General features: G+C 45.7%; 49 protein-coding genes, 1 pseudogene and 1 other annotated feature (2 of these 51 only partly in view). Of the genes and pseudogenes, 48 read left to right on the top strand and 2 right to left on the bottom strand.

Annotated features, from left to right (window positions below):
* Positions 1 to 1,488: the 5' portion of an alpha-amylase family glycosyl hydrolase gene (locus DWX57_RS09460; protein ID WP_120123877.1), read on the bottom strand. It extends 303 nt beyond the left edge of the window; the window shows 1,488 of its 1,791 coding nt (coding positions 1-1,488); its start codon is at positions 1,486 to 1,488; its stop codon lies off the left edge, out of view.
* A 181-nt stretch (positions 1,489 to 1,669) separates the two neighbouring features.
* Between DWX57_RS09460 and DWX57_RS09465 the strand changes: the two genes are divergently transcribed.
* The 34 genes and pseudogenes from DWX57_RS09465 (at position 1,670) to feoB (ending at position 40,394) form a co-directional block, all read left to right on the top strand.
* The gene (locus tag DWX57_RS09465; RefSeq protein WP_158564597.1) at positions 1,670 to 1,840 is read left to right on the top strand and encodes a hypothetical protein; all 171 of its coding nucleotides are present in this window, start codon (positions 1,670 to 1,672) and stop codon (positions 1,838 to 1,840) included.
* 176 nt (positions 1,841 to 2,016) lie between these two features.
* On the top strand, positions 2,017 to 2,790 hold the full coding sequence (locus DWX57_RS09470; protein ID WP_117874890.1) for an ABC transporter ATP-binding protein: 774 nt from the start codon (positions 2,017 to 2,019) through the stop codon (positions 2,788 to 2,790).
* Positions 2,780 to 4,861, top strand: coding sequence for an FtsX-like permease family protein (locus DWX57_RS09475; protein WP_120123880.1), 2,082 nt, complete (start codon positions 2,780 to 2,782; stop codon positions 4,859 to 4,861). The genes DWX57_RS09470 and DWX57_RS09475 overlap by 11 nt, the downstream gene beginning before the upstream one ends.
* 15 nt (positions 4,862 to 4,876) lie before the next feature.
* Complete coding sequence (locus tag DWX57_RS09480; RefSeq protein ID WP_004849887.1) at positions 4,877 to 5,545, top strand: response regulator transcription factor; 669 nt, start codon at positions 4,877 to 4,879, stop codon at positions 5,543 to 5,545.
* 24 nt (positions 5,546 to 5,569) lie between these two features.
* On the top strand, positions 5,570 to 6,589 hold the full coding sequence (locus DWX57_RS09485; protein WP_055223621.1) for a sensor histidine kinase: 1,020 nt from the start codon (positions 5,570 to 5,572) through the stop codon (positions 6,587 to 6,589).
* A 330-nt stretch (positions 6,590 to 6,919) separates the two neighbouring features.
* Entirely contained in the window at positions 6,920 to 7,348 is a 429-nt protein-coding gene (locus DWX57_RS09490; protein ID WP_120123883.1) for a GNAT family N-acetyltransferase, read from the top strand.
* A 31-nt stretch (positions 7,349 to 7,379) separates the two neighbouring features.
* Complete coding sequence (gene bsh / locus DWX57_RS09495) at positions 7,380 to 8,360, top strand: choloylglycine hydrolase (protein ID WP_120123885.1); 981 nt, start codon at positions 7,380 to 7,382, stop codon at positions 8,358 to 8,360.
* Positions 8,361 to 8,393: 33 nt separating this feature from the next.
* Positions 8,394 to 10,391 carry a LacI family DNA-binding transcriptional regulator gene (locus tag DWX57_RS09500; protein WP_120123887.1) on the top strand — a complete coding sequence of 666 codons (1,998 nt, stop codon included), beginning with the start codon at positions 8,394 to 8,396 and terminating at the stop codon, positions 10,389 to 10,391.
* A 508-nt stretch (positions 10,392 to 10,899) separates the two neighbouring features.
* Positions 10,900 to 11,916, top strand: a complete 1,017-nt coding sequence (locus DWX57_RS09505) for a sugar ABC transporter substrate-binding protein (RefSeq protein WP_117551111.1) — start codon at positions 10,900 to 10,902, stop codon at positions 11,914 to 11,916.
* A 169-nt stretch (positions 11,917 to 12,085) separates the two neighbouring features.
* A complete protein-coding gene (locus tag DWX57_RS09510) occupies positions 12,086 to 13,585 on the top strand; it encodes a sugar ABC transporter ATP-binding protein (RefSeq protein WP_120123890.1) in 1,500 nt (499 codons plus the stop codon).
* 1 nt (position 13,586) lies between these two features.
* A complete protein-coding gene (locus DWX57_RS09515) occupies positions 13,587 to 14,606 on the top strand; it encodes an ABC transporter permease (RefSeq protein ID WP_118758143.1) in 1,020 nt (339 codons plus the stop codon).
* A 21-nt stretch (positions 14,607 to 14,627) separates the two neighbouring features.
* Positions 14,628 to 16,106, top strand: coding sequence for a glycoside hydrolase family 32 protein (locus DWX57_RS09520; protein WP_008402272.1), 1,479 nt, complete (start codon positions 14,628 to 14,630; stop codon positions 16,104 to 16,106).
* A gap of 21 nt (positions 16,107 to 16,127) precedes the next feature.
* Positions 16,128 to 17,093, top strand: coding sequence for a carbohydrate kinase family protein (locus DWX57_RS09525; protein WP_055223625.1), 966 nt, complete (start codon positions 16,128 to 16,130; stop codon positions 17,091 to 17,093).
* A gap of 202 nt (positions 17,094 to 17,295) precedes the next feature.
* Entirely contained in the window at positions 17,296 to 18,474 is a 1,179-nt protein-coding gene (locus tag DWX57_RS09530) for a sugar transporter (protein ID WP_055272485.1), read from the top strand.
* 223 nt (positions 18,475 to 18,697) lie between these two features.
* On the top strand, positions 18,698 to 19,213 hold the full coding sequence (locus tag DWX57_RS09535; protein ID WP_120123892.1) for a cysteine hydrolase family protein: 516 nt from the start codon (positions 18,698 to 18,700) through the stop codon (positions 19,211 to 19,213).
* A gap of 33 nt (positions 19,214 to 19,246) precedes the next feature.
* The gene (locus DWX57_RS09540) at positions 19,247 to 20,170 is read left to right on the top strand and encodes an NUDIX hydrolase (protein ID WP_055145723.1); all 924 of its coding nucleotides are present in this window, start codon (positions 19,247 to 19,249) and stop codon (positions 20,168 to 20,170) included.
* A 46-nt stretch (positions 20,171 to 20,216) separates the two neighbouring features.
* Positions 20,217 to 20,951: a nicotinamide riboside transporter PnuC gene (gene pnuC / locus DWX57_RS09545; protein ID WP_015534054.1), complete on the top strand. Its 735-nt coding sequence runs from the start codon at positions 20,217 to 20,219 to the stop codon at positions 20,949 to 20,951.
* 16 nt (positions 20,952 to 20,967) lie between these two features.
* Positions 20,968 to 22,011, top strand: a complete 1,044-nt coding sequence (locus tag DWX57_RS09550) for an AAA family ATPase (RefSeq protein ID WP_120123895.1) — start codon at positions 20,968 to 20,970, stop codon at positions 22,009 to 22,011.
* A 245-nt stretch (positions 22,012 to 22,256) separates the two neighbouring features.
* Complete coding sequence (locus tag DWX57_RS09555; RefSeq protein WP_055280611.1) at positions 22,257 to 23,144, top strand: DegV family protein; 888 nt, start codon at positions 22,257 to 22,259, stop codon at positions 23,142 to 23,144.
* A gap of 140 nt (positions 23,145 to 23,284) precedes the next feature.
* Positions 23,285 to 24,976 (top strand): putative bifunctional diguanylate cyclase/phosphodiesterase, encoded by a 1,692-nt coding sequence (locus DWX57_RS09560; RefSeq protein WP_120123897.1) that lies wholly within the window; start codon positions 23,285 to 23,287, stop codon positions 24,974 to 24,976.
* 153 nt (positions 24,977 to 25,129) lie between these two features.
* Positions 25,130 to 25,276, top strand: a pseudogene (locus DWX57_RS09565) (polar amino acid ABC transporter ATP-binding protein); the annotation flags it as partial.
* Positions 25,277 to 25,335: 59 nt separating this feature from the next.
* The gene (locus tag DWX57_RS09570) at positions 25,336 to 26,274 is read left to right on the top strand and encodes a DMT family transporter (protein ID WP_120123900.1); all 939 of its coding nucleotides are present in this window, start codon (positions 25,336 to 25,338) and stop codon (positions 26,272 to 26,274) included.
* A 166-nt stretch (positions 26,275 to 26,440) separates the two neighbouring features.
* Positions 26,441 to 26,729, top strand: a binding site (T-box leader).
* A gap of 159 nt (positions 26,730 to 26,888) precedes the next feature.
* Positions 26,889 to 28,610 (top strand): carbon starvation CstA family protein, encoded by a 1,722-nt coding sequence (locus DWX57_RS09575; protein WP_120123902.1) that lies wholly within the window; start codon positions 26,889 to 26,891, stop codon positions 28,608 to 28,610.
* Positions 28,611 to 28,839: 229 nt separating this feature from the next.
* Positions 28,840 to 29,715 (top strand): NAD(+) diphosphatase, encoded by an 876-nt coding sequence (gene nudC, locus DWX57_RS09580; RefSeq protein WP_120123904.1) that lies wholly within the window; start codon positions 28,840 to 28,842, stop codon positions 29,713 to 29,715.
* A 273-nt stretch (positions 29,716 to 29,988) separates the two neighbouring features.
* Positions 29,989 to 30,705 (top strand): hypothetical protein, encoded by a 717-nt coding sequence (locus DWX57_RS09585; protein WP_243106214.1) that lies wholly within the window; start codon positions 29,989 to 29,991, stop codon positions 30,703 to 30,705.
* 258 nt (positions 30,706 to 30,963) lie between these two features.
* On the top strand, positions 30,964 to 31,122 hold the full coding sequence (locus tag DWX57_RS14150) for a hypothetical protein (RefSeq protein WP_158576554.1): 159 nt from the start codon (positions 30,964 to 30,966) through the stop codon (positions 31,120 to 31,122).
* Positions 31,123 to 31,434: 312 nt separating this feature from the next.
* A complete protein-coding gene (locus DWX57_RS09590; protein WP_118649900.1) occupies positions 31,435 to 32,412 on the top strand; it encodes a TAXI family TRAP transporter solute-binding subunit in 978 nt (325 codons plus the stop codon).
* Between the two features lie 124 nt (positions 32,413 to 32,536).
* Positions 32,537 to 33,724, top strand: a complete 1,188-nt coding sequence (gltS, locus tag DWX57_RS09595; RefSeq protein ID WP_055273905.1) for a sodium/glutamate symporter — start codon at positions 32,537 to 32,539, stop codon at positions 33,722 to 33,724.
* A gap of 15 nt (positions 33,725 to 33,739) precedes the next feature.
* The gene (locus DWX57_RS09600) at positions 33,740 to 33,934 is read left to right on the top strand and encodes a hypothetical protein (protein WP_004851427.1); all 195 of its coding nucleotides are present in this window, start codon (positions 33,740 to 33,742) and stop codon (positions 33,932 to 33,934) included.
* A gap of 127 nt (positions 33,935 to 34,061) precedes the next feature.
* Positions 34,062 to 35,012, top strand: coding sequence for an arginase (locus DWX57_RS09605; RefSeq protein ID WP_117551137.1), 951 nt, complete (start codon positions 34,062 to 34,064; stop codon positions 35,010 to 35,012).
* 99 nt (positions 35,013 to 35,111) lie between these two features.
* Complete coding sequence (locus DWX57_RS09610) at positions 35,112 to 35,786, top strand: DNA alkylation repair protein (RefSeq protein ID WP_120123906.1); 675 nt, start codon at positions 35,112 to 35,114, stop codon at positions 35,784 to 35,786.
* Between the two features lie 35 nt (positions 35,787 to 35,821).
* A complete protein-coding gene (locus DWX57_RS09615) occupies positions 35,822 to 36,448 on the top strand; it encodes a methylated-DNA--[protein]-cysteine S-methyltransferase (protein ID WP_119998738.1) in 627 nt (208 codons plus the stop codon).
* 33 nt (positions 36,449 to 36,481) lie between these two features.
* Positions 36,482 to 37,897: an MATE family efflux transporter gene (locus DWX57_RS09620; protein ID WP_120123908.1), complete on the top strand. Its 1,416-nt coding sequence runs from the start codon at positions 36,482 to 36,484 to the stop codon at positions 37,895 to 37,897.
* Positions 37,898 to 38,057: 160 nt separating this feature from the next.
* Positions 38,058 to 40,394 (top strand): ferrous iron transport protein B, encoded by a 2,337-nt coding sequence (gene feoB / locus DWX57_RS09625; RefSeq protein WP_120123910.1) that lies wholly within the window; start codon positions 38,058 to 38,060, stop codon positions 40,392 to 40,394.
* A 61-nt stretch (positions 40,395 to 40,455) separates the two neighbouring features.
* Here the strand turns inward: feoB and DWX57_RS09630 are convergent, their stop codons facing one another.
* Positions 40,456 to 41,760 carry an MATE family efflux transporter gene (locus DWX57_RS09630; protein WP_118758153.1) on the bottom strand — a complete coding sequence of 435 codons (1,305 nt, stop codon included), beginning with the start codon at positions 41,758 to 41,760 and terminating at the stop codon, positions 40,456 to 40,458.
* A gap of 174 nt (positions 41,761 to 41,934) precedes the next feature.
* Between DWX57_RS09630 and DWX57_RS09635 the strand changes: the two genes are divergently transcribed.
* The 14 genes from DWX57_RS09635 to DWX57_RS09695 form a co-directional block, all read left to right on the top strand.
* Positions 41,935 to 42,813, top strand: coding sequence for an AraC family transcriptional regulator (locus tag DWX57_RS09635; RefSeq protein WP_015534040.1), 879 nt, complete (start codon positions 41,935 to 41,937; stop codon positions 42,811 to 42,813).
* A gap of 101 nt (positions 42,814 to 42,914) precedes the next feature.
* Positions 42,915 to 44,420 carry an AAA family ATPase gene (locus DWX57_RS09640; protein ID WP_015534039.1) on the top strand — a complete coding sequence of 502 codons (1,506 nt, stop codon included), beginning with the start codon at positions 42,915 to 42,917 and terminating at the stop codon, positions 44,418 to 44,420.
* A complete protein-coding gene (locus tag DWX57_RS09645; protein WP_015534038.1) occupies positions 44,404 to 45,171 on the top strand; it encodes a hypothetical protein in 768 nt (255 codons plus the stop codon). Before DWX57_RS09640 ends, DWX57_RS09645 begins: the two co-directional genes overlap by 17 nt.
* 39 nt (positions 45,172 to 45,210) lie before the next feature.
* Positions 45,211 to 45,345, top strand: coding sequence for a hypothetical protein (locus DWX57_RS14550; RefSeq protein ID WP_015534037.1), 135 nt, complete (start codon positions 45,211 to 45,213; stop codon positions 45,343 to 45,345).
* Between the two features lie 94 nt (positions 45,346 to 45,439).
* Positions 45,440 to 46,843, top strand: coding sequence for a Trk system potassium transporter TrkA (trkA, locus tag DWX57_RS09650; RefSeq protein ID WP_055147099.1), 1,404 nt, complete (start codon positions 45,440 to 45,442; stop codon positions 46,841 to 46,843).
* A 23-nt stretch (positions 46,844 to 46,866) separates the two neighbouring features.
* Complete coding sequence (locus tag DWX57_RS09655) at positions 46,867 to 48,366, top strand: TrkH family potassium uptake protein (RefSeq protein ID WP_015534036.1); 1,500 nt, start codon at positions 46,867 to 46,869, stop codon at positions 48,364 to 48,366.
* Positions 48,367 to 48,621: 255 nt separating this feature from the next.
* Positions 48,622 to 49,332 (top strand): response regulator transcription factor, encoded by a 711-nt coding sequence (locus tag DWX57_RS09660; protein ID WP_015534035.1) that lies wholly within the window; start codon positions 48,622 to 48,624, stop codon positions 49,330 to 49,332.
* Between the two features lies 1 nt (position 49,333).
* Positions 49,334 to 50,869 (top strand): HAMP domain-containing sensor histidine kinase, encoded by a 1,536-nt coding sequence (locus DWX57_RS09665; protein WP_120123912.1) that lies wholly within the window; start codon positions 49,334 to 49,336, stop codon positions 50,867 to 50,869.
* A gap of 106 nt (positions 50,870 to 50,975) precedes the next feature.
* Positions 50,976 to 51,965 carry a 2-hydroxyacid dehydrogenase gene (locus tag DWX57_RS09670; RefSeq protein ID WP_120123916.1) on the top strand — a complete coding sequence of 330 codons (990 nt, stop codon included), beginning with the start codon at positions 50,976 to 50,978 and terminating at the stop codon, positions 51,963 to 51,965.
* Between the two features lie 41 nt (positions 51,966 to 52,006).
* On the top strand, positions 52,007 to 52,807 hold the full coding sequence (locus DWX57_RS09675) for a tetratricopeptide repeat protein (RefSeq protein WP_015534032.1): 801 nt from the start codon (positions 52,007 to 52,009) through the stop codon (positions 52,805 to 52,807).
* Positions 52,808 to 52,881: 74 nt separating this feature from the next.
* The gene (locus tag DWX57_RS09680; RefSeq protein ID WP_120123918.1) at positions 52,882 to 53,841 is read left to right on the top strand and encodes an AAA family ATPase; all 960 of its coding nucleotides are present in this window, start codon (positions 52,882 to 52,884) and stop codon (positions 53,839 to 53,841) included.
* A 36-nt stretch (positions 53,842 to 53,877) separates the two neighbouring features.
* Positions 53,878 to 54,969: a DUF58 domain-containing protein gene (locus tag DWX57_RS09685; RefSeq protein ID WP_055224555.1), complete on the top strand. Its 1,092-nt coding sequence runs from the start codon at positions 53,878 to 53,880 to the stop codon at positions 54,967 to 54,969.
* A 39-nt stretch (positions 54,970 to 55,008) separates the two neighbouring features.
* The gene (locus tag DWX57_RS09690) at positions 55,009 to 57,129 is read left to right on the top strand and encodes a transglutaminase-like domain-containing protein (RefSeq protein ID WP_055224557.1); all 2,121 of its coding nucleotides are present in this window, start codon (positions 55,009 to 55,011) and stop codon (positions 57,127 to 57,129) included.
* 32 nt (positions 57,130 to 57,161) lie between these two features.
* On the top strand, positions 57,162 to 57,671 hold the 5' portion of the coding sequence (locus DWX57_RS09695) for an AzlC family ABC transporter permease (RefSeq protein ID WP_004851386.1). The gene runs 198 nt beyond the window's last position; the window shows 510 of its 708 coding nt (coding positions 1-510); it begins with the start codon at positions 57,162 to 57,164; the stop codon falls past the right edge of the window.

Below are 57,671 nucleotides of genomic sequence, written 5' to 3' on the forward strand. Positions count from 1 at the left end.
AGCAGTCACAATGTCTTTGGATTCTATCTTTGGTTCAGCTTCCTTATTGCCTTTTGCATCGGTAGCTGTTTCAGATGCTGCTTTATCTTCTGTGTTGGTCTTAGCTTCGCTATCAGTCTTCGTCACAACCTTAACCGGCTTTACATCCAGGTCTGTTCCCTCAGGCACCCAGATCTCACCACTGTTTGCAGGCTGGGTTATGTTGATATGACCATCATGTACAGATACCTTTTCGCCTGACAGGGCGCCGATGTATGCTGTGCAGTTCCCTGCTGCAAGGTGCATTCCGGCTGGGGCATCGTCGTTGTTCACTGACACGATGACACGTGTTCCGTCAAGATCCCTCGCGTATGCGAACTGTCTGTTGGTGAGCATCAGCTCATCGTAGCTGCCATATGACAGTGCAGGAACGGCCTGACGTACCTTGCCGAGTGCGGCGATGAGTGCTGTGCAAGGGTTAGTTTTTACTGAATCCTTGTAATCTTCTATATTGAGAGCTGGTCTTAAGGAATCGTCCGAGCCATATTCCTTGCGTCCCTCAATGCCAAATTCTGAACCGTAGTATATGCTAGGCACACCCGGAAGAGTGTAGAGCAATACATGTACAGGTGCAAAATGAGCCTTATTGGTAAGCTTTGTATAGATACGCTCCACATCATGGTTGTCTACGAAGTTGTAGAGCTTTAATGTTCCCATGTTCTGGAGACGTCTTACAGTGTGCGCGATTTCAAAATAGTTGTGGTCGTTGTGCCCGCTGTACAGAGCCTTGTGAAGTGTGTAGTTGGTGACACTGTGAAGAGTCTCGCCGTTTACCCAGCGGCTGTAGTCGCCGTGGATGACCTCACCCATGAGCCAGAAATCCGGCTTCACTTCATTTGCTGTGCGGCGCAGTGCCTTCATGAAATCAAAATCAAGGACGTCCGCAGCGTCAAGTCTGATTCCGTCCACATCGAACTCACTCACCCAGAAACGAATCACATCGCATATATAGTCAACGACAGCAGGATTCTTCTGATTCAGCTTGACGAGAAGGTTATAGCCTCCCCAGTTGTCGTAAGAGAAACCGTCGTTGTACTCGTTGTTGCCCCAGAAATTCACGTTGCAGTACCAGTCTTTGTAATGTGAATTCTCTCTGTTTGCCTGGATGTCCTTGAATGCGAAGAAGTCACGGCCTGTGTGGTTGAACACTCCGTCGAAGATGACCTTTATTCCCTGTTCATGGCAGTAAGCCACAAATGCTGTCAGGTCCTCATTTGTTCCGAGACGGGAGTCGAGCTTCTTGTAATCTGTAGTCTCGTAGCCGTGTCCGACTGACTCAAAGAGTGGTCCGATGTACAGTGCTGAACCGCCGATCTCCTTTATATGATCCACCCATGGAAGCAGGGTGTTTAAGCGGTGAACAGGCTCACCGTAGTCGTTCTGTTTAGGGGCTCCTGCAAGTCCCAATGGATAAATGTGATAAAATACTGCCTCATCATACCATGCCATAGTTATCCCTCCATTTTTTAAAATTAGCATTTACATTATACTAAAAAAATTAGGAAAAAGCGACAAAAAAACATGTCTATATTGCACGAACTATGGTAGAATCATTTCTGTTGAAATGGACAAAAAAATACAGGAAAGAAAATGAGTAAAGAACAAGCTAAAACAGCAAATTCAGAGCGCGATGATAATTGCAGGAATAGGCTCCCTTATCCAGATCTTCCCTAAGATTGTGCAGACGGTATTTGCTGAGAACTGTGTGGCTGTTGTATTCATAGTTGCCATCATTCTGAATCTTGTGCTTCCTAAGAACATGGATGTCCACGAGACCCCAAAGACTGAGGATGCAGAGTAGATCCAATAAAACATACAGATTATCCGAGAGGAAAACTTACAAGAGGTGTAAGTGTTAATCACAGCGTCGTTCTGATATTATGATATCAGAGCGGCGCTGCTTTTGTATTAACGTGGGCAACGAGCAAAAGTCCGTGATAGCACTCCGGCCCCATGAAAATAAGAAAGGTGAACAATATGGATAGTTTATTAAAGATAGAATCACTGAAGAAATACTATGGCAAAAAGCCAAACCAGACTAAGGCTCTGGACGGCATATCATTTCAGATCATGCCGGGGGAGTTCCTTGGCATCATGGGTAGCAGTGGATCGGGAAAGTCCACACTGCTGAACTGTATCGCAACGGTCATAAAGCCTGACAGCGGAACCATAGAGCTCCAGGGCAAAGAGATACAGGTGCTTAAAGGTGCGAAGCTTGCGCAGTACAGAGGCAGGGAGATAGGTTATCTGTTCCAGAACTTTGAACTTCTGGACAATCTAACAGGCAGAGAGAACATTATGGTTCCGTTGTCAATACACGGTGTATCCGAGGATGAGAGCAGAAGCAGACTGGAAAAGCTTTCATCATATCTGGAGATAGATAACGTGCTTGACAAATTCCCGTCGCAGATGTCTGGTGGTCAGAGACAGAGGGTTGCGGCCGCCAGAGCGCTCATACTTAATCCGGGGATCATTCTTGCGGACGAGCCGACCGGAGCACTCGACTCAAGAAATGCAAAGTCACTCATGGAGAAGCTGTTGGGACTGAACAGGGATGACAACACTACCATACTTATGGTGACCCACGACTCAAATGCGGCCAGCTTCTGCAAGAGGATACTCTTCATACAGGATGGCAGGATATTCCATGAGCTCAGAAGAGATATGGAGAGAGAGTCGCAGCAGGAGTTTTATGAGAGGATACTCAAGCTGATGGCGCAGATGGGAGGAGGCAGCGCAAATGTTCTTTAAACTCGCAATGAGGAACAGCAGGAGAAGCAGGAAAGAGAATGGTCTGTTCTTCGCTTCGCTGGTTGTGTCCATAGTGGCATTTTATATCATATTGGCGCTGTCCCATCAGGATGTGATGATATTCCTGAGAAGTCTTGAAAGCGATGCGGTGAACAGTCTTCTTCAGATAGCGGCGGTGTTCTATGTATTTTCACTGGTCATGTTGTTTTTTCTTATATACTATGCAAGCAAATACCAGCTCGAACGACGGAGGCACGAACTTGGAATGTATATAATGATGGGGATGAGAAGATCAAAGCTTTTTGCCCTGCTGATGGCGGAGGATCTGGGCAGCAGCGTAGTGGCTCTGCTCATCGGACTTCCTATAGCGATCCTGGTGTCTGAGGTGGTCAGCCTTCTCACAGCCAGACTGGTAGGTCTTGGCGTTATAGGTCATCACGTATCATTTTCACTGCAGGCAGTCATACTGACAACTGTTGGATTTGTAGCGATAAAGCTTGCAGCATTTCTCATACTGAGCGGTAAGCTTGCAAGAAAGCAGATAGGCGATCTCCTTGTAGATACACCGGAGACAGAGAAGAAACAGCTTCCGGCTCCTGTGTATGGTGTGAGTGCAGTCTTCGGTCTTGTTGCGCTGGTCATTGCATACTGTCAGGGAATAGGCGGCTATTCGTGGATCAGCGTAAAATATATGGCGGTCACCATAACACTGGGATTTGTTGGCATGTTCCTGCTGTTTTTCGGCCTCAGGCTCTTTGTTGATGCACTGGCCAGACGTGCAAATGGCTCAAAACCACTTGCTGTGTTCGGTTTCAGGCAGATACACGAAAATGTAGTAACAAAATCTGGAACGCTTGCAATAAGCTCGATACTCATACTCGGCGCTCTGTGCTGCTGCGGTTCGGGCGTTGGCATATGTATATCCAGACAGAATATGGATCATGTGCTCGATTATACATTTGCCTCATATGGGGATGACGCTGAGGCGGACAGCAGGAATATCCGCGCAAAGCTGGAGGAAGCCGGCGTGTTGGAGGATTTCTCGGACGTATTCGATATGAAGCTTGGTTATATAAAGATGGGTGAAAATGAGTCCCATGATGATGCTGTGAACGTGGGGAATGTCATATCTGAGCTTGAAAAACTCAAAGCTTCAGAGGACAGGGATGTGCTTATAAATAACATGTCTTACATGACATACCCTTACCTGATCCAGGAGAGTGCGTACAACAAGGTGCTTGAGGCTGCGGGAAAGGAGCCTTTGGAGCTCGGAGAAAATGAACTGGCACTCTATACGGATTTCTTTACTGATTACCGCGGGGGTTTACTGAATGAGGTATTGGCAGAGAGGCCGGAGGTGGATGTAAGAGGAGATGAGTATCATCTGATCGGAGAGGTCCAGACCACGAAGATCGTGACAGATTCATCGATAACCCTGTCGTTCGGACTTATCGTGGACGATGATACATTTGCCAGATTGACAAATGACAATTACGAGTTATATGTAAATGCCATTCTCAAAAAGGATATCGTGGACGGTAAGGGCCTCATGAAAGCCATAATGGACGAAAATGAGAAACTTGACGGCATAGATTTTGAGAGTATAAACGCTGATTGCGAGAGTTATCTGCAGAACATAGGAAGAAATATGTTCTACACGGTGGCTGCAGGATATATAACGCTTTATCTGGCGGTGGTGTTCCTCATAATCGCAAATACCATAATCGGTGTTCAGTTCCTGATGGGACAGAGAAAGTCCGGCAGAAGGTACAGAACCCTTGTGAAGCTTGGCGCGACATACGAAATGCTCTGCAGCTCAGCAAACAGACAGGTGGGCTGGTATTTCGGAATCCCGGTTGCCGTGGCGGCGGTCAGCAGTATATTCGGTGTGCGTGCTCTGCTCACGGGAATCCTGTCAGAATCCATGCGTGGCAGTGTGAAACAGATACTTATCATAGCTGCGGTTATGATAATCCTGTTGTGTGTGGTAGAATATATCTATATGACAGCGGTGAAACGCTCAAGCAACAGATATCTCATGGCGATGATGACACCGGAAAGGGTTGAGTAAACGGTGAAGTGTGTGATGGTGGTTGAGGACGATGTCCTCATGTGCGATGAACTTCTGGATATGCTGACAAAGGCAGGATACAGGGCAGTTAAGCCAGATGGATTTGACAACATAATAGAACAGATACTGGACATGGCTCCGGATATTCTTCTGCTGGATATCAATCTTCCTGGCAGGAGCGGCTTTGACATATGCCGGGAGATCAAGAGGCGGAGCTCTGTCCCGGTGCTGGTTCTCACATCGAGGGACCAGCTAAAGGACGAGCTCCATGCGCTGGAGCTGGGCGCTGATGAATTCCTCACGAAGCCATGCCGCCGTGAGCGGCTTCTGGCCCGGGTGGCAAATGTGCTCAAGAGGTACGAGGGCAGACAGAACCTGATCGAAGGAGAAGGGTTTCTTCTGGACACTCAGACATACACTCTGTATATAGATGGGAGATCTGCGGTGCTTCCACAGAATCAGGGACGTATATTTGAGACACTTATGACAAGCGGAGGAGATGTCGTGTCTAAGGAGAAACTTTGTGAGGCAGTGTGGGGCACATCGGAGTATATAGATGAAAATGCCCTGCAGGTGAATCTTACAAGACTCAAAAAGAAAATGGCGGGACTGGATATGAAGGCAAAGATCATAGCTGTAAGAGGCGTTGGATACAAAATATTCCCTGGGGACGGAGGTGCCTGACCCACTTGTCAGAGTGGAGAAAATATGAAAAGATTTGGACTTGTTATAAAACAGAATATTGTCTGGCTTGGTCTGCTGCTTCTGACGGACGTGGCGTTCTGCTTCTTCATGTGGCTTGTGGCACCAGAGGCATTTGTCAGAATAAGGGTGCTGGTTGGCATGTTCACTGTGATACTGTTCGCGGCGGTGTGCTCGGTGCTGTGTATAAAGGACAGGAAGAAGATTGAGGCGTTCAGGAGATTTGTCACTGCCCCGGATGAACAGAGCGAGATAGAAATGAGGAGCCTGTGCGGGGCTTCTGAACAGGAATATGTGAGCGTGCTGTCGGAGGAGCTTCACGATCTGAGAGATTCAGTGATGCAGAGTGGCAGACAGCTCAGGGATTATCAGGAGTATGTGGAGAACTGGGCACATGAGATCAAGACCCCCATCTCTCTGCTGACATTTGTGGTGGACAACAGGAGAGATGAGCTGCCTCATAATGTTGTGATGAAGATGGACAATGTGACCAGCCAGATGCAGAACTATGTGGACCAGATGCTCTACTACGCCAGACTGAAAAGCGATTCCAAGGATTATCTCATGGAGAGCATAGATGTGGAAGAATGCGTGGATGAGGTGATAGCTGACTACAGATCCCTGCTTGAGGAGAAGGGCATACGGGTCAGAAAGTGTCTTGAGAATGGAGAGGTGTACAGTGACCGCAGGGGATTGCAGTTTATACTCGGTCAGCTTGTGAGCAATTCCATGAAATACACAAATGAGCAGCCGGAGATATCATTTGACTTCTGGACGGCGGGTGACAAAAAGCTGCTGTCCGTGAGTGACAATGGCATAGGTGTAAAGAGCTGTGACATGCCATACATATTCGAGAAGGGTGTCACGGGTGATTCGGGTGAGAACAGGAAGCATGCAACGGGCATGGGACTGTATCTTGTCAGTGAGATGGCGCATGATCTGGGTATCACAGTGACGGCAAATTCAAAGTGGCAGAATGGATTCGAGATAGTACTTGAATTCCCGGATGTGGAGACAAAGATATAAAAGTGAGGAGGCAGATACAGTGTTGTGCGTATCTGCCTCCTCACTTTTTACCGGGATATTTTATAATAAATTTATGAGTGGCGGTCTGTTAATAATCACTTTGATATTTTATAATGTAAGCATTGGCTGTAATTTAGTTGATGGTGCAAAGTCAGTTTAATTGGACTGAGGTTTGACATGTAGCGCCAGCCATTTGCCGAAGGCAAATTTTGCATGGCTGGTGTTCAATGGATGTGTCAAGTTTTCTGTGAAAACTTGACATGTAGCGCCAGCCATTTGCCGAAGGCAAATTTTGCATGGCTGGTGTTCAATGGAAAGGAGAATATAATTATGGAGATCAGAAAAGCGGCAGCAGAGGATTTTGATATTGTATTTGATTTTATAGAAAAATTATGGACATATAATACATATGACAGGGAAGAAATACGCAAAGTATATATGGACGTCATAGATGACGAACGCAGCTTTGCGTTTTTATTATGGGATGAAGGCATTTGCAGGGGCATGTGCCATGGAGATTATTTCAATACATTCTGGATGTCGGGGCTCACATGCTATGTGTCAAGCCTTATAACAAGAGAGGAGGACCGCGGCAAGGGATATGGTGTGGCACTTCTGGATCATGCAAAGAAGCTTGCAAAGCAGAGGGGCTGTAAGGCCATCACCCTTGATTCCGGTCTTCCGCGGACAGGGGCACATGGCTTCTATGAACACTATGGATTTGAAAAGAGCTGTTATGGCTTTGAACTGACGATATGATTATCTGCAGAGATTTGAAAGGAGACAAAATATGTGTACAGCAGCGACATATAAGACAAAGGATTTCTATTTTGGAAGAACGCTGGATTATGAATTCTCGTACGGCGATGAGATCACCGTGACTCCGAGAAATTATCCGTTTGAATTCAGATATATGGGAAGGAAAAACAGTCACTATGCAATGATAGGCATGGCGCATGTGGCGGGGGGATATCCTCTCTACTACGATGCTATAAATGAGAAGGGGCTTGGAATGGCAGGCCTGAATTTTGTCGGAAATGCAGTGTATCAGGAAGCGGATGAGAGTGGTGAGAGGGACAATGTAGCCCAGTACGAGTTCATCCCGTGGATACTCGGAAGCTGCGCCAGCGTGGGTGAGGCAAGGGTAGCTCTGGACAGGATGAACCTGACCGGCACACCATTTTCTGAGCAGCTTCCTACAGCGCAGCTCCACTGGATCATTGCAGACAGAAATGGTGCAATAACAGTGGAGTGTATGGCAGATGGTCTGCATGTGTATGAGAATCCGGTTGGGGTTCTCACGAACAACCCGCCATTTCCTCAGCAGATGTTCCTGCTCAATCAGTATATGGGGCTGTCACCAAAGCAGCCGGTGAACACGTTTGCCCCGGAGGTGGGACTTGTCACTTACAGCCGTGGCATGGGGGCCATAGGACTTCCGGGAGACCTGTCATCCACGTCGAGATTTGCAAGGGTGGCATTTGTTAAGCAGAACAGTCTGCCTGCGGATTCAGAGGCTGAGAGTGTAAGCCAGTTCTTCCACATACTTGGCTCTGTTGATCAGCAGAGGGGCTGCTGTGAGGTTGCGCCTGACAAATATGAGATAACCATATACACGTCCTGCTGCAATGCTGACAAGGGAATATACTATTACAATACCTACGAGGGTCATCAGATAAATGCAGTGGATATGAACAGAGAGGATCTGGATAGCAGTTCGCTTGCCAGATATCCGCTTATCCAGGGGGAGAATATCAATTGGCAGAACTGATGTATATGGCTTACAAGGGAGAAAGGATGCTGTATGAGTAAAAGCAAGGTTACGATAAAAGAAATAGCGGATATGGCCGGGGTGTCCATAGCCACTGTATCACATGTTATAAACAGGACAAGGTATGTAAGACCTGAGCTTGTGGATAAGATAGAGAAGATCATAGTAGAGACCGGATATCAGAATAAGATAGCAGATAAGGAGAGAAAACTGCTGGTTGGCCGGGAGTCCACGATAGTTGCAGTCATTCCAAACATTGAAAGTACGATATACAGAGATGTGGTAGCTTATGTGAAGCAGCTTGTCAGTGTGCAGGGATATCAGTTCCTTGTGGCGATAACAGACAATGATCTCAAGGAGGAGGCGCAGGTGCTTGCCGGACTTCTGGTGAACAAGAAGGTTGCGGGTATCATACATGCGCCGGTGAGCGATGTGGCATCTAACTACACAAAGCTCATACAGTCGGGTGTTCCATTTGTCTGTGTGGAGAGAAATATACTCGGTGAGGGAATAGATTCCGTTGAGTTCAGGGATCGTGAGGCGATATTCAAAGGGGCGGATTATCTGTTGTCCAGCGGACACAAGAATGTATTGTTCTTCCGGGAGAGCACGGACAGCACGACGAAGGACGAGAGGACCAGGGGCTTTTTAAATGCGCTAGAGAAGTACAACATCAATACAAATGATGCAAATATAGTGGATGTGACCCTGGAAAATGGCGAGGATGACTGTATGCTCGTCATCCAGAAGGCGCTCCGCAGGTACAGGCCGACCGCTGTACTTGCGGGGGGCAACAGAATAACTCTTTATCTTATGAAGACACTGAGAGATATGGGAATCGACTGTCCGGGAGAGATATCTGTGGTTGGATTTGGTGATGAGAGCTGGTCTGAACTTACTTATCCACCTCTTACAATACTGAGAAGAGATGTGAAGGGACTAAGCGCCAAGGCTGTTGGGATGTTGTTTGAGAAGATCAACACAGGTGCGGCCATATCCCATGACTGCTATGCCGATGTGGAACTGGTTGTCAGGAAATCCACCAAGATGCTGGATAATGGACCATTTGGAGATAAGGCAGCTGCCCCGGATTCCGTGGTGCTGACGAAGGAGGAAAAACAGAGGCTGAAGGCTGGACATTTCAGAGTGGCCATATCATTTCATTATACCGGTACGTCCTGGGCGGAGCTTCATGAGAAGGGTATACGTGAGGAGCTGGAGCAGTTCGGAATAGATGTGGTGTCGGTTATGGATGCACACTTTGACTCTGAACTTCAGAATGCACAGCTCGATGGAATAAGGCTTCAGAAGCCGGACGCAGTTATAGCTATTCCGGCGGATGACAGTCGTACCAGAGAGAAGTTTCAGGAGCTTTCCAAGGTGTCAAAGCTGGTGTTCATAAGCAATGTTCCGGATGGCATGTCCAAGAACAGCTATGTGTCCTGTGTATCAGTAAATGAGTCGGAGAACGGAACGAACACTGGAAGAATGCTGGGGGAATACTGCAAGGAGAATAAGAAAAAAAAGGCAGGCTTCATTATTCATGGTGCGGCATTCTACGGAACAAGAGTCAGGGATACCGCCGCTGAGAGGATAATCAAGGACAGTTATCCTGATATTGACATAGTTACGATCAGGAGTTTTGGAGAGATATCCAATGCATATCAGGTAGCCAAGGACGTGATAACTGCCAATCCTGAAATTGAGGCAATGTATGTGAGCTGGGATCGCCCGGCACTTCTGGCTATAAAGGCACTCAAGGAGCTTGGCAGGGAGGATGTGGCGGTGTTCACAACTGATCTTGACCATGGTATAGCCCGGTGCATGGAGGAAGGAATAGTCAAAGGACTCAGCACACAGAGACCATACGAGCAGGGAAGGGCGGCCGCGGCAGTCGTTGCCAAGTCCCTGGTAAGTGAAGAACAGCTTCCAAAGTATGTGGGAGTTCAGCCGTATCAGGTCGAGCCGAAACAGCTCAGGCTTGCATGGAAGGAAATCTTCCATGAGTCCATGCCGGACAGATTGAGGTGATATGACATCCGTCAGAGAGAAAATTGTATCTTTCTGGCGGATTTTTTGTGTTTAGATACAAGACTTCGGAATATTGTATCTTTTTCGCCTGAGAAGTTCCAAAGGATACAATTTTGTGTCCAAGCTGCTGTAACCACACCCAAAAGAGAAAATTCCCAGGGGAAGTGGTACCGGAGACAAAGGACAAGATTACAAGATACAAGGTGACAAGTTACGGGTGTCAATCATACACTACAAATCCCATAAGTATGACATATCGTAAAATATTTACGTAAAAAAATGACAAAAGACCTGCGAACCCTATAATGCAATTGAGCGTTATTTGTGCATAATGACGAATAAACAATAAATAAAACACTTGATATTGACAATAACCGACAAAGGTTATATCATCAAAACATGCAAGGGACGAAAAACAGTTTAAAATTTACGTAAATTAAACCGGTTGTAAACAGTTTTTCGACAACGAGTTAGCAAAATAAAACGCATGATATTGGAGGTAAAAATTATGAGAAGATTTAAAAAGTTATTAGCAGTTGGAGCATGTCTGTGCATGTCACTCAGTTTACTGGCAGGTTGTGGATCAGGTTCAGGGAACGCTTCGGGCAACGGTTCATCTGAATCAGGTACAAAACAGGAGAGCACAAAGTCATCTGACCTGTCATTTGCATTCTGTACAAACACACTCAACAACACATTCCAGAGTTCGATCGATGCAAAGCTCAAGGAGCTCTGCGATGCAAATGGAATTTCATACACTTGTCTTGACCCTGATTACGATCTGAACACACAGCTCAGCCAGTTATCAGACGTGGCAAATAGTGGATACGACGCAGTGTTCATCATCCCGGTTGATTCAGCAGGTATCACATCAGGTCTTGCAGAGATCAAGGATGCAGGAATCCCAATCTTCAATGTAGATACAGCAGTTATCGAGGATGACATAGAGAACTTCGTAACACAGTTCGTTGGAACAAATGCTTACATGGCAGGACAGCTTGTCGGTGAGCAGATGGCTAAAGATTATCCGGACGGAGCAGACATTGCGATCCTTGACTTCCCATCAAATGAGAGTTGTGTAGACCGTGTAAATGGTTTCCTTGACGGACTCGGTGATAACAAGGATAAGTTCAACATCGTAGCACAGCAGGATGGCGAGGCAGCACTTGATGCATCAATGAGCCTTGCAGAGGATATCATCACAGCAAACACAGATCTTCAGGCATTCTTCTGTATCAATGATCCTTCAGCACTTGGCGCTGCAGCAGCAGTTAAGGCGGCCAACAAGACAGGTCAGATTGGTGTATACAGTATCGATGCTTCACCAGATGGCAAGAAGGCACTCCTCGACGGCGAGTTTACAGCAGTTGCATGTCAGGTTCCTGTACAGATTGCAGAGTATGCATTCAACGCAGCACAGAAGTATGTAGGCGGAGACACAACCATCGACGAGAAGAAGGTATATCTTGATTCACACCTCGTACTCAAGGATGAGGCTGAAAAGACAGTTAACGACTGGCAGTAAGGCCGGATCGAAGCCGGCAGTAACAGCACGGGGCTGCCCCCCGGCTGGACATACATGACACAACGTAGGTGTATATAATACGGGAGAGACCGGGGATCTTAGATCTCCGGCCGAGATCCCGAAAAAGCAGGATAACAAAAGATCTATTTTAGAAACTTGGAGGTTTAATATGGGACAGACAGTTCTGGAAATGATAGGGATAAAGAAAAGCTTCTCCGGAATATATGCTTTAAGTGGCATCGACTTTTCCCTTGAGCTGGGAGAGGTACACGCACTGCTCGGCGAGAATGGTGCAGGAAAGTCCACACTGATCAAAGTCCTTGGCGGAATTTACCAGCCCGACAGCGGAATCATCAAGGTAAATGGCAAGGAGGTAAAGATCAACGGAGTTCCGGCTGCCAGAGAGAATGGTATAGGAATAATACATCAGGAGATCGTACTTGTTCCATATCTTTCGGTGGCACAGAACCTGTTTCTCGGCAGAGAGATAAGGACAAAGCTTGGAACATTGGACTTTGCAGAGATGAACAGAAGAGCAGAGGAGATGATATCATCCCTCGGTGTGAATATAAAAGCAGACACGATAGTAGAGAATCTGACCATCGCACAGCAGCAGATGGTGGAGATCGTCAAGGCGGTCTCATTCAATGGTAAGATCATAGTTATGGATGAGCCTACCTCATCACTTTCAAACGAAGAGGTGGAGCAGTTATTTGAGATCATTGAGAATCTCAGAAAGAAACAGGTAAGTATAATCTACATCTCCCACAGAATGGAGGAGCTCTTCAGGATATCTGACAGAGTTACCGTCATCAGGGATGGTGCATACGTAGGAACAAAAAAGACATCAGAGACAAGCCCGAATGAGCTGGTTGCGATGATGGTAGGAAGAGATCTGGAGAGCTTCTATGCAAGAGATTACTGCGACATGGACAAGGCAGAGGTTGCTCTGGAGGTAAAGAATCTTTCCCAGACAGGTGTCTTTGAAGATATAAGTTTTTCGGTACACAAGGGCGAGATCCTGGGCTTCTCAGGTCTGGTCGGTGCCGGACGAAGTGAGATCATGGAGGCGGTATTTGGTGCAACACGGCCTACATCAGGCGAGGTGATACTCGGAGGAAAGCCGGTACACTTCAAGAATCCGATGCAGGCTATCAAATCAGGCATAGCGCTGGTTCCTGAGGACAGAAAGAAGCAGGGACTGGTACTCGGCAACAGCGTGGCATTCAACCTCACACTCTCATCCCTCAGATTCTATATGAACGGAATCGCAATAAGCGAGAAGAAGCGCGGCGAGGTAATAGACCATTATTCACAGAGACTTAGGATAAAGGCGGCATCGCCAGAGATTGAGGCGGGCAGCCTGTCAGGTGGAAACCAGCAGAAGGTGGTTCTGGGCAAATGGCTTGCGACCAAGCCGGATGTACTTATTCTGGATGAGCCGACCAGAGGCGTGGATGTAAATGCAAAATTTGAGATATACACAGTAATCAATGAACTGGCAAAGGAAGGCATAGCGATAATCATGGTATCCAGTGAGCTTCCTGAGATCATCAACATGTGCGACAACGTATGTGTGGTCAGAGCCGGAAGACTCGTGAAGAAGCTGTCAAAGGACGAGCTCTCACAGGAAGAGATAATGAAATACGCTGCAGGAGGTATCGAATAATATGGGCGAGACAAAGAAGAATTCAAAAGCAACTTCTATATTAAAGAACAATCCCCTGACATCCATAGTCAAGGGCAACATAGGAATCATAGTGGTCCTGATAATCATGTGTGTGGCGGTAGCACTTGCCACGGACAAGTTTCTCACGACCAACAACATCATATCAGTGCTTAGACAGATTTCAATCAACACATACATAGCACTTGGAATGACACTGATAATTATACTTGGACACATCGACTTGTCAGTTGGATCGATAGTAGCCATGTCGGGAACACTGACCGTAGGATTTATAGTTAACCAGGGACTCCCTCTCGGCGTTGCCATAGTTGCAGGACTTCTGGTTGGTACAGCAGCGGGCTTTATAAGTGGTTTTATAGTTGCTAACTTCAAGGTGCCTGCATTCATCATCACAATGGCCATGATGAACATAGCAAGTGGTATAGCTTATGTCTACACAGGTGGACAGTCAACACGTATCACTAACAAGCTCTTCATCGAGATCGGAACAGGATACCTGTTCAATGTGATCCCACTTCCTGTAGTGTACATGGTAGTGCTCATCATACTGTTCAGCTTCATCCTCAGCAAGACAAAGTTTGGAACATATGTATATGCGATAGGTGGTAACCGCGAGGCTGCAAGACTTTCAGGTGTACCTATCAAGAAGATAGAGATCATAGTATTTACAATATCTGGACTTCTCTCAGCATTTGCAGGACTTGTACTTTGTTCAAGAATGTACTCAGGCCAGCCTTCAGTTGGAAGCGGCTACGAGCTTGATGCCATCGCAGCCTGCGTACTTGGAGGAACTTCCATGACAGGTGGTAAGGGAAGAATCAGCGGAACAGTATTTGGTGCCATGGTTATCGGAATCATCTCAAATGGTCTTAACCTTATCGGAGTGTCGTCATACTGGCAGCTCATCATCAAGGGTCTTATCATCGCATGTGCGGTACTCCTTGATGGACAGAAGGGCAAGCTTGAGCTTCTCAAGAAGAAGAAACTGGCAGCAAACTAGTAGAAAGAGAGGACTGATAATATGGAGATTTTTAGAAAGATGTCCTTCGCGGATTCCACGGGAGATGCAATACCTTTCTACCACGAGGGCAAATATCATATATTCTCACTGACTTCCCCTCCGGGAACAACAGTGTACCCGGCAAGACTCAGAACAACATGGAGCCACAGTGTATCAGATGATCTGGTGCACTGGGAGGAGCTTCCTACAGCGCTCTATCCGGGCGAGGGCGACGAGCCGGATGCATCAGGAGTATGGACTGGATCAGTCATATACGGCGAGGGCAAATACCATGCATTCTATACAGGCTACTGCCTCACCGCAGAGTATCAGCAGACCATATGCCACGCTACAAGCGACGATGGAATCACGTGGGTGAAGGATGCAGCCAATCCGGTCATCACACCTATGATAGAGCTTTACGAGAAGCTTGACTGGAGAGATCCATATGTATTCTACAATGAGGAGGACAAATGTTACTGGATCCTCATATCAGCGAGAAGGTTGGATATGCCGATAACCAGAAGAGGATGTATAGTTCTCTACAGATCAAAGGATCTGGTCAACTGGGAATATTACGGACCGATATATTCACCGGGACACACCAACTGTCCTGAGTGCCCTGAGATGTACAAGATGGGAGACAATTGGTATCTCTCATACTCAAGATTCTCAGAATATGTAAATACAATATACAGAGTTGCAAAGTCACCATTTGGCCCATGGAGAAAGCCAAAGAAGGATGGCATAGGCGGAAGAAGATTCTACGCAGCCAAGTCCATGCAGGATGATGACGGCAGACGCTTCTACTTCGGTTGGGCTCACGACAGAGCAGACAGAAGCGACAGAGGTGAATGGTACTGGGGCGGAACCTTCTGCGTGCCGCATGAGGTAGTTGCCACAGCGGATGGGGGACTTGACGTAAAGCTTCCAAAGGAATATGAGCATGTATTTGAGAAGCCTGTGGCATGGGATTACATCCCTGTACTTGGAAATGCAGAGCTTCACGGAGACAGACTGGTTGAGATGGATTCAGTAAGCACATGTACATACGGATTCCTTGGACACAACGAGGAGAGCTACATGCTGAAGTGCAAGATCATGCCTAGAGAGGTGTATGACCATTTCGGTATACTGCTCAAGTCAGACAAGGAAGCAAGCGGATGCCTTCTCCTTGAGTTCGATGTGGCTATGCAGAGAGTGTCACTGGTAAATCTTCCTATGGGAGTTGACCCGTTCTGGGTTCAGTCCTGTCAGGCTGTGCCTCCTGCAACGGAGCCGGGCCCTGATGGAGTCAGAGTGTGCGAGAAGACATTTGACATAACAGAGGGCAGCGAGATAGATGTGAAGATCATCGTTGACCATGATATGGTGGAGGTATTTGTCGGAGAACAGGTGGCGTTTACATACAGAATATATGCGAAGCCTGAGTTTGAGACGGGACTTCTGGCACAGGATGCAAGAGTAGAATTCTATGACATAGAGATCACAGGAAAGTAAAATTCACAAGGAGGATCCAACATGGAAAAGAAATATGATGTTGTGGCTCTTGGTGAGTTCCTGATAGACTTTACACCTGCCGGAAGCACTGATTCCGGGATGAAGCTCTTCGAGCAGAATCCCGGAGGGGCTCCAGTAAACATGCTCACGGCAGTCGGTAAAGCCGGGCTTAAAACTGCCTTCATTGGTAAGGTTGGAGATGACATGCACGGCAATTTCCTTGTTGAGACGGCAAAGCAGGCAGGGATAGATACCAGAGGTATAGTGGTTGACAATACGGTATTTACCACTTTGGCATTTGTCACTCTGGATGAGAACGGAGAGCGTGAATTCTCATTTGCCAGAAAGCCGGGAGCGGACACAATGCTCTGTTACAAGGAAGTGGATGCTGACCTGTTAAGAGACACAAAGGTGTTCCATATAGGTTCGCTGTCTCTCACGGATGAACCGGCCAGAACCACCACGTTTCAGGCGGTGAAGGAGGCAAAGAAATACGGCGCGGTGATATCGTATGATCCGAACTACAGAGCACCGCTGTGGGACAGCAGAGAAAATGCGATGGAGAGGATGAAGAGTATTCTTCCATTTGTAGATATAATGAAGCTTTCGGACGAGGAAACAGCGCTACTCACACCATTTTCCGATCCGGAAGAGGCAGCAGAGTATCTTCTGGGAAGCGGCGTCAGACTTGTTGCGGTCACCCTGGGAAGTGAGGGTGTGCTGATATGCAGCAGGGATGGAAGCCGGAAGGTTCCCGGCTTCGTCAGCCATGTGGTAGATACGACGGGGGCTGGAGATTCATTCTGGGGAGCATTTGTATCACAGCTTGTCAGAGCGGATAAGAGACTGGAGGAGTTCAGTATAGATGAGCTTGCAGAGTGTGCAAGATACGGAAATGCGGTTGCGAGCCTGTGTGTCGAGAAGCGCGGAGGACTCAGATCGATTCCTGAAGAGAGCGAGACATTTGAGAGACTCGCAGTAAAGTAAGTGTACTACAATTTTTCACATAAAATTTTCCCTTAACCCTGAAGGCCGGAGAGTTTCCGGCCTTCTTTTTTGTACAATCTAACATTTGGACAGTATAACCATTCAAAAGTGCATTGACTCATAATTCCATTTCCTATAATATGTGGCTGGTGAACAAAAAAATAATCATATATACCACATATTATTAGGAAGAGGAATAAATATGAAGAGTAGATTGACGAGAAAAGAAATGCTTCCGCTTGTGGGAATGACCGTCTCGGCGTTCATATTCAACACATCGGAATTTATGCCAATTGGCTTGCTGACAGACATTGCAAAGTCGTTCAGCATATCGGAGTCGAAGGCGGGAATGCTTATCACAGTGTATTCGTGGATAGTCATGCTGTTGTCCCTGCCGCTCATACTTCTTGTGTCGAAGATAGATTTCAGGAAGCTGTTCATGGGAACGATCGCGCTGTTTGGAATATGCCAGATCATGTCCGTGATCGCGCCGACATACGGAGTGCTCATGGCATCGCGTATAGGCGTTGCGTGTACCCATGCGATATTCTGGTCGATCGCTTCACCGGTTGCCATAAGACTTGTAAATGAAGAACACAGATCATTTGCACTGAGCATGGTTGTGACTGGAACATCCATAGCTACTATAGCCGGACTTCCGCTTGGAAGACTTGTTGGACAGTATATGGGATGGAGAGTTACATTCCTCATCGTTGGAATCATAGCATTTGCGGTTCTGGTGTACATGGCATTTGTATTCCCTAAGATCGCAAGCGGAGAGCAGTTCCATGTGAAGGATCTCCCTGCTCTTCTGAAGAATCCGGTGCTCATCTGCCTGTATATTCAGACGATACTGTTCGTGCTTGGATACTACACGGTGTACAGTTATATAGAGCCGTTCATGCAGCAGGTTGCAAAGCTCCAGAACAATGTCATCACTGTAGTGCTCCTGATATTTGGAGCGATGGGACTTCTCGGAAGCTATCTGTTCTCAAAGCTTTATGACAAGCACAGATTTGCATTTATCGGTACAGTCATGGCAACTCTTCTTGTGTGGCTGCTGCTTCTGCTTCCGGCGTCAAAGACGTTGGCGACCATGGTACTCCTATGTGCATTCTGGGGAATAACAGCCATGGCGTTCAATGTGACCACGCAGTCGGAGGTCATCAGAAGTGTTGATGAGAAGAGCTCCGCAGTGGCGACTGCCATATATTCAGGACTTTTCAACCTCGGTATCGGAGGTGGAAGCTGGATCGGCGGAATTGTGTGCGACAAGGGCGCGATATCATATATCGGTTTTGTAGGTGCGGTGTTCGCGGTTATATCGGTGCTGTTCTTTGCATTTGTACTTCTAAGAAAATTGAGACAGAGTGTGAACTGACAGAGTATTTGCATATAATTAAATGTAATTGAAATATAATAGCGCGGCAGTGCTGGCATGCGGGTTCGGCTTGGAACATGGCATGTCAGGACTGCCGTTTTTTAGTAAGTTTCAAATAATGGGTTGACATATTATCAAAATGATAATATCATACAAATAACCGGGAGATATTATCAAAAAGATAATAAGTTGGAACGCATGCAGATGCAGGAGGAGAAGAATTATGGACGATAACAGGAAAAAGACGCTTATAGTGGTTGACATGCAAAATGATTTCATTGATGGGGCTCTCGGAACAAAGGAGGCTGCAGCCATCGTGGAGAATGTGAAAAAGAAGATAAAGGAGTATGCTGACCGCGGGGATGAGATTATCTTCACAAGGGATACGCATTATGAGGATTACATGGAGACGAACGAGGGAAAGCATCTCCCGGTTCCGCACTGTATAGAGGAGACTGAGGGCTGGGAGATCGCAGCAGGTCTTGAAGTCCCGGGCGCTATATACATCAACAAGACCAGCTTTGGATATACAGGATGGGGAGACTTCGATCTTCAGGATGTTGAGATGGTAGGTCTTTGTACGGATATATGTGTCGTGTCGAATGCTCTGATCATCAAGGCTCTGTACCCTGAGATAAATGTCAAGGTTGATGCGAGGTGCTGTGCAGGAGTGACGCCGGAGAGCCATGAGGCTGCGCTCGCCACCATGTCGATGTGTCAGGTGGACATAATCAGATAACGGCGGAAATATAAAGGAGGATGAAGCATACGTATGAAGACATATGAGATGAGTGACGAAGAGAAGGAATTCCTTGCCGGATATGACCTGACAAAATATGACAGGCCATCTGTTGCCGCGGATGTGGTTGTATTTTCAGTTATGAAGGATGACGAGTGCGAGGATGTAAGAAGACTTCAGGAGAAGAAGCTCAAGATACTACTGATAAGAAGAGGTGGATTCCCATATAAAGGAAGCTGGGCTATGCCCGGTGGGTTCTGCAGAAAAGGTGAGGATGTCATAGATTCGGCCAGAAGAGAGCTTTGCGAAGAGACCGGTATAGGAGATGCATATGTAAAGCTTGTTGGAGTGTATGGCGAGCCGGGCAGAGACCCGAGAGGCTGGGTCATATCATCAACTTATATGGCACTTATGAACGCCGGAGCCTGTAGCCTTAAGGCAGGAGATGATGCACAGGATGCAAGATGGTTTACGGTTGAACTGACAGAGGTGTCAGGCACAGGCGAAGAAATTGCGAAAAATGAAGTTGAAGCTTCATATAAAGTCCAAAACGGGAAAAGATACAGGCTGGTTCTCAAGAATGCAGACTCTGATATAAAACTTACGGCAGTGCTGCGAAAAACAGATATGAGCTCATGCGGACGAAGCTCGGACAGCTACGACATAGAGGAATGTGAAGGACTGGCATTTGACCACGCAAGAATCATAACAGAGGCGGTGCTAGGACTGCGGGAGGATGTCAGGAGAGATATGAAGCTGGCATTTGACCTGCTGCCGGATAGATTTACACTCACTGAGCTTCAGAATGTATATGAACAGATATGGGACATGGAACTTACCACACCTAACTTCAGAAGAAAGATTGTGGAATATGTTGAGGAGACTGATGCATATCAGTCCGGTGAGAGATACAGACCTGCCAAACTGTTCACACGAAGGAATGATGCAAGGAAGTAGAGACTATAGTGTAGTGGATTGATGTTTAAAAGGGAGGAATGAATAGATGACATTTAAGAAATTTATAAAAAATGAGATAGAGGGCTGGAAGAAGCTGGAGGTCACCTGGCTGCTTATCGCATGTGCAGTCATCGTGGGGCTGTCCATATATTGGGATGATACGGTTATGGGGATCATATCGTCCACCACAGGCGTGGTCTGTGTAGTGTGCACGGGAAAAGGAAAGTTGTCAGCGTACATATTCGGTCTTGTGAATACTGTGCTTTACGCGGTTATATCGTATAAGGCTGCACTGTACGGAGAGACGATGCTCAATGCGCTATATTATGTGCCTATGCAGTTTGTTGGATTCTATGTGTGGTCAAGGCATATGAATGATGAGACGCATGAGGTCAGAAAGAAACACATGAAGGCGGTGGGAAGGATATTCATGGTGCTGGCGGTGGCACTTGGCACATTTCTGTATGGGCTGCTGTTAAAGAGACTCGGGGATGCCATGCCATTTGTGGATGCGTTTACAACGGTTTCATCGGTTGTGGCGATGGTTGTATCTGTAAGAATGTTCGCGGAGCAGTGGTGGATATGGATTGCGGTAGATGTGTTTACAATATATATGTGGGCACAAAACTTTGTGAGTGGCAATGACAACATAGCAACGCTGCTCATGTGGATAGTGTACCTTGGAAATGCCGTTATTATGTGTGTCAGATGGGAACGTGAGGTCAGAAGAAATCGCCTGGACGAAGTACACGTTTTCGAAGACGGCACGGCAACAGAGTAAGGGAGGCTGACAAGTTATGTATAGATATAAGGTAGGAATGTATGGGGGTTCGTTTGATCCGCTTCACATAGGACATATCCATGACATCATACGTGCTGCGGCGATGTGCGAGGAACTGTATGTGATGATAAGCTGGTGCGAGGGCAGAGAGTCTACCTCTAAGGAACTGAGATATCGCTGGATACTCAACAGCACAAGACATCTGCCAAATGTGAAGATAATCATGATAGAGGATAAGGCGGTTTCAAAAGAAGAATATAATACGGATTATTATTGGGAAAAGGGAGCACAGGATATCAAGGACACGATAGGAAAGCCTATAGATGCAGTGTTCTGTGGTTCGGATTATCTTGGAACCGGCAGGTTTGAGAGCCTGTACTGTCCGGAGAGTGAGGTCGTGTATTTTGACAGGGCGGAGGTTCCGGTATCCTCGACAGAGATCCGTGAGTGGGCGACGGCGCATTGGGAGTATATTCCAGAGGTGTGCAGGGATCACTACGTCAGAAAGATTCTGGTTGTCGGCGGTGAATCCACAGGAAAATCCACACTGGTTGAGAATCTTGCGCTGGCATATAACACGAATTTTGTACGGGAGATAGGACGTGACACCTGTGAGTACGCGGGTGGCGAGAATTTCATGGTTGAAGATGATCTGGTGGAGAACTTCATCAGACAGAAGGACGAGGTACGCAGGGCAGCCAGGCATAGCAACAGACTGTTGTTTGTGGATACCGATGCACTGACTACGGGATTTTATTGTGATCTGCTCATGGATGATGATGAACAAAAACGCAGGCTTACAGATATGGCGGGCGCGATAAATGCAACAAATAAGTGGGATCTTGTGTTGTTCCTTGATCCTGATGAAACGGATTTTGTCCAGGATGGGACCCGGAATGAGAAAATAATGCGGGAGAGAAGGCATTACAGCGATTTGCTCAAGGCGTGGTTTGACAAGTATGGGGTACACTGTGAGACGATATCGGGAGATTATCTTGACCGGTTCAACACTGCGAAAAAACTGATTGAGGAACGACTTGCGATAACAACTGTATTTTAAATGACAAATGATCATATATATTAACGCCCATGACATGGTTTTTAAAACAACGTGTTGTGGGTGTTTTTGCCCGTTTTTTATCGTATTTATGACTATGAATAAAGTACAGATGATGATACAATAGTAAGCAAGAAACGATGATAAGAAAAAGTGGATGTTAAATCGAAAGAAAATGCTAATACTAGATCAAAAGAAAACGCGAATGTAAAAAAGTAATCATAAATATATTGGAGAGGTGGACAAACATGGCAAAGTATATCTTGAGCTGCTGCTCAACAGCAGATCTTTCAAAGGAGCATTTTGACAAAATAGACGTAAAATATATATGCTTTCACTACGAGCTTGATGGTGTGGAGCATCCTGATGACCTGGGACAGACCATGCCATTTGAGGAATTTTACAGAAAGATGACAGAGGGTGCGGCTACGAAGACCTCGCAGGTGAATTCAGATGAATATTATGATTTCTGGAAACCTTATCTTGAACAGGGGTATGACATACTTCACCTGACATTGTCATCGGGAATAAGTGGGTCTATAAACTCTGCAAATATTGCCAGGGAGGATCTGGAGGAAGAATTCCCTGACAGGAAACTCTATGTGGTAGATTCCCTGGGGGCTTCCTCGGGCTATGGGTTGATCATGGACACGCTGGCAGGCATGAGAGATGAAGGCAGGTCCATAGACGAGCTGCATGACTGGATAGAACAGCATAAGCTGGACCTGAACCACTGGTTCTTCTCAACAGATCTCACGTTTTATATCAGAGGCGGAAGAATATCCAAGACTGCTGGAACAGTCGGCACAATACTTGGAATATGTCCACTTCTCAACATGGATGATGAGGGAAGGCTGATACCGAGATCAAAGATAAGAGGTAAAAAGAAGGTTATTCAGGAGATAGTAAAGCGCATGGAGGAGAATGCACAGGATGGGCTTGATTATTCCGGCAAGTGCTATATATCGCAGTCTGCATGTATGGAGGATGCCGAGGCTGTGGCAAGGCTTGTTGAGGAGAGATTTCCAAAACTTGACGGCAAGGTGGAGATCAATTATATAGGAACTACCATAGGAAGCCATACAGGACCTGGCACAGTTGCCTTGTTTTTCTGGGGCAAAAGGCGCCAGGGGTAGGATAATACATTGTGCATTCATTTTTCCCCTGCTATAATGTAGGAAGAGTTTATATTTATTAATTTTTAATGCGCTTGGGTCGATTTTGATATTTAAGACCGGACGATATAGGCTATGTGTTGAAGGCTGGAGGAGAGAGAATGGATAATACAATTGATAAAAGCATACAAATGGACAGCCAGATGAAAGAATTCTTCGAGTGCATAGGCGGGGACGCGGATACACAGCAACAGAGAATCCAGTGTATAAGGAATGGTCTTGCTGCTATTGCTGACAGGCTCAGGCTGGGAAAGGCGGAGATTACTGTTGATATTCCGAAAAACAGGTTTATGCCGCTTGGAGAAAGAAGCAGCGCGGTATTATACGAGAGAGAAGTGACTGAATTGGGTACCCCCGTTGATATAGAGATGAAGATCAGAACCGGTGGTACTGTGTTTATCAAGGATTATCCATATGGTCCTGGTTATTCAGAAGAGGAGATACAGACACACAGGTTTATATTTAGGGAGATATTTATTCAGTACAACCGGACATTGGCTCAGTGCATGCTTGAAAAGATCATGAATACAGATATCAACACGGGTGTTGCCAGTCAGGATTCCCTGATGTATTATGCGGTGAATCTGATAAAAAACGGACGGATTGGTGATTATACAGGCATATTTTTTAATATCCACAATTTCAAGTATGTGAATAAGGTTTTTGATTATTCACAGGGAGATGTGATACTTAGAAATTATGCGCAGATGGTGAAGTCATATCTTGACAGCGATGAGGAGATAGCAAGGCTTGGAGGAGATAATTTCGTTGTAATCTGTCGTAATGAGAATGTGTCTGATTTTATAAGCAAGATTAAAGATGTTCATATGAGTCATGAGTTCAGATCTGTCAAAAGAGAATTCCAGCTGGGAGTTACAGCGGGGATAGCCTGCCTGGAAGGCGTTGATAAGCCGAGGGAAGTTATGGCCAGAACCAGCATTGCGTATCAGGCAGCAAGAAAAACCGGAGCGGGCTCCATAGTTGTATATACAAAAGAGATTCAGAAGCATCTTATGGATGACCAGGAGATTCTGGCTGCTTTTCCCCAGGCACTTGCTGCGGGTGAGTTTGTAGTATATTATCAGCCCAAGGTGAGGATTGCAGACAAAAGCATATATGGTGCGGAGGCACTTGTACGCTGGGTGAGAGATGGACAGGTGGTCACACCTGCGAGATTTATTCCGCAGCTTGAGAGAGAGGGCAGCGTGTGCAGACTTGACTATTATATGCTTGAGCAGGTATGCGGTTTTTTGAAGAGCAGACTGGATAAAGGTCTGAAGATTGTGCCTGTATCAGTCAATTTTTCCAGAAGACATCTGGAAGAAGGCGATCTGGTAGAACGAATAACCGGTACCATAGACAGATTTGGGATAGACAGAAGCTATATTGAGATAGAGCTCACAGAAAGTGAGGATTATCAGAATTATGAGATTATGTCCAGCGTTATAAGAAGACTCAAGGAACGAGGCATAAGTACATCCATAGATGATTTCGGTACAGGATTTTCTTCACTCAACATGATCAAAAAGGTTGACCTTGATACCATCAAGATAGACAAATCGCTGATACCTTTTGACGATGTAAACAATAATAAGCATCAGGATATAGTAATGTTTGCAAGCATAATAGACCTCATAGGAAGACTCGGGAAAAAGTCAGTTGCGGAGGGCGTTGAGACACATCAGCAGCTTGGCTACCTGGAAAAGCTTGGCTGTGATATAGTACAGGGATATGTGTTTGACAAGCCCCTGCCAAAGGATGAATTTGAGCAAAGGCTGGAATCGGGATATTAAAAAGCGGCAATGGAGCCATATGAACTCCATTGCCGCTTTTTGTGTATGTAGTAAAACGGTAAAATATATATACATGGGGACTTGTTTCTTCACCGGGAAAATGATAAAACTGTTGAGAGGATTGATAAAGAAACACAGAAAAAACTGCTGCTTGAGATGGGGTTTGCCAGGGAAGTGGCTGACCGTGTTATATTTATGGCTAACGGGATCATAGTCGAGGATGGAACCCCGGAGCAGCTGTTCGGAAACCCGCAGAATGACAGGACAAAGGCGTTTCTCAGTTCAATTCTCAACACATAATAGAGTGCCTGTATGTTGTATGCTGTGGCACGAATTAAAAAGAACGAGAGGTTTCACAGATGAAGAGTAGACAGGTAAGGAATTCACTGTTGCTAGTTTTGACAGCTTTTATATGGGGCGTAGCCTTTGTTGCGCAGAGACAGGGAGGAGATGCGGTTGGACCGTTCTCTTTCAACGGAATAAGGTCACTGATTGGCGGTGCTGTTCTTATACCGGTCATATTTATAATTGACAGGATAAAACCATCTGATAGGAAACCGAGTAATAGATCAGATAGAAAGAGACTTGTGATTGGCGGTATATGCTGTGGAACTGTTCTGTTTCTGGCAAGCTCTGCACAGCAGCTTGGACTTTATATGGGAACACCGGCGGGAAAAGCGGGATTCCTCACAGCGTGTTACATATTGCTGGTTCCAATTCTGAGTCTGTTTTTGAAGAAGAAATGTGGCTGGAATATATGGATTGGAATAGTTATAGCTGTGGTGGGGCTTTATCTGCTTTGTATGAGCAGCTCACTGTCATTTCAGAGCAGTGATCTTATGGTGCTTGTATGTGCATTGCTTTTTGCAGTACATATACTTGTGATAGACCATTTCTCACCGCTTGTGGATGGAGTCAGAATGTCATGTATACAGTTTTGGGTATGCGGGATTCTCAGCATATTCCCGGCGTTTTTCTCGGAGATGCATCACAGTGTGGCCGGGATTGCGGCATGGGTGCAGCCTCTCGGTACATTGAGTGCGTGGATTCCGATACTCTATGCAGGAGTGTTGTCGTGTGGCGTGGCATATACACTTCAGATAGTTGGACAGAACGGACTAAATCCCACTGTTGCTTCAATGATCATGAGCCTTGAGTCGGTATTCTCTGTCATTGCCGGTTGGATCATACTTGGAGAACGTATGGGGGTAAGACAGCTTGCAGGATGCGGGCTGATATTTGCCGCAATACTTCTGGCACAGATCCCGGTCGGACGAGAAAAGAAAGAGATGGCATGAACGTCTTGAGAGTCGATGATAAAAATACTTTGTTTTCACAAGAAAAAATATGCAACAGGCGTACATATATCGCTGAAACACTTGAAAAAAATGCAAGTTTTTATTTACTTGAAAAAATGGGTTGACAATAAAATACTTCAGTGCTAGTTTAGGTACCGAACAAAGAGCAAATGCAAAGAACAGAATACGGTCGTCAAAGATCGCATACTTCAGAGAGCCGCCGGTTGGTGTGAGACGGTGTATGTCCTTGATGATTATCCTCTGCGAGCAGTGCGCTGAATTCCCTGGTCATGAGATGCCAGAGACATTAGGTGTCACCGGTTTTCTACCGTTACATAGAAGCTTATTTCAATAGACAGTGAGTAGTGGTCAGGCGAGATGAGATCAGAGAGGTCATCCTTTTATGATGGCAAATAAAGTGGTAACGCGGAAGTATACAGGCTTTCGTCTTTATGAGATTGCATAGAGACGGAAGCCTTTTTTAATGTGTTTTTTATGTATAAACTCTTTGTACGAATAAATCATGTATCAGCCAGCTTGAGGTCATTACGGATTCATGAGCAGGCATATACTAAAAAAAGGAGCCGCTGCAAGGCGGGAGAAAGGAGAAAGATATGAATAGTTTAGTTATCATTCTTATCGCAGTAGTAGTTTTAGGTGCTGGCTATCTGGGCTATGGAAGATGGCTTGCCAAGAAATGGGGTGTAGATCCAAATGCAAAGACCCCGGCAGTTGCAAATGAGGATGGCAAGGATTATGTACCATCGTCAAAGCTTACAGTATTTGCACATCAGTTTTCATCGATAGCAGGTGCAGGCCCTGTACAGGGACCTATCATTGCAGCCATGTTCGGATGGGTGCCGGTTCTGCTCTGGCTGCTTGTCGGAGGCGTGTTCTTCGGAGCAGTTCAGGATTTTGGTTCATTGTACGCATCGGTCAAGAATGAGGGTAAGTCAATAGGACTTGTCATTGAGAAGTACATAGGCAAGGCAGGAAGAAGATTCTTTTCATTATTCTGCTGGCTCTTTACACTTCTTGTTATAGCAGCATTTACATCGATGGTTTCATCGACATTTAACGGTTTCACAGCAGGAGCTGATGGAGCTGTGACAAAGAACTTCAACGGCGCTGCAGCAGCTACAGTTTCCATGCTGTTCATCGTAGTTGCCATGGTATTTGGTGTGGTTATGAAGACATGCAGGAATATGAGGGAGTGGCTCAAAGCTATAGTAGCCATCGTCCTCATCGTTGCAATGTTTGCAGTAGGTATGAAGCTTCCTTGGTACTTAAATGGTGACCAGTGGAATTACGTAATCATGGCTTACCTTTTCCTTGCATCAGTGCTTCCAATGTGGTTACTCATGCAGCCAAGAGATTACATGACAACATTCATGCTCATCGGTATGTTAGTTGGTGCATTTGTCGGAGTTCTGGTAGGACATCCTGATATGAACCTGAATGCATTCAATGGTTTCACAGTTGTATCATCAACAGGAGCTAAGAGTTATCTGTTCCCAACACTGTTTGTAACGATCGCCTGTGGTGCGGTTTCCGGTTTCCACAGCCTTGTTTCATCAGGAACATCATCTAAGACAGTAAGAAATGAAAAAGATATGCTTTTCGTAGGTTACGGCGCAATGATCCTTGAGACACTCCTCGGAGTTATCTCACTTATAGTAGTTGGTGCTGTCGCAGTTGGCGGCAAGGCTCCAGAGGGTCTTACACCTTTCCAGATCTTCTCACAGGGTATCGCAGGATTCCTCGAGAAGTTCGGACTTCCAAACTCAGTTGCAAATGTATTCATGACAATGTGTGTATCAGCACTTGCTCTTACATCACTTGACTCAGTTGCACGTATCGGACGTATGTCATTCCAGGAGCTCTTCATGGGAGACACAACAGATACATCCAAGATGCCTGTATGGCAGAAGATACTTACAAACAAGTATTTTGCAACAGTTATAACACTGTTCTTTGGTTATCTTCTCTGCAAGGGTGGATATTCAAATGTATGGCCACTCTTCGGATCAGCAAACCAGATGCTTGCAGCCCTTGTACTTATAGGCGTAGCAGTATTCCTCAAGGCAACAAACAGAAAGCACGCAATGCTCTACCCACCTATGCTGATAATGCTTGCTGTTACATTTACAGCTATCGTGCTCAATGTAATAGGCAATGTACAGAAGTTCCAGGCTGGAACAGCAACATTCCTTGTAGAGGGACTTCAGCTTATTGTAGCAGTATTCCTTATCGTACTTGGTATCATCGTGGCTATCACATGTATCAAGAAGCTTGTTAATATGAAGAAGGAGAATGCTAAGAAGGCAGAGGCTTAATAGATGAGCGGGGGTTCCCCGTAAAGATTTTAAATACAATATCTACATAAAAAAGATCAGGCGATTGGCGAAATACCGATTGCCTGATTTTTTATGTTTACATGGCATGGCTGTAACCAACATTAAGGATTGACAGGTTGAAGTCTTTGAAGGAAAATAATAGGGAAAATGAGGGATATCATTCTCTTTGAGATCTTTGGACATCTGGAATAGTGGAGGAAATATAGGTATGATACAGGATATAGAACCACAGAGGTTTAATAATCAATATAGTAACAGGAGAGAACCAGAGGATCACGATATGGTTCTCTCTTTTTCTGAGAAAATGATATTTGCGAAAGTTATGGATAATGAGAACCTGCTTGGGTTTATGACGTATGGAGAACTGCAGAAAATAACCGGATGCGATAGGAAAATAGGGGATCTGGTTTATCTCTTTTCAATAGATGATACTGCATATTTTCTGTGGAATGTAGATAACCGACTGACAGCTCCGGGATATGATTACCGAAGCATGTATAAGACAAGGGCGTGCCAACCGAAGGCTGCGGTGCTTGCGGCGGCTACCGGCTGGCATCTGTCACTGTGGTACAGAACCAACAGGTTCTGCGGCGCCTGTGGAGAGAGAACTGTACATGATGAAAAAGAGAGGATGCTCAGATGTCCGTCCTGTGGCAGGCTGATATTTCCTGTCATAGCCCCGGCTGTTATAGTGGGTGTGATCGACGGCGACAGGATAATACTTACCACATATGCTGGAAGAGAATACAAGAGATATGCCCTGATTGCGGGATTTACCGAGATAGGAGAGAGCGCTGAGCAGACAGTCAGACGAGAAGTCATGGAAGAGGTCGGCATCAGCGTTAAGAATATCACTTATTACAAGTCACAGCCATGGGGCTATGACAGCAATCTTCTCATGGGTTATTTCTGTCAGGCAGACATACCGGAGGGCGGAGACGGACATCTGACTATAGACAGACAGGAGCTTGCAACCGGAGAGTGGGTGAACCGTGATGATATTCCAGACTATCCGGAGCACCTGAGTCTCACACATGAGATGATGGTATACTTTAAAGAGTACGGACAGGAAGTGTTTAAGTGACAAGTAGAGCTAAGATGTAATATCCATTGAATATCCGGACGGGTGGTCATTGTCGTTTTCAAGTTACACACGGAGTTAAGATCGCTGTTTATTGCAGGACTCACTACAAATACCCTACGGGCAGAAAAAAGATTATTTAAGTTTTACACGGTTGTGTAAATGTATGGAGTTATTGTATTATAGACAAATCGAGGATATGGATACTTGAGAAAAATATGGGAGAATGTTTCTTTATATAATAAGACATTAAAAATGGGCTTATATCGAGAAAAAATGGGTAAATGGAATATGAAAAAGACAGGAATTGTGATATGTGTGCTTGCGGCACTGGTGGGACTTGCGGGATGTTCATCAGTGGTAAGCAGTGATAAAACAGATAGAACCAAATCGGATATAGAGAGTCAAGGAAAGTTCAAGGTCAATACACCGGATGAGGAGTGGTTCAAGGAGACTGCCCTAGATGTGGCGGCTTCGGTGAACGAACTTGCAAATGATGAAGCTTATATAAAGATAATGGGCGGAAGTGACGAGGTTGCTGAAGTCGCAAGTGACTGGGGGGATAATATAGCCGACACAAGTGGCAAGATTGCAGTTGTGATAATCTCGGATAAAGCGGCAAAATTCATTATGGGGCAGACTGATGGCGAAACGTCCCTGTCCGATACGGCCAGAGACCGTGTTGAAAAAAATGCGTGCTTGGCATTTGGAAATTATGTGACCGCCAGCGCTGGGGGAGCGAGTGCATTGGCGGCCTCATCAATACTTAGGTATGATCAGGCGTATGTAGTAAGTGAACCGGTGCTGGATCAGGTGTGGGTGATCCCAGCTGGGGAGGAATGTGCACTGTGGATAGCCTATAGTAACTGTGGTGACGGAATAGTGAGCGTGAGTGGAAGTTACATGGCACTCCCTGATGGTCAGACTGTGGAGGAGGCTGCGGATTCACTGTTCAGCACGTGGGGGTTAGAAGTAGAGGTGCACGAGTGGTAAAGTCACTTTGATATATGTGTTTTAAATAAACGGCGGAGACAATGACTCCGCCGTTTATTTTGTTTATATTCCGGAGTGCTCCGGCATTTGCAAGAAAATAAAATATGATAAAAAAAATAAGCAGCAATACGGAGTTGACTTTTAAGTTTACTTATATACAATAGAAATGTGCCTTTTTATGCTGAAAATTTATATAAAGGGAGATAAAGAAAAACGAGAGACAGGAAAAATTACACATTTGTTACCGGGTTGAAGTGATTGGTTATTGCGGGTGTCGTTGCGGTGATGGTGACAGCATCTATGGGAAGTGTATGGGGAGATGGAGTTGTAACTGCAAGCGCAGCTACAGCCAAGGTCAAGATTGATAAGAAGGCATTCCCGGACAGCAAGTTCAGGCAACAAGATAACCAGACTTGATGTGAGTAAGAATAAAAAGCTTACAGCGAAGGGCGGCATTATTGATGCAGATAAGGGCGTAAAAATTATAAAAAAGTAAATAATATAGCTCTCATAGACGGATTCAGGATGATTTTATAGATATAAAATACAATTATCCATATCATTTTGTTAAATATAGTTGTAAAATAACAATAATGATGTACATGGTATATGGACGGCGATAATAAAGGGCGATAAGCCCTTTATTTCGTGTTATACGGGATTGTTGTATGGTGGTGGTAATAGCGAAGAGAAAGATCTTTCGCCAAGTCACGTAAGGAGGAAAATGAAATGAAACTGAAAAAGATAAAGAGGATGGTTGCAGTGGGAACAGCCATTCTGATGACACTTTCCCTTGCCGGGTGTGGCATCGGCAGTGATTCCGTGAAGCTGGGAGCCGCGGGAGTTGGCGGCGGATACTATGCGTTCTCCAACGCATTTGCGCAGATAGCATCCTCGGAGGATGAGGATCTTGATTTTGAGGTAAAGGCTACTGCAGGCTCCACGGCGAATATCAGGCTTCTGTCCGACGGATATGTGGATATGGCGATAGCCCAGGCGGATCTGGTGGATGCGGCCTACAACGGAACAGGCGCCACGGACAAGAAGAGGTACAGAGGGTACTCGGCAGTTGCCAGCCTGTACACTGAGGCGTGTCAGATCGTGGTGAGATCTGACTCGGGAATAGACAGCTTGGATGATCTTCAGGGCAAGAAGATTTCTGTGGGTGAGGAGGAGTCCGGTACCCAGAGAAATGCAGAGCAGATACTTAAGATGACCGGCCTTGTGGAATCCCTTGTGGACACGGTTAATCTCGATTATGTGGATGCGGCAAATGAACTCAAATCAGGACAGATAGATGCATTCTTTTGTACAGCAGGTATACAGACCTCGGTGATCGAGGAGCTGTCTAAGGAATGTGACGTAAAGCTCATCGGAATAGATGACAAATGCAGGGACAGACTAAAATCCGTGTACGGCTTCTATACGGATTACACCATACCAGCGGGAACCTACGAGGGACAGACTCAGGATGTTGTGACACTCGGTGTCAGAGCAGTGCTCCTCGCCAGGGATGATATGGATGAGAAGATAGTGGAGGAGCTCACAGGACTTCTCTTTGAACATGCGCAGGATATCCAGTATTCAATAGCACTCACCTTCCAGATAGATGAGAGTGAGGCTGTGAAGAACGTGACCATTCCATTTCATGATGGTGCGAAAGCTTATTATCAGAAAAAAGGAATAGAGATCCCGGCTGAACAGTAGTTGTCAGCTGCTGATAATAAATATACTGAATGCGGAAAAGAATATATGCAGATGATATTGGGTAAAATGGTATCTGATCACGGATGTCTGCATGTGTATATAATATAGATAAGAGAGGTCTTACATGGAGATACAGATAGATATGTATCAGACACTGGCGGTGTCAGTTCTGGTACTTATATTGGGACAGTTTTTGAAGAAAAGAATTAATTTCCTGGAGAAATTCTGCATACCGGCGCCGGTCATAGGAGGTCTGCTTTTCGCAGTCCTGACCTGTGTGTGTTACAGTCTTGGCATAGCAGAATTTACATTTGACGATACGCTGAGAGAGGTGTGCATGGTATTCTTCTTCACATCCGTTGGATTCCAGGCGAATCTCAAGGTTTTAAAGAGCGGAGGAAAGTCGTTGTTCATATTCCTTGGACTGGTTGTGGTGCTTATAGTGTCCCAGAATTTTCTGGCGCTCGGGGTGAGTAAGCTGCTGCATCTTGATCCGCTTGTTGGACTCTGCACGGGATCTATACCTATGGTAGGTGGTCATGGAACTGCAGGAGCGTTTGGCCCGGTGCTGGAGGATTTTGATGTCAAGGGGGCAACAACTATATGCACGGCTGCGGCAACATTTGGACTTATCGCAGGAAGTCTTATAGGTGGACCTATTGGCAAGAGACTCATAGACAGGAAGAAGCTTCTGGACACTGCAGTTGCCGAGGACGACAGTATACTGGTTGAGGATGAGAAGAAACATGAGCGCCATACCAATATGTATGCGGCAGCTGTGTTCCAGCTCATCATAGCCGTAGGAATAGGAACCATCATATCGGAACTTCTCACAAAGACAGGACTTACATTTCCTATATATATAGGTGCGATGATCGCGGCTGCGGTCATCAGAAATATCGGAGAGTATTCCGGTAAGTTTGATATATACATGGGTGAGATCAACAACCTTGGTGGTATCTGCCTGTCACTGTTCCTTGGAATGGCGATGATCACACTGAAGCTGTGGCAGCTTGCAGAACTTGCACTTCCGCTGATCATACTGCTCTCGGCGCAGCTCATACTCATGATGCTATTCACATATTTTGTTGTGTTCAACGTGATGGGCAGGGATTACGATGCGGCGGTTCTGTCCGCCGGAACATGCGGATTCGGTATGGGAGCAACGCCAAATGCCATGGCGAACATGCAGGCTATATGCGACCGCTATGTTCCTTCGGTCAAGGCATATCTGATAATACCGCTTATAGGAAGTTTATTTGCTGACTTCCTGAACAGCCTGGTAATTACATTTTTCATAAACATACTTTAGGGGGTATAACCAACTATGAGAGAAAAAAATAAAGAACAGCATAAAAAGCATCACAGATTCAACATGTCATTTGACAATCTGGCTATTCCTGAGGTGAACACAAAGAGCCATGATGACAATGAGGATAATGTGGGTGAGGATGACTCGTCTGTGACATATGACACGGTGGCAATCCCGGAGATCCACATAAGGAAAAAGAAAGACAAATAGTGATTAAAATCGTCCGGTTGTGTTAGAATACAGTCGGGCGATTTTTATATTAAGATTATTTTATTATTGACAGGTTAATCGATATTGCTGCGAAATTGACTTGTTATTGTATATATGGGGGTTGTATATGGGTGACAGCAAGGTGAAAAATGAGAATATGATTTTGGATTTTACTCACGTATATCGTGATGAGGATATAAAAGATATAGATAGATTCAGATACATAGATTGCTCTGATATACAAGAGACAGATATGTATTGTTCAAAAAATGCGTATGAAAAAATATGGGGCAGGATAGAGCCGTACGGAATCCAGGGTATACATTATATAGATTCGGGAAATTATCATTATATAACGAAGATTATAACAGATCATATAACCGAACCGTTTGGGCTGGTTATGTATGATCATCATACAGACATGCAGATACCTATGGTTCCAGAAATGATGAGCTGCGGAGACTGGGCGGGACAGACTCTTATACAGAATGAAAATCTAAGACAGCTGGTGGTTGTAGGTCCGCCGGAGTCAGATATAGAGCAGACTTTGGAAAGTTATAAAGGTTCCAAGGGGAGACAAGAAAATGTGGGAAGCTATAAATGTGGGTATAATGTACAAGAAGCTGAGTACGATGATTCGTATGATATTTCCCGGGATATCTCAAGCGGAAGACTGTTGATATTTTCTGCCAAAGACCTGCATGGTGGACTGCCTGAGGATAAGCTGAACCATATCAGAACAGATCTGCCTTTGTACATATCTATAGACAAAGACGTCCTCGGAACAGAATACACGGAGACAAACTGGAGTCAGGGGGATATGTCAATCGGTGGACTTGAACACCTGCTCGGTGTCTTTCTTGGCGGTCAGGGTGAAGAAAAAAATACAGACGCTTGTCGTAATGATGAAAGATATGCCGGTGGTATAAGACATTCAAGAATATTGGGTGTTGATGTATGCGGAGAGGTTCAGACAGATATTTCAGTGCCTGAATATCTTGAGGCGGAGGAGAAGAATGAGAAGGTCAATATCGAACTGTTTCGGTTTATATCGGAGCATGTGAAGAAATTCAGATAGTATTAGATATAATAGTTGTATACAATTATGAGTTAGAATAGAAAAATGTAGAAAATGGAAAACTAACAACGAGAAAATTAGAAAGCGTAAGGTGAAAATATGGAGGAGATTCAAAAGCATCTGTTTGAACTTCAGGATATAAAGTACAGAGATTTTCACAGCAGGCTTATGCCTGACACCGACAAGGAGACTGTCATAGGCATAAGAGTTCCAGTGCTCAGAAAGTATGCGAAGAGTATAGCTGGAACAGAACTGTCAGAAAAGTTTATAAAAGAACTTCCACACCGTTATTACGAGGAAAATAATCTCCACATGATGCTCATAACCAGGATAAAGGATTATGACAGATGTATCTCGGAGATAGAAAGATTTCTTCCATATATAGATAACTGGGCGACATGTGATTTTCCTGCGCCGAAGTGTTTTGAAAAGCACAAGGAAGAACTGCTACCGGTCATCAAGTGCTGGATTGCCTCAAGCGAGACCTATACTATAAGGTACGGAATAGGAATGCTCATGAGACTTTATCTTGACGAGGATTTTGAGCCTGAGTATGTGAAGCTTGTGGCGGGAGTTGAGTCTGATGAGTATTATGTCAACATGATGATAGCGTGGTACATGGCTACAGCCCTGGCAAAGCAGTGGGATGCGGTCGTTCCGTACATAGAAGAACACCGCATGTCCGACTGGGTTCACCGAAAGACGATACAGAAGGCAGTGGAGAGTTACCGTATAACGGATGAGCAGAAGAGATATCTTAAGGGATACAGATAATTACATAATCGCAACACAGGAAAGGAAAAATACACATGACAACAAGAGAGGAAGTTCTGGCATATGGTCTCTCATTTCCGGACACTTACCAGGAGGCTCCATTTCACGATCAGAACTGGCAGCTTGTGAGAGTCAAGGGAAGTAAGAAAGCATTTCTATGGACTTATGAGAGGAATGGATATATCAATCTGAACGTTAAAGCTGATTCAGAGTCGCTGGATTTCTGGAGGCAGGCATTTGAATCAGTTATACCTGGATGGCACCAGAACAAGGAGCACTGGAATACGATCATACTTGATGGAAGTGTGCCCGATGATGCGGTGAAGCAGATGATAGCAGATAGCTATGACATAGTAACCTACAGTCCGACAAAGAGGATCTACGATGCGGTGAAGAAGATTCCGAAGGGATGTGTTGCAACATACGGCCAGGTTGCGGAGATGGCAGGTGACAGGAAGATGGCGAGAGCCGTGGGCAATGCACTTCATAAGAATCCTGATCCTGAGAATATACCGTGTTACCGCGTGGTGAATTCCAAGGGTGAGCTTGCGGGAGCATTTGCGTTCGGTGGAGCAAATGTCCAGGCGGACCGCCTGAGGGCAGACGGCATAGAGGTTGAAAATGACCGGGTAGACCTGAAGAAATATGGAATGAAAAACTGAGTCGCAATACAGACAGAAAGGCAATACAGAATCATGACATCTGATAACACAAAGACAAATGAAAATCAGAACAATCCCCTTGGATATGAGAATGAGGCACATCTGCTCACAACCTTTGCCATACCGTGTATCATATCCATGCTGGTGACAGCACTTTATAATATAGTTGACCAGATATTTATAGGACACGGAGTGGGAATGCTTGGAAATGCTGCGACAAATATAGCATTTCCTCTTTCAACGGCATGTACTGCGATATCGCTTCTTCTTGGCATAGGAAGTGCGACCAGCTTTTCTTTGAAGCTTGGTGCCGGAAATGAGAAGAAGTCGGCTGAGGCAGCAGGAAATGGAATCTGTCTCATGGCGATATTTGGCGTGGCACTTTTCCTTGTGACGACAATATTCCTGACACCTATGCTAAAGGCATTCGGCGCAACTGACAAGGTTCTGCCATTTGCACAGGAGTACACAAGGATAACAGCGATAGGTTTCCCATTCCTGATAGCGAATACCGGAATGAGCAAGCTGATCATGGCTGATGGAAGTCCGAGGTATTCAATGATATCCATGCTGACAGGTGCCATCATCAACACTATACTTGATCCGATACTTATATTCGGGCTCGATATGGGTATGCGCGGTGCGGCGCTGGCAACTATCACAGGACAGATCATATCATTTGCCATAAGCCTCAGATATATGTTCCATTTCAAGACAATACATCTTACCAGGGAAAGTTTTGTTATGCGAGGAGAGCCCTGCGGCAATATATTCAGATTCGGTGCGTCGGCGTGTTTCAATCAGATAGCCATGGCGATAGTCCAGGTTGTCATGAACAATACTCTCTCAAGATACGGAGCACAGTCGGTGTATGGAGGCGACATACCACTTGCGTGTTCAGGAATAATAAGCAAGGTAAACATGATATTCATGGCAATCGTTATAGGAATATCACAGGGAACCCAGCCGATCATAGGCTTCAACTATGGCGCAGGAAAGTACAGGAGGGTGAGAAAGACTTATCTTCTGGCACTGGCAGCAGCATCAGCTCTGTCAATTGTTGCATTTGTGGCATTCCAGTTTTTCCCAAGACAGATCATCAGCGCATTTGGAGAGGGAAGCGAGCTGTACTTCCAGTTTTCAGAGAGATACTTCAGGATATATATGTTTCTTACCATCGTAAATGGAATCCAGCCGGTGACATCAAACTTCTTCAACTCTATAGGAAAGGCGAAACTTGGTGTGTTCATGTCACTCACAAGACAGATACTATTTCTGCTTCCTCTCATCATCATATTCCCTATATTCATGGGGATCGATGGTGTCATGTATGCGGGACCGATAGCGGACGGAATAACTGCGATTGTCTGCGGTGTGTTTACGGTGAGGGAACTTAAGGAACTGACTTCTATAGACAGAGATGCACATGAAAAAGCCGTGAAAATATAGACGATAATCAGGATCTATATATTGCGCATACAACGCATCGTGCTATAATTGAGAAAAAATATCAATAGACATAAATAGACGGCATTCGACAGACGATTTTGTGGTACTGAAAGACTGCGTGGATGAATCTGGACGAATGATGAAAGAAGGATAATCAATTATGACACTGAGAGATTTGAAGGTAGGACAGAGTGCCAGAATAAAGGCAGTTGGCGGTGAAGGAGAGCTAAGACAGCATTTTCTTGACATGGGTGTTATCCCCGGTGCGGAGCTCACCCTTGTGAAGCTTGCTCCTATGGGCGATCCTATGGAGTTTCAGATCCATGGATATGAACTTACACTCAGACTGGCAGATGCAGAGCAGATAGATGCAGAGCAGATAGAGACAAGATCCAGAGCTCACACTAGGGTTGAGACAATAGAGGAGAAGGAACATCCGGGACTTGGCGAGGAAGGAAAATATCACGTCAAAGGGGACGGCGATCCGCTTCCGGAAGGAACAAGACTTACATTTGCCCTGGTTGGAAACCAGAACTGTGGAAAGACGACACTGTTCAATCAGCTCACCGGATCAAATCAGCATATAGGCAATTTCCCCGGAGTAACTGTCGACAGAAAGGATGGTCCGATAAGGGGCAGGGAAAATACTTCCGTGACAGATCTTCCCGGAATATATTCGATGTCTCCTTATAGCAGCGAGGAGATCGTGTCCAGAAACTTCGTGCTTGACGATCACCCAAAGGCTATCATCAATATAGTAGACGCTACTAATATAGAGCGAAATATGTATCTCACGATGCAGCTTCTCGAGATGGAGATACCGGTTGTCGTTGCACTCAACATGATGGATGAGGTCACAGGCAATTCAGGCTCCATAGATGTAAATGGGATGGAGGCCATGCTTGGAACCCCGGTTGTGCCTATATCTGCGGCAAAAAACGAGGGTGTGGATGAGCTTGTAAGACACGCCATACATATAGCCAAGTATCAGGAAAAGCCTGGAAGACAGGACTTCTGTGATGAGAATGAGTTTGGCGGAGCTGTTCACAGATGTATACATGCGGTGGCGCATCTTATAGAGGATCATGTAAAGGCAGCAGATCTGCCACTTAGATTCGCTGCGACCAAGATCATAGAGGGAGATCATCTCATACTTGAAAGGCTTGGACTTGATGAGAACGAGAAAGAGACGATAGAACATCTTATAATCCAGATGGAAAAAGAGCGAGGACTTGACAGAAGTGCAGCCATAGCTGATATGAGATTTAATTTCATAGAAAAGGTATGTGAAAACTGTGTAGTCAAGCCAAAGGAGAGCAAGGAGAGGATCAGAAGCGAAAAGATAGATCGCATTCTTACGGGTAAGTATACCGCAATCCCATGCTTTATAGGTATCATGCTGGCGGTGTTCTATCTGACATTTAACGTGATCGGAGCTGGACTTCAGAAACTTTTAGAGATGGGGATAGATGCACTCACGGTTCAGGTGGGAAAGCTTCTCACCGCAGCAAATGTAAATGTGGTCGTCAAGAGCCTTGTTATGGATGGAATATTTGCGGGTGTCGGAAGTGTGCTCAGTTTTCTTCCAATCATAGTGACTCTGTTCTTTTTCCTGTCGCTCATGGAAGACAGCGGATACATCGCCAGAGTTGCATTTGTCATGGATAAGCTGCTAAGGAAGATCGGACTTTCCGGCAAGAGCATAGTTCCGATGCTGATAGGCTTTGGCTGTACGGTTCCGGCTGTCATGGCAACCAGGACACTCCCGAGTGAGAGAGACCGAAAGATGACTATTCTGCTCACTCCATACATGAGCTGTTCGGCGAAGCTTCCTATATATGCGTTCTTTGTAAGCGCATTCTTCCCTGGAAAGGGCGGCCTTATTATGGCAGGGCTTTATTTCCTTGGAATTGCGATAGGAATAATTGTGGCTATGGTTTATCGGAGCACATTGTTTAAGGGCAATGCGGTTCCTTTTGTCATGGAGCTTCCAAATTACAGACTTCCGGGTGCGAAGAACGTAGGCCAGCTCCTGTGGGAGAAGGCAAAGGACTTTCTTCAGAAGGCGTTCACAGTTATATTTCTTGCAACTATATGTATCTGGTTCCTTCAGAGCTTTGATATGCACCTCAATATGGTGAAAGACTCGCAGGACAGCATACTTGCTGCGATAGCCGGACTTTTGGTGCCGATATTTAAGCCTCTTGGACTTGGCGACTGGAGAATATGTACGTCGCTCATAAGTGGTATCATGGCGAAGGAGAGTGTGGTATCCACACTTGAGATATTGTTTAACGGATCAGTGACCGCAGCTATCACAACCAGGGCTGCAGCATCGCTGCTCGTATTCAGCCTGCTTTACTCGCCTTGTATAGCAGCCATCGCCTCCATCAAGAGAGAGATGGGACATCGCTGGGCTGTCATGGTAGTGATCTGGCAGTGCGTTGTGGCGTGGCTTGCAGCATTTGTGGTGCATATGATAGGGGGAATACTGTGATAAATGCCTGGCGTATGTCTGGTCTGATACATTCTGGAATATGTCTGGTACTAGGGTATTATCACACCAGTTTCTTCTCCGTCCACTTTCCGCTTCGCCAGCGCAGGACCATACCAACTGCGCGTACACATTCGTCACAGGTAAGGCCTATGTAGGCGCCGGTTGCAAGGAGCCCAAGGTGCAGGCCGAACATCCATGTACCGCCGACAGCACACACGTACATAAAGACAGCTGCTATGACGGCCGGGAATACCGCATCTCCGCTGGTCTTTAAGGCCTGGCCGTAGACAAGGTTTGTAACTCTGCCAACCTCGAGGATGATGTCAATAGCAAGGAGCCTTGTGACAATATGTACCATGTCCGGGTTGTCGGTGAACAGTTTCATGGCCCATGGGGCTGTGACTGCAAATAAAGTTTCAAGACAGGTCGCCACGATCACACCGATGATGGCGGCCTTTTTGGTATCTCTTTTACATGCATCTATATCGCCGGAACCGATATGCCATCCTGTCATGATGGCATTTGCCTGGGCGAGCGCTGAGCCGACGCAGTAGGAGAAGTTGCTTATCTGGGTTGCGTAGGATCGTGCCGTGACATTTATTCCGTCAGTATCCATCTGGTTCAGGAACTTGACCACCAGCATCATGGCGACATTGTACAGAACGGATTCGAATGCAGATGGCAGTCCGACTCTGATGATCTGTGAAAGGACAGTTCTGTTAGAAAGCCTTTCGGGATTTTTTCCTGCTTTTACAAGGGTGCAGGAGAAAAAGATAACAATTGCAAGGTTGATAACCTTGGATATGACTGTCGCTGTAGCGACACCCTGCACCCCTTTATGCAGCGCAAAGAGAAATACTGCATTTAAGGCGAAGTTTACAAGGTTGCCGATTATGGTAGCGATGAGAGGCTGCTTTGTATGTCCAAATGCCCTGAGGTAGCTTGCAAATATTGGAATCAGCGCATTCAGGAAGCACCCTCCGCCAACGATCTCAAGATAGCTCATGGCAGGTTCCCTGAGGTTTCCGGCTATTCCTATCAGATCAAGAATATTTCCGGAGAAAATGAACAGGAATATAGACATTCCCATACCTATGACTGAGTTGAATATAAGACCAAGCTGGCGTGCCTGATAAGCAATCCCAGGTCTGCCTGCGCCGATATTCTGAGTCATGACCGTCATCATGCCGGATGATATGATGGAGAACATGATGATGAACATTCCGATATAACTGTTGGCGGTTCCGACAGCACCCACGGCATAGTCCCCAACTGATGATAGCATGAGTGTGTCAACCATACCGGACAACATATAGAAAAGTGTTTCAAAACATATAGGTATAAAAAGTGCAGATAATTTCTTCATATAACCGTTGCTCCTTTGCAGACTAGTGCCAAATTATATATTGTAACTAAATTGTATAATATCGCATTTCTACAGGCTGAATCTTGTACTATATCAATCAAAAGTTGCACATATTCCACATATGGGGTAGTATGACAACGTAGTATGAGACAAATGTGGAGGCAGGAGATTAAGATGTACGCAGAATTAAAGGAAAATCATCCACACGGGACAAGAGAATATCCATTTTGTGAGTATCATATGAGATACTGGCCACATGCATTCCAGATCCCGGTTCATTGGCATGATGAGGTGGAGATAATATATGTAAGGAAAGGTCCACTTATGGTTGAGATTGATGGACAGAAATTTATAGGGGATGACGGAGCTGTATATATAGTAAGTCCGGGAGTGCTGCATATGATGGCCGCCCCGGAAACACCAGTGGATTATTTTACATTTCTGTTTCCGATGGAATTCATATCATTTCAGACCAAGGATGAATTGGAGGATGAGATATTTTTTCCTCTTAGGAATCACACACGGGAATTCAGACCTGAAGTGACGAATCGGAATCTGCTTGAAAAACTTATACCTATTCTTGATGAGTTGTCAGAGGAAAATGGGAAATTTGGAACACACAGACAGATACAGGTGAGAATCAGACTGTTGCAGGTTGTAGATCTTTTAGTGGAATACGATCAGCTTGAAGCGAAGACAGGGAGAGCGTCAGGTGGACTGGAAAAGGAGATACTTATATATATACAGGATAATTATCATGAGCACATAAGTCTTGCTGAGCTTTCTGAACATTTTCATCTGTCGGAAAAGTACATGTCAAGATTCTTCAGTGAGAGATTTCACATGACGCTCACACAGTATGTGAACTATGTTAGACTTAAGTATGCAAGGCATCTTCTCGAGTCCACAGATCTGTCGGTTACCGAGATTGCCATGAAATCAGGTTACCCAAATGTAAGTTATTTTATCAGGAAATTTTCTGCGGCGGTGGGAGAACCACCGTTAAGATATAGAAATGGTAAAGCTGTGAAAGATCAAAAAAATAGAATATAAAATTCGAAAAACTTGATGGCTGTTGACGGAAATTGGAGATAACAATATAATGGTAATACAGTTTTATGACGTTATATTAAGAGCATCTGAGGAGACCGTGAATGAGAATCAGACAATTTAGAGAAGACCACTGGGATAGGCTTCCCACGATAAGACTGCAGAAAGCGGTGCTTGACAACTTCAAGAGTGTGGAGCATGGAGAGATAGTATTTGCCTGTGGAAAGAAGTTTGTTCCGTATGGAACAGAATCAGATATATTGGGACTTTATGGACAGAACGGCTCGGGTAAGACGAGTTTTATAGAGGCGCTTGCCATACTGAAGCTTCTGATGATTGGAGCTGAGGTTCCGGCGGTGTATGCAGAATGTGTGGCAAAGGGTCAGGAGATGGCCAGACTGGAGTTTACATTTGACCTTCAGTACGAGGACGGACGCATCCGAAAGGTTGTGTACGAATTCCTCATGTCCGCCGTGGAGAATGAGACAAATAACGGATTCAGACAGTACGGAGGAGAGGATCAGAACAGTGGCCAGCCGAGCTACAGAGTCCGCATATCGGGTGAGAAACTGAGTATGTCAGGTGATTTTGAGGGCAGGAAGATGATACTTCAGCCTGTGATTGACACATGCACTGACGACATGCCGTTCGGGCCTGTATCGAAGCAGAAATATTTCATAACAAATGACAGAAAGTTCGTGGATGAGCTGAATGTGGTGAGAAGACTGGCGCAGGAAAAGTCGGCGTCGTTTATCTTCTCGCTCGGAACTGCAAAGGTGTGCGATGAGTGCGGGTTATACTCTGAGTTTTATCAGGTTATACTGGAGCTGGCGTACTACAGTCAGCTCTATCTTCATGTGGTAGACACGAAATCAACAGGATATATAAGACTCAACTACGGACTTCCGCTATACACACAGAGCGGTAAATTCCTTCTGAAGACGGATGTGCCGAACATCATGCCGGAGATAGTCTTCAGCGAGATAAAGAGCCAGTTTGAGAATATAAACATAGTCCTCAGCCAGATAGTTCCGGGACTTAATGTTGATCTTCACGAGCTGTCGCCTGCCCTCATGAAGGATGGCAGTATGGGACATGTGGTGGAGATAGTGTCCAGCAGAAATGAGACGGACATGAGTGTGTTCCACAATCAGGAGGCTGCGCCTGACGGAAGAGTGCACATGCCATTCAGGTACGAGTCCGACGGTATCCGCAAGATCGTGTCGGTGCTCAGTCTGATAATAGATGCGTACAATGAGCAGTCGTGCACGATAGCCATAGACGAGCTGGATGCCGGTGTGTTTGAGTATCTTCTGGGAGAGGTGCTGCAGACGTTCCAGGAGTCTGGCAAGGGGCAGTTTATATTTACATCGCATAACCTCAGACCGCTGGAGGTCATAAGCAAGGATTATATATATTTCACCACGACAAATCCGAGAAATAGGTATATCCGTATGAAGGGAATCGGAAGCAGCAACAATCTCAGAAATACTTATTTCAGGGAGATCGTGGTTGGAGAACAGGACGAGGAGCTGTATAGGAATACGAAGAGGTTCAAGATTGTATCGGCATTCAGAAAGGCAGGTATGGATCATGGGGAAACGACCTAAGAAGAAGATCTTCCTGTTCCTTGTCGAGGGAGTGTCGGACCGGAATGCTCTTGAGGTGCCATTTGGACAGCTTCTGGAGGATATAGATCCTGATATTGTTCTGGAATTTGCCATGCTCATGCAGGATGACGGAAGCTTTGGCGGTGATATAACCTCAAAGAATGGCATACATCCTGACAACATAGAGCGGTTTATAGATGAGATAATGGTCAGTCCTCTGCTAAAGAGGACGGGCCTGTATCCGAAGGACATTGTGGAGATAATTCATTTTGTGGATATGGATGGGGCGTACATAGATGACAATCTGGTCGTGACTGATGGGGGAAATGAAGACAAGCCGGTATACTACCCGGATATCATTGTGACGGCAAATCCGGATCACGTGAAGGAGCGCAATCTCTGCAAGAGTGCGAATCTGGATGTGCTCACTTCGCTGTCATCAATAAAGATAGGAAGTAAAAAGATAAAATACTCCGTATACTATTTTTCGAGCAACCTGGATCATTTCCTGTATCGGGATGCAAATTCAGATGAGCACGGCAAGGTGCGGAGGGCGGCGGAGTTCTCGATGAAGCATGAGACGTCGGGATCGCTGGAGCGTTTTTTTGAGGAGAATGAGACTGTGACTACAGATATGACTTATGGGGAGTCATGGGATTTCATAAAGAGTGGGGAAAATTCTTTGAAGAGGCACACAAATGTGAATCTGCTCATAAAGAGGCTTAAGGCTATTGCGGAAAATCACATATAAAATAAACTCATAACAATAAAACAGGAGACAGAAAAGGCTATGAAGAAGAACAAAGAAGATGACGGAATCTACAGAAAACCCACCAAAGGTTTCAGCAAGAGAACAAATATGATAGTCGGCATAGCATTTGTCATATTTGTGCTGGTGTGTTGCATAATAAGACTGTTCGTGTAAGGTTTCAGTAAAGAAAAGTGGCAGGTGTTGATTTTTATATTTAGCATGCTATACTTGGCTTAGCTAATTGAAGGTAATCAAGGAGGATAAATCCGTGTTTGGTAGCAGATCAAGCAAGAAGACGGGATTGAAGATCATAATAGTGGGCTGTGGAAAGGTTGGCGTGGCCATACTCAAGCAGCTTGCAAATGAGGGGCATGATATAACTATCATAGACAAGGATCCCCAGAAGGTCGCAACATACGCAAATCAGTATGATGTTATGGGAATAGTTGGAAACGGAGCAAATCACAGCGTGCAGCTTGAAGCGGGAATACAGAACGCAGATTTGATAGCTGCAGTCACGTCGTCGGATGAGCTCAACATCCTGTGCTGTACCATAGCCAAGCAGGTCGGAGACTGCGCGACCATAGCGAGACTCAGAGACCCGGATTACAGCAAGGAGGCAAGCTATCTCAGGGAGAAGCTTGGACTTACCATGATCATAAACCCTGAGCTTGAGACTGCAATCGAGGTGTCGAGGGTACTGTATCTGCCAACGGCTCTTGAGATAAATTCATTTGCACACGGACAGGCGGAGATGACCAGGATAAAGATCCCTGAGAAGAATGTGCTGGACAACAAGAGCATAGCTGATCTCGGTAAGGATCTTGCAAATAAACAGAAGCCGATAAATATACTTATAGCGGCAGTTGAGAGAGCCGGGGAGTTCTATATCCCTTCCGGTGATTTTGTCCTCAAGGCCGGTGACATCATGTCATGTGTGGGAACACGGCCTATGTCCAGAAAATTCATGGAGCATATAGGCTTCAAGACTGCGAGAGTCAAAAACACCATGATAATCGGTGGAGGAAATGTCGCATATTATTTGGCTGGACAGCTCGTGAACATGGGAATATCCGTCAAGATCATAGAGGAGAACAAGAAGCGCTGTGAGGAGCTTTCAGTCCTTCTGCCGAGGGCGATAATCATAAATGGTGATGGAACGGATCAGGAGACTTTGAACGAGGAGGGTCTTGCGGAGACTGAATCATTTGTGTCCCTGACAGGAATCGACGAGGAGAATATACTTTTGACTCTCCACGCCCGCAAACATTCAAATGCCAAGACGATAACCAAGATAAACAGGAGCAATTTCAGAGAGGTCATAAACAGCCTTGATCTGGGAAGTGTTGTATATCCATGCAGTATAACTGCGGAGTCCATAGTCGCATATGTCCGTGCGAAGAAGAATTCCAACAGTAACAGCATAGAGACACTCTACCACATGTTTGACTCAAGAGCTGAGGCGATAGAGTTCCGTGTGGATGAGAAGTCGGAGGTGACGGATATACCGCTGAAGGATCTCAATCTCAAGAAGAACCTCCTCATAGCATTTATAAATCGAAACGGTTCGATCCTGCTTCCAACAGGTCAGGATTCTATACAGGTTGGAGATACGGCCATGATAGTCACCACTGAGACAGGATTTACGGATATAAGAGATATACTTGCTTAAGGCAGTTTGATTAGGAGAAGATTATGAATAATTCCATGATAGTATTTATACTTGGCCAGATCATAAGACTTGAGGGTCTGCTCATGATCATTCCATGCCTGACATCTCTCATATATCAGGAACATGAAATATTTGCGTTCCTTATAGTCATAATATCATGTCTTGTGATAGGAACGCTTATGACACTTAGAAAACCGGCAAATCAGACCATATATCTCAAAGAGGGATGTGTAGCCACGGCATTCAGTTGGATACTGCTCAGTATATTTGGCTGCATGCCATTTGTCATTTCAGGGGAGATCCCTTCATTCACAAATGCACTGTTTGAGACCATATCGGGATTCACCACAACGGGAGCCAGCATACTGAGCGATGTGGAGAGTATGTCACACGGCATGATGCTGTGGAGATGCTTTACTCACTGGATAGGCGGTATGGGAGTTCTGGTGTTCCTGCTTGCCATCATTCCGATGAACAGTGCGTCCGGTTCAAATATGAACCTGATGAAGGCGGAGAGCCCGGGGCCATCCGTTGGAAAGCTTGTTCCAAGACTCAAGCACACTGCCAGGATATTGTATGTTATCTACTTCGGAATGACGGTTCTGGAGGTCATTTTCCTTATGTTTGGACATATGTCATTGTTCGATGCTCTGTGTACGGCATTTGGAACAGCCGGAACAGGCGGTTTTGGAATAAAGAACGACAGCTTTGGAAGCTTCTCACCATATATACAGTGGGTTGTAACTGTGTTCATGATATTGTTTGGTGTGAATTTCAACTTTTATTATTTTGTGCTGTTCAGGAACATCCGAAAGGCACTTTCCATGGAGGAGGTCAGGACATATTTCCTCATCATCCTGACATCGGTGGCGATACTGTTTGTAAGTCTGATGAACACCATGTCAAATATGTGGGATGCCCTGCGACATGCGGCCTTCCAGGTGGCATCGATCATCACCACGACGGGTTATGCATCGGCGGATTTTGACCAGTGGTCACAGACCTGTAAGACGGTGCTGGTCATCCTGATGTTTGTCGGAGCTTGTGCGGGAAGCACCGGTGGCGGTATGAAGGTGTCGAGACTCGTGATAATGTTCAAGACCGTTGTCAAGGAGCTGAGTTCGTATTTCCATCCGAAGAATATCAAGAAGATAAACATGGATGGCAAACCGGTGGAGCACGAGGTAGTCAGGGCGGTAAATGTATACTTCATCACGCTGATGGGAATATTTACCCTGTCTGTATTTCTTGTGTCCCTTGAGGGCAGGGATCTGGTGACCAACTTCACTGCGGTGGCATCGTGTCTCAACAATATAGGACCGGGTCTTTCCGAGGTAGGACCTACCAGAAACTTTGGCGGGCTGACGGGATTTACCAAGTATGTTCTGATGTTTGACATGCTTGCGGGACGACTGGAGCTCTTCCCATTGCTGCTCATATTCAATCCTGGCGTGTACAGGGACATGATCATGGGGGCATGGAGAGGCATAAAGCGAAGAAGACAGGAGAGAAGAGCGAACTGATAAATGTTATCATTACAAATGGCGGGCAGGTTATTGACATATGCTGGCAATTTGGATATACTCAGAAACAGTTAGACACACCTAACTATAGCTCTTCCAATCATTTTATAAAGAAAAGGCGGGGACTTCTCACATAGTGAGGGTTCCCGTTTTTTTATGACTTAAATTTCCTTACAAAGAAGTTTAGAATGGAATAAAGATATGAGTATTTGTTATAATGTACATACATTTGGTGTGGATAAGGAGTAATGCGATATGGAGAACGAAAAAGAATCTGTAAAAGTACTTATAGTGGACGACGAGCAGGACATCAGAACGCTGCTCAATATATATCTCAAGAGACTTGGATACGATGTTGTGGAGGCTGCCGATGGAGTTGAGGCCGTCGAGACCGTGCGTGCGGACAAGGACATCGATCTCATAGTTATGGACATAATGATGCCAAAGCTTTCAGGTACTGAGGCATGCCAGCAGATCAGAGAGTTTTCATCTATCCCAGTCCTCTTCTTGACGGCGAAGACGAAGGAGCCGGATCAGAACGAGGCATACGATGTGGGTGGCGATGATTTCCTGGCAAAGCCATTCACCCAGAGCGAGTTTAACCGCAAGGTGAATGCTCTTATCAGAAGATACAAGGTGTACCGCGGAAAATCAGAGACCGATCCAAAGAATATCTCAGTCGGCAATATAAATATTGACTCATTTAAGAGGATTGTGATCAAGAACGGTGAGGTCATCAAGCTCACCGACAAGGAGTATGCACTTCTGTTCTTCCTGGTGGAACACAGAGGAAAGCCATGGTCACTCGAGGCACTCTACGAGAATATATGGCAGGAGAAGTATCTTCCTTCATCTTCCAATACGGTCATGGTACACATACTCAGACTCAGACAGAAGATAGAGGACAACTCAGCGCAGCCTGAGATCATTAGGACCATATATGGAAAGGGATATCAGGTAGACTGATATGAAGATGCCATTTAAGCGGACACTCAGGGTAAAGCTGTTTGTGATCATACTGCTTGGGCTAATATTGTCCATATCGGCTTTTTTTGCAGGAACATTTGCACTGAACAGCTACATGAAAAATGTATACATGAGTGACACGAATACACAGAAGAGATCCGCCAGACAGATCCAGAGCTTTGCTTCATATGTGACCAGCCATTCCATAAAGGCTACGGATACGCAGGCACTCAGGGCATGGCAGGAGCAGCACGACAATGTGTACATACTGATTTATAACAACAATGATATAGTATTCGACTCTGACTGGATGATAGAGAAGAAGGGCGCATACAAATATGTCATAACGAATTCGGAGACTGGTGAGATAATCATTCTGTTACAGGACAACTATGGAAATATCAGAAAGATCAAGAGGAAGGCATCCTCGAGCAGCGAATCCCAGAAGAAATCCGATGCGGTGACCGCGGATGAGGGAGCTTACTACGGCAATTCCAGCATGCTGCGAGGAGACCTCAATGAATTTGACTACGATTTCTATCCTGTGCTATTCAAGGATGGAGTGTTTGATGTCTGCATAGTTGACTATTCGGATGATACGATCAAGGATGTCGGAGAGATAGCGATATTTGTCATATGCTGTATCCTGTTCATCGGTGTGATAATAGTCTATTTCGGAAGAGAGATAGGCAGAATGAGACGCCTCACAAATGAGGTCATGGATATCAAGGATGTGGATATCAATGGGCCGATAACAATACACGGTCAGGATGAGATCTGTATGCTGGCGGAGAATGTAGACACCATGAGGCAGACCATTATTGAGCAGCTCAGCAGGGAGCGTGAGGCATGGCAGGCGAACAGTGATCTGGTCACAGCCATGGCCCATGATATAAGAACTCCGCTCACAGTCATGGCGGGATATCTGGAGCTCATGCAGAACAAGGAGTATTCATCCCAGGAGGAGCTTGACGAATACATAAGGATAAGTGCTGAGAAGGCGGAGCAGCTCAGGACGATGTCGGACAAGATGTTCAGATACTTCTATGTATATTCAAAGGGCGGTGATGATCTCAACATGGAGATGTTCCCGGCGGGGCCGTTCCTTGACCAGATGCTTGGAGAGTATGTTGTGCTCCTGGGCGAGAATGGATATCAGTTCGACATTGATATCTCGGACAAGGAAGCCGAAATTTACGTTGATCTTCAGGGTATGAAGAGGATAACCGACAATGTATTTACCAACATCAGAAAGTATTCGGACAAATCAAAAAGCATAGATATAAGGGTATATATAGATCGGAGAAAGGTAAGAATTTATTTCAGAAATTATATAAATCCGGAAAGCAGCAAGGCTGAGAGCACACATATAGGTACTTTGACATGTCAGAAGATGGCGGAGGAGATGAATGGATCATTTACGACCTGCAGAAAGGGCAAGGTGTATGAGGCGACACTCATACTGCCTAACATGTTGGATAACAATGACTCACATGTTCCGACTCAGGGACTTACAGCTATACTGTCACGCAAATAATAAACGGAGATCCTCTGTACACAGTTCAGAGAATCTCCGTTTTTGTACATAGAAAAAAGCAATGCTACACATTATACCGATAGAGGAAAAAACAGGAGGAACAGATATGAATATATTATTTTATGATACAAAGCGTTATGACATGGAGTCGTTCGATGCGATGAAAGATCAGTACGACAAGCTGACCATAGATTATGTAGACACAGATCTGTCGGTGAAGACCGCAAGACTTGCAAAGGGGTATGACGCCATATGTGCATTTGTCAGCTCGGATGTGAGTGCACCCGTTGTGAATGCGCTGAGTGATGCGGGCGTGAAGCTTATACTGATGAGATGCGCGGGCTTCAACAACGTGGATATGGATGCGGCAAAAAAATGCGGTATAACTGTGATGAGGGTTCCGGGCTATTCGCCTGAGGCTGTGGCGGAGCATGCGATGGCACTTGCCATGGCGGTGAACAGGAGACTGCACAAGAGCTATATAAAGGTGAGGGAGAACAACTTCAGTCTGGTCGGACTTACAGGCATGAACTTCTACGGCAAGACAGCCGGTATCGTCGGAACCGGTAAGATCGGGGCTGCCATGGCGAGGATATGTCATGGATTTGGAATGGATGTGATCGCTTACGATATGTATAAGAATCCGGACCTTGATTTTGTCAGATATGTGGAGCTCCCTGAGCTTCTGGCGGGATCTGATCTTATATCGCTTCACTGTCCGCTGACCGACGAGACCTACCATATGATAAATGAAGAGACCATTGGTATGATGAAGGATCACGTGATCCTGGTGAATACCTCCAGAGGTGCACTCATCAAGACCGACGATCTCATAGCTGGGATCAGAAGCAGAAAATTCTTCGGAATCGGGCTGGATGTATACGAGGAGGAGACTCCAAATGTATTTGAGAACAGGGAGGATGACATACTGGAGTCCTCGATCACTGCGAGACTGTTGTCATTTCCAAATGTGATAGTGACGTCTCATCAGGGATTCCTTACAGAGGAGGCACTGGAGGCGATAAGCAGGACCACTCTGGACAATGCCATGGATTTCCTTAATGGGTCTGTAAATGAATCGAATATTGTGTTATGATGTGATGACAGGATATTGTGAGAGAAATTGAGGTTGACTATATGAATATAAATGAGGTTTTTAGCGGGCTTGATAAGCTGTTCGCAGAGAACAGACTGCCGGAGGTGGAGAGATACCTTACCCAGGCACTCAGCGATGCTGAATATGAAAAGGATACTGATTCCATGCTTGCGATATACAATGAGCTTATCGGTTTTCACCGCACCACGGGAGAACACGACAAGGCACTGTATTTTTGCAGGCAGGTCATGAGGCTCGCTCATAAGATGGGGATTGAAGATACAGTTCCATATGGAACCGCTCTCATGAATATTGCAAATGAGAACAGGGCTGCAGGTAACCTGTTGGAAGCCCTGTCCTATTGCAGGAAGGTGTATGACATATATTCGGAGCAGCTCGGTCCATATGATATATTGCTGGCGGGTTATTATAACAACGTGGCGCTCATTTATCAGGAGCTTGGCGATTACGACAAGGCTGTTGATGCACTGGAGCATGCGCTCAGCATCATAGAAAGACATGAGAATGCCGGTACGGAGATTGTTGCCACATATGCCAATCTTGGCGAGAGCCTTCTCAGGGCAGGTCGGCTCAAGGAAGCTCAGGACAAGCTGACGGAGGCGGTGCGCAGATATCAGCTCAAGGGTGTCAGAGGATATCACTACAGTGCTGCGCTGTCTGCTGTTGCAGAGGTGTGGTACAGACAGGAGGACTACCAGCAGGCACTCAAATTTTATCAGCTTGCGGCAGAAGAACTCTACAGTGTCTATGGGGACAATGATACATACAGAGTTATAATGAATAATATAGAGACGGTAAAGGCGAAGCTTCAGCAGCAATGATAACAGGGAGGAAGTGGAAGAGCTTCCTCCCTGTTGCGTATGTAGACAGATAATCTGAAGGATGGGAGAACGAGATGAATTATAATGACAAGGTAATGGACGTTATAGATGAGGTGAAGAAGGTCGTCATAGGCAAGGACGTGTGTATTGCCAAGATAATGGCGGCGATAATCGCAGGCGGTAACATTCTCATGGACGATGTACCGGGAGTCGGCAAGACGACGATGGCTCTTGCATTTGCAAATGCAATGGGGCTCCAGAACAAGAGAGTCCAGTTTACACCGGATGTCCTTCCGGGAGATATAACGGGATTTACGATGTACGACAAGGCGACAAATCAGTTTGTGTACAGACCGGGTGCTGTTATGTGCAATCTGTTCCTCGCAGATGAGATAAACAGAACATCTCCAAAGACACAGTCGGCACTTCTCGAGGTTATGGAGGAGGAACATGTGACTGTGGATGGAGTGACATATCAGGTTCCGGATCCATTTATAGTAATTGCCACGGAGAACCCTATCGGCAGTGCCGGAACACAGCTTCTTCCTGATTCCCAGCTCGACAGATTTATGGTGTGCCTTAAGCTGGGATATCCATCCATAGAGAGCGAACTGGATATAGTTAAGGGAAGGACCTCCGCTGATGGCTTTCAGGATGTACAGCCTGTAATAGGTGCATCTGAGCTGCGGCTTATCAGGGAGGAAGTAAAGCATGTCAAGGTCAGCGATGACGTGTATTCTTATATAGGCCAGCTTGTTGTTGGAACCAGAGAGAATCCAAGCCTTGAGCTAGGAGTGAGTCCAAGAGGAACGATAGCCCTCACCAAGATGGCGAAGAGCTGGGCATATATAAGCGGGAGAGATTTTGTCATACCTGAGGATGTGCAGATGGTGTGGACGGACGTCATAAGACACAGGATAGTCTTAAGTGCCAAGGCAAGGGTGAACCACATAACACAGGAGGCTGTGCTCAAGGACATAATGGAGAGGGTGTACAAACCGTCGGTTAGACGAAGAAGTTCGGCGAAAAAGTAGCATGAGATTTGGAAGCGTGTAGTGGTAGGATGTCGTATGAGACGAGGAATATTGTATATTGTCCTGATAGGGGCATGTGTATATATAGGAATAATCAATAAAGAAAAATCATACTTTTTCGCAGCGGTGATCATGACTGCTGTCATGCTGAGTCTTATAGCCGGGCTGATCGTGCGATACATAAGAACCAGTGTTAAGATGCAGATGAATATACCTGTGGTTGAGAAGAACAGTACATTTTGTCCGGAACTTGCGGTATCTGTCACCGGTGGTCAGGTACCCCATGTGGCAGCGGTGTTCAGTGTTCTTGCTCCGGGTATGAAGAAAAAGAAGAAGAGTACATTTGAACAGATAGATGACAGGTATGGAAAGTGCGTGGGAAAGATGAAGCTGGATGTCAGCGGAAGATACGAGATAAAGGCATCGGGCGTCAGGATATATGATGCTTTCCATATTTTCTCAATCAGGAAAAAGGTTGGTGGAACGGCGTACATTTACGTATTGCCTCAGTGCTATCTCGTTCCGGTGGAGGTCACGAAGAACACAAGAGATTTTGTGACGGACAGTGATGTATATTATTCGGATGTGAGAAGCGATGACTCGACCGAGGTGTATCAGGTGAGAGAGTACAGACCTGGAGACAGGATGACCCGTATCCACTGGAAGTTGTCGGCCAGACAGGATGAGATAATGGTCAGGGATACATCAAAGGCATTGTCGTGTCCGGTCATCATCTGTATGGATCTCGATGGAAGAAACTGCCGTCACTATGGACAGGCAATGTCTGTTGCGCTGGAATCCATGGTATCGGTGAGCTTTTCACTGATAGATGTTAAAGTCCCTCACTTTATAGCGTGGTATGATCCGGAGGAGATGTCCATAACGAGATACCGCATAGTCCGTGAGGAGGATGTGTACGATGCCGCTGCAAGGTTGTCGTATGTGGATGCCAGGACAAATGACAGCTACGATGTGATAGGAATGTACAGAGAGAGATACAGAGGTGAGGATTTCACAAGCTTCATCGACATAGACATGAATGGCAATATAGAGTGTGGAGATGAAAGTTTTCAGGTGGGATTTGAAACCATAAAGGAGGATCTTGCAAAATCCTATATCACGGTGTAGATTCTCCAGGCATCATCATAGAATTACAGAGGTGTGGAAGTGAGAGTTGTTTTGGGACTGGCTGTATGGGCGTTGTCGCTTGGTATGACATACCTTGTGGGCGATATCGCATACAGCTCGGATATAAATAAATATATGGACTCCACCAATCTTGTGGGTGCGTATATCATAGGAAGTCTGGTGATAGCACTGGTTTATTCTCTGTGGTACATTTTGAGAAAAGAACAGAGGATACTGGATATTGTGGTTCCGGTTACTGTGTTGCTGGGATGGGGGCTTGCCAGAAGAAAGCTGCTCTATGCCGGAGGAAAGGGCATGGTATACAGCATAGCATATGATCTGAAAAAGGTTTATGGGATAAAGACAGGACTCATAGATCTTGACTATGTCAGTGTGAGTGCTGTGACGGAATTTGTGCTTTTTATAGTGGCGGTGTCAATGTTCTTTGCCACTTATATGATATACAGGTGTAACAGTCTGATGATAGCTATCGGACTTGCATTTTTGTTTATGCTTGCTGGCGCAACACTCAGTGTACCTGTGAGTGCACCCGGAGTAGTGCTTACTGTATTGTCACTTATCGTGGCGAGATATGTTCTCATGAGAATGGGACAGCCGCTGTCGGTGGTGTGGAACATTGCAGTTCCTGTGACGGTATTTGCCGCGTGCCTTGTTGTCACCCTTCTTGTATATGACAGCGTATACGACAGAGGTGTGAAGGAACAAGGGAAACTGCTCGACATGGTGGACAACATGGAATATTTTCTGTCGGGGGAAAGTAACAAAGGATATTCAGGTTACTATAAGGTGGATGATTCTGAGGTCAATCCCGGTGATGAAGTTGTGGATGAGATAATCAGGGAGGATAAGCCTCAGGGAAATCTCTACGTCAAGTCGAGAAGCTATGTTACATATGAGAATGGGTCATGGCACGGAAGGGCGGATGGACACAGCCCTGATGATGAGGTCATGGTGTATTATGATAAGGACACATTTGCAAGATACGAATCAGAGATACAGGGATATGCGCCAGATAAGAAGTTTTCCAATGAGGTCATGGACAAACTGGTGACATATATAAGACAGCATATGTCATATACCACAGCACCAAAGAAATTTACCGAGGGTGAGGATCCGGTCAACAGTGCGATGTATGACGTTCATGAGGGATATTGTGTTCACTTTGCTTCTGCGGCGGCGGTGGGCTTCAGGATACTGGGAATCTCCACCGTGTATAATACAGGTTATGTGGTGCCGTCGTCTGCGTGGATAAAGCAGTCGGATGGAACATACCGTGCGGTGGTTCTGGATAAATACAGTCATGCGTGGATTGAAGCGTACAGTGAGGATGCCGGTGACTGGGTGATCGTGGATGCCACACCGCTTGGAGACAGGGCAGATACTTTGGGGATACCGAAGGAACCGGATTACAGCGGTGATAATACTGCGGACAATTCATCGGATGATACAGAGGAGCCGGAGACTTCTGAGGAGACTTCAAGTCCGGATGTAACAACGGAGGCGACAACTGATTCGACAACCCAGATGTCAGAGAATACAGAAGTCACTACGGAGACGGATGGTGATTCTTCAAATGGCACAGGAGAAAATGGCAATCAGGTCGATGTCCCGAATGATGGCAGTGGAGATGCGCAGTCGGGATCACCAGGGGATGCCGGGGATGGTCTGTCGGAGCTTGTACAGAACAGAGTGTTCAGAACAGTTGTTGTTGTGCTTGCCGTGATACTGATATTGTGGGGCGCAGTCATCTTCAGAAGAAGGACGATAGTTGCGCGCAGGAGACGCAGGCTTGTGGGAAGAAACAGGATATCAGCTATATACGAGATGTCCACGGCGATGTATGATATGATGGTGTTTTCTGGTGCCATAGAGAACGTCAGTGAGAACGACACGGAGTATGCCGACACTGTCACGGAGTCGTGCAGCTTTATAAAGGGCGATGAGTTCACAGAGTTTATAAAATGGGTTCAGGCTGCTGTATACGGACGCGTTGAGCCGGATGACAGGCAGATCGCGGCTGCCAGAAAGCTGTATACAAAGGTAAGGGCATACACATATCTTGGCCTTGGGTTCAAGGACAGATTTGTGTGGAAGTATGTAAAGTGTTACGACTGCGGAGGACGCAGAAGGAAGAGATAACATAATTTGTCACGAAAGAAGTAGTATTTAAGATGGAATTTAGAAAAGGGTTAAAGGATGGAATACCGATAGCACTGGGGTATTTCGCAGTAAGTTTTAGTTTTGGTCTGCTGGCGGTAAAGGGCGGACTCACAAGTTTTCAGGCGGTCATCATAAGCCTGACAAATGTAACCAGTGCGGGACAGTTTGCAGGACTCAAGATTATCCTTGCAGGGGGAACGCTGGTTGAGATGATACTCACCCAGTTCATAATCAATCTGAGATATTCTCTCATGAGCCTGTCACTTTCACAAAAGCTTGGGGAGGCAGTTGGAATCAAGGAGAGACTCGTAATAGCATTTGCAAATACTGACGAGATATTTGCGGTGGCGATGGGCCATGTGAAGGAATTGACATTTGGGTATATGATCGGCCTTCAGCTGCTGCCGATAGTTGGCTGGACAGGCGGAACCCTGTTCGGTGCGATTGCCTCAGGACTTCTTCCAAAGTCAATCAGCAGCGCACTCAGTCTGGCACTCTACGGAATGTTCGTCGCCATAGTC

Source organism: Coprococcus sp. AF19-8AC (assembly GCF_003603115.1).
Taxonomy (GTDB): Bacteria; Bacillota; Clostridia; order Lachnospirales; family Lachnospiraceae; genus Coprococcus; species Coprococcus aceti.

Excerpts from the sequence above, each read along its gene's own strand:
- DWX57_RS09465 (WP_158564597.1), top strand. The coding sequence starts at position 1,670 with ATGATAATTGCAGGAATAGGCTCCCTTATCCAGATCTTCCCTAAGATT.
- DWX57_RS09470 (WP_117874890.1), top strand. The coding sequence starts at position 2,017 with ATGGATAGTTTATTAAAGATAGAATCACTGAAGAAATACTATGGCAAA.
- DWX57_RS09475 (WP_120123880.1), top strand. The coding sequence starts at position 2,780 with ATGTTCTTTAAACTCGCAATGAGGAACAGCAGGAGAAGCAGGAAAGAG.
- DWX57_RS09480 (WP_004849887.1), top strand. The coding sequence starts at position 4,877 with ATGGTGGTTGAGGACGATGTCCTCATGTGCGATGAACTTCTGGATATG.
- DWX57_RS09485 (WP_055223621.1), top strand. The coding sequence starts at position 5,570 with ATGAAAAGATTTGGACTTGTTATAAAACAGAATATTGTCTGGCTTGGT.
- DWX57_RS09490 (WP_120123883.1), top strand. The coding sequence starts at position 6,920 with ATGGAGATCAGAAAAGCGGCAGCAGAGGATTTTGATATTGTATTTGAT.
- bsh (WP_120123885.1), top strand. The coding sequence starts at position 7,380 with ATGTGTACAGCAGCGACATATAAGACAAAGGATTTCTATTTTGGAAGA.
- DWX57_RS09500 (WP_120123887.1), top strand. The coding sequence starts at position 8,394 with ATGAGTAAAAGCAAGGTTACGATAAAAGAAATAGCGGATATGGCCGGG.
- DWX57_RS09505 (WP_117551111.1), top strand. The coding sequence starts at position 10,900 with ATGAGAAGATTTAAAAAGTTATTAGCAGTTGGAGCATGTCTGTGCATG.
- DWX57_RS09510 (WP_120123890.1), top strand. The coding sequence starts at position 12,086 with ATGGGACAGACAGTTCTGGAAATGATAGGGATAAAGAAAAGCTTCTCC.
- DWX57_RS09515 (WP_118758143.1), top strand. The coding sequence starts at position 13,587 with ATGGGCGAGACAAAGAAGAATTCAAAAGCAACTTCTATATTAAAGAAC.
- DWX57_RS09520 (WP_008402272.1), top strand. The coding sequence starts at position 14,628 with ATGGAGATTTTTAGAAAGATGTCCTTCGCGGATTCCACGGGAGATGCA.
- DWX57_RS09525 (WP_055223625.1), top strand. The coding sequence starts at position 16,128 with ATGGAAAAGAAATATGATGTTGTGGCTCTTGGTGAGTTCCTGATAGAC.
- DWX57_RS09530 (WP_055272485.1), top strand. The coding sequence starts at position 17,296 with ATGAAGAGTAGATTGACGAGAAAAGAAATGCTTCCGCTTGTGGGAATG.
- DWX57_RS09535 (WP_120123892.1), top strand. The coding sequence starts at position 18,698 with ATGGACGATAACAGGAAAAAGACGCTTATAGTGGTTGACATGCAAAAT.
- DWX57_RS09540 (WP_055145723.1), top strand. The coding sequence starts at position 19,247 with ATGAAGACATATGAGATGAGTGACGAAGAGAAGGAATTCCTTGCCGGA.
- pnuC (WP_015534054.1), top strand. The coding sequence starts at position 20,217 with ATGACATTTAAGAAATTTATAAAAAATGAGATAGAGGGCTGGAAGAAG.
- DWX57_RS09550 (WP_120123895.1), top strand. The coding sequence starts at position 20,968 with ATGTATAGATATAAGGTAGGAATGTATGGGGGTTCGTTTGATCCGCTT.
- DWX57_RS09555 (WP_055280611.1), top strand. The coding sequence starts at position 22,257 with ATGGCAAAGTATATCTTGAGCTGCTGCTCAACAGCAGATCTTTCAAAG.
- DWX57_RS09560 (WP_120123897.1), top strand. The coding sequence starts at position 23,285 with ATGGATAATACAATTGATAAAAGCATACAAATGGACAGCCAGATGAAA.
- DWX57_RS09570 (WP_120123900.1), top strand. The coding sequence starts at position 25,336 with ATGAAGAGTAGACAGGTAAGGAATTCACTGTTGCTAGTTTTGACAGCT.
- DWX57_RS09575 (WP_120123902.1), top strand. The coding sequence starts at position 26,889 with ATGAATAGTTTAGTTATCATTCTTATCGCAGTAGTAGTTTTAGGTGCT.
- nudC (WP_120123904.1), top strand. The coding sequence starts at position 28,840 with ATGATACAGGATATAGAACCACAGAGGTTTAATAATCAATATAGTAAC.
- DWX57_RS09585 (WP_243106214.1), top strand. The coding sequence starts at position 29,989 with ATGGGTAAATGGAATATGAAAAAGACAGGAATTGTGATATGTGTGCTT.
- DWX57_RS09590 (WP_118649900.1), top strand. The coding sequence starts at position 31,435 with ATGAAACTGAAAAAGATAAAGAGGATGGTTGCAGTGGGAACAGCCATT.
- gltS (WP_055273905.1), top strand. The coding sequence starts at position 32,537 with ATGGAGATACAGATAGATATGTATCAGACACTGGCGGTGTCAGTTCTG.
- DWX57_RS09600 (WP_004851427.1), top strand. The coding sequence starts at position 33,740 with ATGAGAGAAAAAAATAAAGAACAGCATAAAAAGCATCACAGATTCAAC.
- DWX57_RS09605 (WP_117551137.1), top strand. The coding sequence starts at position 34,062 with ATGGGTGACAGCAAGGTGAAAAATGAGAATATGATTTTGGATTTTACT.
- DWX57_RS09610 (WP_120123906.1), top strand. The coding sequence starts at position 35,112 with ATGGAGGAGATTCAAAAGCATCTGTTTGAACTTCAGGATATAAAGTAC.
- DWX57_RS09615 (WP_119998738.1), top strand. The coding sequence starts at position 35,822 with ATGACAACAAGAGAGGAAGTTCTGGCATATGGTCTCTCATTTCCGGAC.
- DWX57_RS09620 (WP_120123908.1), top strand. The coding sequence starts at position 36,482 with ATGACATCTGATAACACAAAGACAAATGAAAATCAGAACAATCCCCTT.
- feoB (WP_120123910.1), top strand. The coding sequence starts at position 38,058 with ATGACACTGAGAGATTTGAAGGTAGGACAGAGTGCCAGAATAAAGGCA.
- DWX57_RS09630 (WP_118758153.1), bottom strand. The coding sequence starts at position 41,760 with ATGAAGAAATTATCTGCACTTTTTATACCTATATGTTTTGAAACACTT.
- DWX57_RS09635 (WP_015534040.1), top strand. The coding sequence starts at position 41,935 with ATGTACGCAGAATTAAAGGAAAATCATCCACACGGGACAAGAGAATAT.
- DWX57_RS09640 (WP_015534039.1), top strand. The coding sequence starts at position 42,915 with ATGAGAATCAGACAATTTAGAGAAGACCACTGGGATAGGCTTCCCACG.
- DWX57_RS09645 (WP_015534038.1), top strand. The coding sequence starts at position 44,404 with ATGGGGAAACGACCTAAGAAGAAGATCTTCCTGTTCCTTGTCGAGGGA.
- DWX57_RS14550 (WP_015534037.1), top strand. The coding sequence starts at position 45,211 with ATGAAGAAGAACAAAGAAGATGACGGAATCTACAGAAAACCCACCAAA.
- DWX57_RS09655 (WP_015534036.1), top strand. The coding sequence starts at position 46,867 with ATGAATAATTCCATGATAGTATTTATACTTGGCCAGATCATAAGACTT.
- DWX57_RS09660 (WP_015534035.1), top strand. The coding sequence starts at position 48,622 with ATGGAGAACGAAAAAGAATCTGTAAAAGTACTTATAGTGGACGACGAG.
- DWX57_RS09665 (WP_120123912.1), top strand. The coding sequence starts at position 49,334 with ATGAAGATGCCATTTAAGCGGACACTCAGGGTAAAGCTGTTTGTGATC.
- DWX57_RS09670 (WP_120123916.1), top strand. The coding sequence starts at position 50,976 with ATGAATATATTATTTTATGATACAAAGCGTTATGACATGGAGTCGTTC.
- DWX57_RS09675 (WP_015534032.1), top strand. The coding sequence starts at position 52,007 with ATGAATATAAATGAGGTTTTTAGCGGGCTTGATAAGCTGTTCGCAGAG.
- DWX57_RS09680 (WP_120123918.1), top strand. The coding sequence starts at position 52,882 with ATGAATTATAATGACAAGGTAATGGACGTTATAGATGAGGTGAAGAAG.
- DWX57_RS09685 (WP_055224555.1), top strand. The coding sequence starts at position 53,878 with ATGAGACGAGGAATATTGTATATTGTCCTGATAGGGGCATGTGTATAT.